Origin of the sequence: Paenibacillus provencensis (assembly GCF_042678545.1) — a bacterium.
Lineage (GTDB): Bacteria > Bacillota > Bacilli > Paenibacillales > Paenibacillaceae > Paenibacillus > Paenibacillus provencensis.
In genome coordinates, this window is record NZ_JBHTKX010000002.1 from 461,372 (window position 1) to 519,042 (window position 57,671).

General features: G+C 44.3%; 50 protein-coding genes and 5 pseudogenes (2 of these 55 running past the window's edge). 47 read left to right on the forward strand and 8 right to left on the reverse strand.

Annotated features, from left to right (window positions below; genetic code table 11):
• The 10 genes from flgK to ACFQ3J_RS18305 form a co-directional block, all read left to right on the forward strand.
• On the forward strand, positions 1-90 hold the 3' portion of the coding sequence (gene flgK, locus ACFQ3J_RS18260) for a flagellar hook-associated protein FlgK (protein WP_251582872.1). It extends 1,470 nt beyond the left edge of the window; 90 of the gene's 1,560 nt are visible here — the last part of the coding sequence; its start codon lies beyond the left edge, outside the window; it ends in the stop codon at positions 88-90.
• A gap of 24 nt (positions 91-114) precedes the next feature.
• Positions 115-1,023: a flagellar hook-associated protein FlgL gene (gene flgL / locus ACFQ3J_RS18265; protein WP_251582871.1), complete on the forward strand. Its 909-nt coding sequence runs from the start codon at positions 115-117 to the stop codon at positions 1,021-1,023.
• A gap of 196 nt (positions 1,024-1,219) precedes the next feature.
• Positions 1,220-1,630, forward strand: a complete 411-nt coding sequence (gene fliW, locus ACFQ3J_RS18270) for a flagellar assembly protein FliW (RefSeq protein WP_251582870.1) — start codon at positions 1,220-1,222, stop codon at positions 1,628-1,630.
• A complete protein-coding gene (csrA, locus tag ACFQ3J_RS18275) occupies positions 1,630-1,857 on the forward strand; it encodes a carbon storage regulator CsrA (protein WP_251582869.1) in 228 nt (75 codons plus the stop codon). Before fliW ends, csrA begins: the two co-directional genes overlap by 1 nt.
• A gap of 160 nt (positions 1,858-2,017) precedes the next feature.
• On the forward strand, positions 2,018-2,788 hold the full coding sequence (locus ACFQ3J_RS18280; RefSeq protein WP_251582868.1) for a flagellin N-terminal helical domain-containing protein: 771 nt from the start codon (positions 2,018-2,020) through the stop codon (positions 2,786-2,788).
• Between the two features lie 150 nt (positions 2,789-2,938).
• Positions 2,939-3,295, forward strand: a complete 357-nt coding sequence (locus ACFQ3J_RS18285; protein ID WP_251582867.1) for a flagellar protein FlaG — start codon at positions 2,939-2,941, stop codon at positions 3,293-3,295.
• A 15-nt stretch (positions 3,296-3,310) separates the two neighbouring features.
• A complete protein-coding gene (gene fliD / locus ACFQ3J_RS18290; RefSeq protein WP_251582866.1) occupies positions 3,311-4,780 on the forward strand; it encodes a flagellar filament capping protein FliD in 1,470 nt (489 codons plus the stop codon).
• A gap of 24 nt (positions 4,781-4,804) precedes the next feature.
• On the forward strand, positions 4,805-5,197 hold the full coding sequence (gene fliS / locus ACFQ3J_RS18295) for a flagellar export chaperone FliS (protein ID WP_251582865.1): 393 nt from the start codon (positions 4,805-4,807) through the stop codon (positions 5,195-5,197).
• A complete protein-coding gene (locus ACFQ3J_RS18300; protein ID WP_251582864.1) occupies positions 5,194-5,535 on the forward strand; it encodes a hypothetical protein in 342 nt (113 codons plus the stop codon). Before fliS ends, ACFQ3J_RS18300 begins: the two co-directional genes overlap by 4 nt.
• A 14-nt stretch (positions 5,536-5,549) precedes the next feature.
• Positions 5,550-7,529: a tetratricopeptide repeat-containing glycosyltransferase family 2 protein gene (locus tag ACFQ3J_RS18305; protein ID WP_251582863.1), complete on the forward strand. Its 1,980-nt coding sequence runs from the start codon at positions 5,550-5,552 to the stop codon at positions 7,527-7,529.
• 46 nt (positions 7,530-7,575) lie between these two features.
• Here the strand turns inward: ACFQ3J_RS18305 and tagD are convergent, their stop codons facing one another.
• Positions 7,576-7,968 carry a glycerol-3-phosphate cytidylyltransferase gene (gene tagD, locus ACFQ3J_RS18310; protein WP_251582862.1) on the reverse strand — a complete coding sequence of 131 codons (393 nt, stop codon included), beginning with the start codon at positions 7,966-7,968 and terminating at the stop codon, positions 7,576-7,578.
• Between the two features lie 17 nt (positions 7,969-7,985).
• Positions 7,986-9,479, reverse strand: coding sequence for a CDP-glycerol glycerophosphotransferase family protein (locus ACFQ3J_RS18315; RefSeq protein WP_251582861.1), 1,494 nt, complete (start codon positions 9,477-9,479; stop codon positions 7,986-7,988).
• Between the two features lie 186 nt (positions 9,480-9,665).
• Here ACFQ3J_RS18315 and ACFQ3J_RS18320 point away from each other — a divergent pair, with 186 nt between their 5' ends.
• The 10 genes from ACFQ3J_RS18320 (at position 9,666) to hpf (ending at position 20,419) form a co-directional block, all read left to right on the forward strand.
• Positions 9,666-10,124, forward strand: a complete 459-nt coding sequence (locus ACFQ3J_RS18320) for a hypothetical protein (RefSeq protein WP_251582860.1) — start codon at positions 9,666-9,668, stop codon at positions 10,122-10,124.
• Positions 10,114-12,927: a glycosyltransferase gene (locus tag ACFQ3J_RS18325; RefSeq protein WP_251582859.1), complete on the forward strand. Its 2,814-nt coding sequence runs from the start codon at positions 10,114-10,116 to the stop codon at positions 12,925-12,927. Before ACFQ3J_RS18320 ends, ACFQ3J_RS18325 begins: the two co-directional genes overlap by 11 nt.
• Entirely contained in the window at positions 12,920-13,861 is a 942-nt protein-coding gene (locus ACFQ3J_RS18330; RefSeq protein ID WP_251582858.1) for a hypothetical protein, read from the forward strand. Before ACFQ3J_RS18325 ends, ACFQ3J_RS18330 begins: the two co-directional genes overlap by 8 nt.
• A 15-nt stretch (positions 13,862-13,876) precedes the next feature.
• Positions 13,877-14,476 (forward strand): HAD-IB family phosphatase, encoded by a 600-nt coding sequence (locus ACFQ3J_RS18335; protein ID WP_251582857.1) that lies wholly within the window; start codon positions 13,877-13,879, stop codon positions 14,474-14,476.
• The gene (locus tag ACFQ3J_RS18340; RefSeq protein ID WP_251582856.1) at positions 14,452-15,102 is read left to right on the forward strand and encodes an NTP transferase domain-containing protein; all 651 of its coding nucleotides are present in this window, start codon (positions 14,452-14,454) and stop codon (positions 15,100-15,102) included. The genes ACFQ3J_RS18335 and ACFQ3J_RS18340 overlap by 25 nt, the downstream gene beginning before the upstream one ends.
• A gap of 15 nt (positions 15,103-15,117) precedes the next feature.
• A complete protein-coding gene (locus ACFQ3J_RS18345) occupies positions 15,118-15,756 on the forward strand; it encodes a class I SAM-dependent methyltransferase (RefSeq protein WP_251582855.1) in 639 nt (212 codons plus the stop codon).
• A gap of 34 nt (positions 15,757-15,790) precedes the next feature.
• Complete coding sequence (locus tag ACFQ3J_RS18350) at positions 15,791-17,560, forward strand: glycosyltransferase (protein ID WP_251582854.1); 1,770 nt, start codon at positions 15,791-15,793, stop codon at positions 17,558-17,560.
• 103 nt (positions 17,561-17,663) lie between these two features.
• Positions 17,664-18,734, forward strand: a complete 1,071-nt coding sequence (locus tag ACFQ3J_RS18355; RefSeq protein WP_251582853.1) for a tetratricopeptide repeat-containing glycosyltransferase family 2 protein — start codon at positions 17,664-17,666, stop codon at positions 18,732-18,734.
• A gap of 296 nt (positions 18,735-19,030) precedes the next feature.
• Positions 19,031-19,228, forward strand: a complete 198-nt coding sequence (locus tag ACFQ3J_RS18360; RefSeq protein WP_007132290.1) for a cold-shock protein — start codon at positions 19,031-19,033, stop codon at positions 19,226-19,228.
• 618 nt (positions 19,229-19,846) lie between these two features.
• On the forward strand, positions 19,847-20,419 hold the full coding sequence (hpf, locus tag ACFQ3J_RS18365) for a ribosome hibernation-promoting factor, HPF/YfiA family (protein WP_091160741.1): 573 nt from the start codon (positions 19,847-19,849) through the stop codon (positions 20,417-20,419).
• Between the two features lie 175 nt (positions 20,420-20,594).
• Here hpf and ACFQ3J_RS18370 read toward each other — a convergent pair.
• Positions 20,595-21,608, reverse strand: a pseudogene (locus ACFQ3J_RS18370) (FAD-dependent oxidoreductase); the annotation flags it as partial.
• A 257-nt stretch (positions 21,609-21,865) separates the two neighbouring features.
• Between ACFQ3J_RS18370 and ACFQ3J_RS18375 the strand changes: the two are divergent.
• The 11 genes and pseudogenes from ACFQ3J_RS18375 to ACFQ3J_RS18425 all read left to right on the forward strand — a co-directional run bounded on the left by ACFQ3J_RS18375 (position 21,866) and on the right by ACFQ3J_RS18425 (position 32,380).
• Positions 21,866-22,126, forward strand: coding sequence for a metal-sensitive transcriptional regulator (locus tag ACFQ3J_RS18375; RefSeq protein ID WP_251582852.1), 261 nt, complete (start codon positions 21,866-21,868; stop codon positions 22,124-22,126).
• 295 nt (positions 22,127-22,421) lie between these two features.
• Positions 22,422-22,717: pseudogene (locus tag ACFQ3J_RS18380) on the forward strand (DsrE/DsrF/DrsH-like family protein); the annotation flags it as partial.
• Positions 22,718-22,756: 39 nt separating this feature from the next.
• Positions 22,757-23,110 (forward strand): rhodanese-like domain-containing protein, encoded by a 354-nt coding sequence (locus ACFQ3J_RS18385; protein WP_251582851.1) that lies wholly within the window; start codon positions 22,757-22,759, stop codon positions 23,108-23,110.
• 31 nt (positions 23,111-23,141) lie between these two features.
• A complete protein-coding gene (locus ACFQ3J_RS18390) occupies positions 23,142-23,438 on the forward strand; it encodes a rhodanese-like domain-containing protein (RefSeq protein WP_036637497.1) in 297 nt (98 codons plus the stop codon).
• 104 nt (positions 23,439-23,542) lie between these two features.
• Positions 23,543-24,088 (forward strand): annotated as a pseudogene (locus tag ACFQ3J_RS18395) (sulfurtransferase TusA family protein).
• Between the two features lie 142 nt (positions 24,089-24,230).
• Positions 24,231-24,649, forward strand: a pseudogene (locus ACFQ3J_RS18400) (rhodanese-like domain-containing protein); the annotation flags it as partial.
• Positions 24,650-24,822: 173 nt separating this feature from the next.
• A complete protein-coding gene (gene shc, locus ACFQ3J_RS18405; RefSeq protein ID WP_251582850.1) occupies positions 24,823-26,748 on the forward strand; it encodes a squalene--hopene cyclase in 1,926 nt (641 codons plus the stop codon).
• An 84-nt stretch (positions 26,749-26,832) separates the two neighbouring features.
• A pseudogene (locus ACFQ3J_RS18410) lies at positions 26,833-27,030 on the forward strand (SAM-dependent methyltransferase); the annotation flags it as partial.
• A 513-nt stretch (positions 27,031-27,543) separates the two neighbouring features.
• Positions 27,544-30,051, forward strand: coding sequence for a preprotein translocase subunit SecA (gene secA / locus ACFQ3J_RS18415; RefSeq protein ID WP_251582849.1), 2,508 nt, complete (start codon positions 27,544-27,546; stop codon positions 30,049-30,051).
• Between the two features lie 198 nt (positions 30,052-30,249).
• Positions 30,250-31,363, forward strand: a protein-coding gene (gene prfB, locus ACFQ3J_RS18420) for a peptide chain release factor 2 (RefSeq protein WP_139237024.1) whose coding sequence is annotated in 2 segments (ribosomal slippage) — positions 30,250-30,321 and positions 30,323-31,363 — 1,113 coding nt in all. Because the reading frame shifts where the segments join, the coding sequence is not laid out codon by codon here.
• A 117-nt stretch (positions 31,364-31,480) separates the two neighbouring features.
• Positions 31,481-32,380, forward strand: coding sequence for a YitT family protein (locus tag ACFQ3J_RS18425; RefSeq protein ID WP_251582848.1), 900 nt, complete (start codon positions 31,481-31,483; stop codon positions 32,378-32,380).
• A 345-nt stretch (positions 32,381-32,725) separates the two neighbouring features.
• On the opposite strand, the gene cls is transcribed toward ACFQ3J_RS18425, so the two are convergent.
• Positions 32,726-34,174, reverse strand: a complete 1,449-nt coding sequence (gene cls, locus ACFQ3J_RS18430) for a cardiolipin synthase (protein ID WP_280142886.1) — start codon at positions 34,172-34,174, stop codon at positions 32,726-32,728.
• Between the two features lie 396 nt (positions 34,175-34,570).
• Between cls and argC the strand changes: the two genes are divergently transcribed.
• The 7 genes from argC to argH all read left to right on the forward strand — a co-directional run bounded on the left by argC (position 34,571) and on the right by argH (position 43,086).
• Positions 34,571-35,620 carry an N-acetyl-gamma-glutamyl-phosphate reductase gene (gene argC / locus ACFQ3J_RS18435; RefSeq protein ID WP_251582847.1) on the forward strand — a complete coding sequence of 350 codons (1,050 nt, stop codon included), beginning with the start codon at positions 34,571-34,573 and terminating at the stop codon, positions 35,618-35,620.
• A 67-nt stretch (positions 35,621-35,687) separates the two neighbouring features.
• Complete coding sequence (gene argJ, locus ACFQ3J_RS18440) at positions 35,688-36,923, forward strand: bifunctional ornithine acetyltransferase/N-acetylglutamate synthase (RefSeq protein ID WP_251582846.1); 1,236 nt, start codon at positions 35,688-35,690, stop codon at positions 36,921-36,923.
• 27 nt (positions 36,924-36,950) lie between these two features.
• Positions 36,951-37,784 carry an acetylglutamate kinase gene (argB, locus tag ACFQ3J_RS18445; protein WP_091160727.1) on the forward strand — a complete coding sequence of 278 codons (834 nt, stop codon included), beginning with the start codon at positions 36,951-36,953 and terminating at the stop codon, positions 37,782-37,784.
• Positions 37,785-37,885: 101 nt separating this feature from the next.
• Positions 37,886-39,133, forward strand: a complete 1,248-nt coding sequence (locus tag ACFQ3J_RS18450; protein WP_379293587.1) for an acetylornithine transaminase — start codon at positions 37,886-37,888, stop codon at positions 39,131-39,133.
• Positions 39,134-39,225: 92 nt separating this feature from the next.
• Positions 39,226-40,170, forward strand: coding sequence for an ornithine carbamoyltransferase (argF, locus tag ACFQ3J_RS18455; protein WP_251582845.1), 945 nt, complete (start codon positions 39,226-39,228; stop codon positions 40,168-40,170).
• A 140-nt stretch (positions 40,171-40,310) separates the two neighbouring features.
• Positions 40,311-41,543, forward strand: coding sequence for an argininosuccinate synthase (locus ACFQ3J_RS18460; RefSeq protein ID WP_251582844.1), 1,233 nt, complete (start codon positions 40,311-40,313; stop codon positions 41,541-41,543).
• A gap of 136 nt (positions 41,544-41,679) precedes the next feature.
• Positions 41,680-43,086, forward strand: coding sequence for an argininosuccinate lyase (argH, locus tag ACFQ3J_RS18465; RefSeq protein WP_251582843.1), 1,407 nt, complete (start codon positions 41,680-41,682; stop codon positions 43,084-43,086).
• A gap of 136 nt (positions 43,087-43,222) precedes the next feature.
• On the opposite strand, the gene ACFQ3J_RS18470 is transcribed toward argH, so the two are convergent.
• The gene (locus ACFQ3J_RS18470) at positions 43,223-44,008 is read right to left on the reverse strand and encodes an alpha/beta hydrolase (protein ID WP_251582841.1); all 786 of its coding nucleotides are present in this window, start codon (positions 44,006-44,008) and stop codon (positions 43,223-43,225) included.
• 576 nt (positions 44,009-44,584) lie between these two features.
• Here ACFQ3J_RS18470 and ACFQ3J_RS18475 point away from each other — a divergent pair.
• The 3 genes from ACFQ3J_RS18475 to ACFQ3J_RS18485 are packed head-to-tail and all read left to right on the forward strand — an operon-like array spanning position 44,585 to position 46,763.
• Positions 44,585-45,238: a YhbD family protein gene (locus tag ACFQ3J_RS18475; protein WP_091160716.1), complete on the forward strand. Its 654-nt coding sequence runs from the start codon at positions 44,585-44,587 to the stop codon at positions 45,236-45,238.
• On the forward strand, positions 45,231-46,004 hold the full coding sequence (locus tag ACFQ3J_RS18480; protein ID WP_251582839.1) for a polymer-forming cytoskeletal protein: 774 nt from the start codon (positions 45,231-45,233) through the stop codon (positions 46,002-46,004). Before ACFQ3J_RS18475 ends, ACFQ3J_RS18480 begins: the two co-directional genes overlap by 8 nt.
• A 15-nt stretch (positions 46,005-46,019) precedes the next feature.
• A complete protein-coding gene (locus ACFQ3J_RS18485) occupies positions 46,020-46,763 on the forward strand; it encodes a hypothetical protein (protein WP_251582837.1) in 744 nt (247 codons plus the stop codon).
• 186 nt (positions 46,764-46,949) lie between these two features.
• Here the strand turns inward: ACFQ3J_RS18485 and ACFQ3J_RS18490 are convergent, their stop codons facing one another.
• Entirely contained in the window at positions 46,950-48,419 is a 1,470-nt protein-coding gene (locus ACFQ3J_RS18490) for a VanW family protein (RefSeq protein WP_251582835.1), read from the reverse strand.
• Positions 48,420-48,623: 204 nt separating this feature from the next.
• Here ACFQ3J_RS18490 and ftsE point away from each other — a divergent pair, with 204 nt between their 5' ends.
• The 5 genes from ftsE (at position 48,624) to ACFQ3J_RS18515 (ending at position 54,825) form a co-directional block, all read left to right on the forward strand.
• Positions 48,624-49,310 (forward strand): cell division ATP-binding protein FtsE, encoded by a 687-nt coding sequence (ftsE, locus tag ACFQ3J_RS18495; protein ID WP_091160707.1) that lies wholly within the window; start codon positions 48,624-48,626, stop codon positions 49,308-49,310.
• A complete protein-coding gene (ftsX, locus tag ACFQ3J_RS18500; RefSeq protein WP_091160706.1) occupies positions 49,300-50,217 on the forward strand; it encodes a permease-like cell division protein FtsX in 918 nt (305 codons plus the stop codon). Before ftsE ends, ftsX begins: the two co-directional genes overlap by 11 nt.
• A 134-nt stretch (positions 50,218-50,351) precedes the next feature.
• Positions 50,352-51,665, forward strand: coding sequence for a murein hydrolase activator EnvC family protein (locus ACFQ3J_RS18505; protein ID WP_091160704.1), 1,314 nt, complete (start codon positions 50,352-50,354; stop codon positions 51,663-51,665).
• 241 nt (positions 51,666-51,906) lie between these two features.
• A complete protein-coding gene (locus tag ACFQ3J_RS18510) occupies positions 51,907-53,367 on the forward strand; it encodes a S41 family peptidase (RefSeq protein WP_091160702.1) in 1,461 nt (486 codons plus the stop codon).
• Positions 53,368-53,529: 162 nt separating this feature from the next.
• The gene (locus ACFQ3J_RS18515; RefSeq protein WP_251582833.1) at positions 53,530-54,825 is read left to right on the forward strand and encodes a PDZ domain-containing protein; all 1,296 of its coding nucleotides are present in this window, start codon (positions 53,530-53,532) and stop codon (positions 54,823-54,825) included.
• Positions 54,826-54,975: 150 nt separating this feature from the next.
• Here the strand turns inward: ACFQ3J_RS18515 and ACFQ3J_RS18520 are convergent, their stop codons facing one another.
• Complete coding sequence (locus ACFQ3J_RS18520) at positions 54,976-55,800, reverse strand: flagellar motor protein MotB (protein WP_251582831.1); 825 nt, start codon at positions 55,798-55,800, stop codon at positions 54,976-54,978.
• On the reverse strand, positions 55,784-56,578 hold the full coding sequence (locus tag ACFQ3J_RS18525; protein WP_251582829.1) for a flagellar motor protein: 795 nt from the start codon (positions 56,576-56,578) through the stop codon (positions 55,784-55,786). The genes ACFQ3J_RS18520 and ACFQ3J_RS18525 overlap by 17 nt, the downstream gene beginning before the upstream one ends.
• A 466-nt stretch (positions 56,579-57,044) precedes the next feature.
• On the opposite strand from ACFQ3J_RS18525, the gene uvrB reads away from it, so the two are divergent.
• A protein-coding gene (gene uvrB, locus ACFQ3J_RS18530) for an excinuclease ABC subunit UvrB (protein WP_091160696.1) crosses the window boundary here: on the forward strand, positions 57,045-57,671 show its 5' end (the start). 1,368 nt of this gene lie beyond the right edge of the window; only the first 627 of its 1,995 coding nucleotides appear in the window; its start codon is at positions 57,045-57,047; its stop codon lies beyond the right edge, outside the window.

Below are 57,671 nucleotides of genomic sequence, written 5' to 3' on the forward strand. Positions count from 1 at the left end.
CATGCTTATAGTGCTGCATCTCGTTTCATGACGACCTTTGACCAATTATTAGACAAGCTGATTAACAGCACCGGCACTGTCGGACGTTAAACCTAAGAAGTAGGAGGCATACATATGTCGATCCGAGTAACATCTAGCATGATGAATACGCAAATGCTTAGTAATATTAATAGAAATCTCAATAAAATGAGTAATTTGGAGAATCAGATTTCCACAGGACGTAAGATCAATAAACCTTCCGATGATCCGGTTGGTGTTACCTATGCTCTCCGCTATCGTGCTGAGATTGCTTCCAACGAGCAGTATCAAAGCAATGTTGATTCCGCGATCAGCTGGCTGGATACAACCGATGCAACGATGCAGCAAGCAACAGATATCGTGACAAGGATTAAGGAGATTGCTGTCCAAGGTTCGAGTGAGACGGTGCCCCAATCCGGACTGGATGCGATAAAAGAAGAAATGGAAGAGCTTCAGAAGCAGCTTGTGAATATAGGCAATACACAAATTCGCGGCAAGTATATCTTCAATGGCCAGAAGTATGATCAGGCCCCCTATGAGCTGACAGGCGGGGCGACTAGCTATGCTGGTCTTGATCCTGATAAAGCTGCAGTTAATTTCGGTATAAGCCAGCAAGTAAATATGCAAATCAACACCTCAGGCAGTGACTTCTTCGGGGCAAGCACCGAGGATGATAACCTGTTTAAAGTTACAGATAACCTGATTGCAGCTCTCGGCAGTGGGGACTACAGTGGAATCCAGGGTGAGCTTACTAAGCTTGAGGATAGAAATACGAAGATGCAGGCTGCACTCTCCGAGGTAGGTGCACGGACGAATCGGGTTGAGCTCATGCAGAGCCGGCTTGAAGATCAAAATCTTAATCTAACAACCTTACAGTCGAAGACGGAAGATGCAGATATCGCAAGTCTTATGATTCAAGCCACTTCAGCAAGTACGATCTATGAAGCAGCATTACAAGCTTCAGCCAAGATTTTAACACCCACATTGATGGACTTTATGAGATAAGATCTATAAGAATGCGTATGAAATTACGATTTTTCCGATTATAAAAAATGAAAAGAGCTAAGGACTATTAGTCTTTAGCTCTTTTCAATATTAGCGTAATAGAAGAGTGAATAGATATCTTATGTATACTAAGGTACTATTGTTTTATGATGTCGATGAGTTCATTATACAGACAGAAGAATAAGGAGATTAATTTATGAATAGATCCGAAATAGTAAGCTTTTTAAAAGGTCTGCCAGGATTTGAAGAGTTAAAGAAGTTTGTTCTTGAAGAGCACAACGAAGTGTTTAGCTATTTGAAATCTACAGAGCGGGAAGAAGTATCTTTTGTTGTCGTTGACCCTTTTCCATTCTTTCCGGATTACGAGTTTCAAGCGACTGAGGAGGCCCTCGAGGAGATTGAGTTCGTAGACGGTGAAAATCTGGAAATTAAATGCATTGTTACTCTTCATAGCAATGTCCAAAAGACAACAGCCAATTTACTTGCTCCGTTGATTATTAATGCTAATAAGAAGCAAGGGAAACAAATTGTGCTTCATGACAATGGGTATACAGCAAAGCATCTGCTATGGCCTGATGTAATCCATACTGAAGGAGGCGATCGCTGATGTTGGTCCTAACAAGAAAAAAAGGCGAATCTATCATCATAGGTGAAGATATTGAAATTACTTTGTTGGCTGTAGATTCTGAAACCGTGAAGATTGGTATTAAGGCTCCTAAGAATATAGATATCTACAGAAACGAAGTCTATCAAGAGATTAAGCTGAGCAATCAAGAAGCTGCAGTTAACATTAGTCAGCTCAATACTTTGCTTAGTTCTTTACCCCGAAAGTGAAATGATTTTCTTGGATAAAAATTGTTGAGAAAGTATAAACAATCCCTGAATCATGGTCGATATATATATTACGGCGATAATTCTTCAGGGCGGCCGACCTGTGAAGATACGCTATACCACAAGGATGTGGGAACATACCATTTCAGGGAGGAAATAAAAAATGATTATCAATCACAACGTACCAGCTTTGAACACACACCGTAACATGGGTCTGAATACAAACGCAACAAGCAAAAACATGGAGAAATTGTCTTCTGGTCTTCGTATCAACCGTGCCGCTGACGATGCAGCAGGTCTCTCCATTTCCGAATCCATGCGCGGACAAATCCGTGGTCTTGAGCAAGCTCAACGTAACGCTCAAGATGGGATCTCCTTCGTACAAACAGCTGAGGGTGCAATGAACGAAGTATCCTCCATGCTGACTCGTATGAAAGAACTGAATGTTCAAAAATCTAGCGGAACTTACAGCTCTAACGATAAAACTAATATCAATGCAGAGCTGGAAGAACTCGGTGAACAAATCGATAATATCATGTCTAAAACTACATTCAACGGTATCAGTATCACTAAAGGTGCTACAATTACTGTGAATGATAAAGCGACAGGTTCTATTACTATTGGCCAAATCACTACTACTGACTTTAATGGTTTGACTTCAACATCAACTCTTCAAAATATTGAAGATGCTATCAACAGCGTTTCTAGTGAGCGTGCGAAACTTGGTGCGGTTCAAAACCGTCTGGAGTACACTTCCAACAACCTTGGTACAACTGTAGAGAACCTGACTGCAGCTGAGTCCCGTATCCGTGATACTGACATGGCTAAAGAAATGGTTGCTTTGTCCAAGAACAACATCTTGCTGCAAGCTTCCCAATCCATGCTTGCTCAAGCGAACTCTGCACCTCAAGGTGTACTGTCTGTACTTCGTTAATCTTAATCATTCTCATAAAAAAAGAGGCCCATTTGGGTCTCTTTTTCTATTTTTATTCATTATGTTTTGGGATTAACCGATATATATAGTAACTATTATTCGAAGGAATTGAATTACTACTGATAATTTGACAATTAAGGAGGAGCTTTGGTGGATAATAGAATATCCAGTAATGGGCATAGTCTAAATTCAATTAAACCATCCGGTAATCAGAGTTCCAACCAAGAGGAAGCAACTAGAAGAGGAACACGTATAGGTCAAAGTATTAGCGAGCTGAGTAAAGAGCAGAAGATTGAGATTGAGCAGCTAGAAAAAGCGATTCGTGCGATTCAGGGACCAGAGAAGAAATTCGAGTTCTCGGTTCACAAAGAGACAAGCACGATCATGGTGAAGGTATTCGACAAATCAACAGGCGATTTAATTAGAGAAATACCTCGAGAAAAGTTGCTCGATATCGCTGCAAGGATGATAGATATTAACGGACTTCTTATTGATGAGAAGGCATAATAAAGGAGGATTATAATGAGGATTGGTGGACTTGCGTCGGGTTTAGATATTGATGCAATGGTTAAGCAACTGATGACAGCGGAGAAAGCTCCGTTGAATAAGCTGAACCAACAGAAGCAGCTTACAGAATGGAAGCGTGAGGGATATAGGCAAGTAAGTACGAATATCGTGAATTTCAATAATAAACTAACTAATACTTACAGTTTGAGTACAGCAATTGATTCAAAGACGGCTAATGTTACTGGAGCCAATATCTTAACTGCTAAAGCAACAGGTGCTGCTTCAAATTCTGTTTTAAATATTCAAGTTAATAGTTTGGCTACTGCATCATCAGTTGTATCCTCCGGAGGAACAATGGGAGCGAAACCATCTTCGACTAAAATTGCAGATATTAACTCAGGTGCGACCTCAATTAATATTAATAATGTTGATATTGCAATTAGCGAATCTGAAACAATTGACTCATTAATTACTAAAATCAATAGTAATAAAAACATGGGGGTAACTGCTGTTTATGATCCTGCGACAGGGAGTATGTCCTTAACAAGTAAAGAGACAGGTCAAAAGGATATTAAATTAAGTGGAGGTCTGCTGACAGATAGCTTTGGTTTACAAGAAGCTAATGTGAAAGAGGGAACGAATGCATTAGTTACAATAAACGGTATTACAACTACACAAACTTCAAACAAATTCACAGTGAATGGTGTAGAGATATCATTAAATGGAACAACACCTACGGGGCAGTCCACACAGATTGAGATTGTACAGGATACAGACAAGATTGTCGAAACTATCAAGTCCTTTGTAGACTCATATAACGAAACTTTGTCACTTCTGAACCAGAAGGTGGGAGAAGAAAGGTATAGAACCTATCTTCCTTTGACAAGTGAACAAAAAGAAGCCATGTCAGAGGATGAAATTAAGCTCTGGGAAGAAAAAGCAAAAAGCGGTATGCTGAAAAGCGACTCCATTCTTACTAAAGCCGTGAGTGATATGAGAACGGCCATTATTAGTGATGTAGTCATGGCCGATGGTACTAAAGTCAACCTTACACAATTCGGTATTACAACGGGTTCCTATAGTGAAAAAGGAAAGCTTTATATTGATGAAGAAAAGCTAAGAGCAGCTATTACGGAGAATCCCGATCAAATAGGTGCTTTGTTCGGCCAGACTGCCTCCAACTCCGCTACAGGCAGCACTGCAACCGATGGTATATTTACGAAGCTAAAGAAAATTAATGGGACAACATTACAGAGCTTATCTGATCGTGCAGGTACTTCCCGATATAGCAGTGATTTAACGACAGCCTTTCTACCTCAAAGTGAAATGGGTAACCAGCTCTCTGAAATTGAGAAACGGATTACTGATATGAATCGAAGGCTTTCGATGATAGAGAATCGTTATTATAGACAGTTTACAGCGATGGAAACAGCAATGAATAAGTATAATAGTACCTCTTCCAGCTTGGCTAGTATGTTATCATAACAAGATTTAAAGGAGTGTTCTCAATTGATAACCTCACCTTATCAAAAATATCAACAAACGCAATTTCAAACGGCTTCTCCAGTTCAGCTTTTGTTTATGCTGTATGACGGTGCCATCAAGTTTACGAAAATAGGGATAAACGGGATTGAAACTAAAGATTATGAAAAGGCCAATGTTTATCTATGCAAGTCTCAAGCGGTCATACATGAATTGATTGCTGCTTTGAATCATGATTACCCGATCTCAAAGAATCTGCTGCAGATCTATGAATATATGCTCCATAGACTTATCGTTTCAAACATGAAAAAAGAGAAAGCTCCGGCAGAAGAAGTTCTTAATCATCTTACTGAGCTGCGGGAAGCATGGGATACAGCGAGTAAGTCGCTTGCTGCACCGTCATTAGAGAAATTAAAATGACCCAATTTAATGCTTGTTTAGATCAGTTGGAGACACAGGCAGCATCAATTGTTAACAGGCTGGAGCAGATTACATTTGAGGAACTGGAACGTTTTACCGAAGAACGAGAAGAGCTGGTTAACCTCATGCAAGTGCACTCAACTCAAATTAATACAGCGAGTAAGGATCGCATTAAGGTTTTGCTTGACTATGACACTGCTATCTTAGCAAAGATGAACCTGTTCAAATTAGAGGCAAGTGATTGGTTAAATCGAAAAGCAACCATTAAAGAACAGCGTACGGCGTACAATAATAATTATACTCCCGACAGCATGTTTTTCGATCATAAGATTAAATAAAGGGTTTGATAAATATGAAGCAGCTAAGTGTTTGCCTAATCGTTAAAGATGAGGAGAATTTACTGCCGCGTTGCTTAGAAAGTGTTCAAGGCTTGGCAGATGAAATTATTATTGTGGATACGGGATCATCGGATCGTACGAAGCAAATAGCCGCTCAGTATACAGATTTAATCTATGATTTTGAATGGAAAAATGATTTTGCAGCTGCCCGAAATGAATCACTTCGCCATGCCACTAGTAAATGGATATTGGTATTAGATGCGGATGAGTATCTTTCAATAGATGAGCATAGAGATTGGAAAGCCTTCCTGAATAACGAAAAAGTAGCCAGTCATCTGGCTTATACGCTTCCTGTTATCAATTTTACGGGAACGAAAGAATATGATGATGAAATTACAACTTCTCCAGTCACTAGGCTTTTTCCGAATCATAAAGGAATTTATTTTGAAAGACCAATCCATGAGCAGCTTACTAGAGGAGATAACAGAGAGATATTTCATAAGAAAATAAATCTCCATATCTTCCATACGGGTTATCAAACCAATCGTGTAGAAGAGAAGAATAAGCATGAACGCAATATGGCTATCTTCAATCAAATGAAAGATTCAGGACAGATGAGCCATTATGATTGGTTTACACTAGGGAATCAATATAGATATGCCAAAGAAGAAGAGCAAGCGCTGGAATGCTATGAAAAAGCTCTGGCCGGAAGTAACACTTCACTAGCCTGGTATTCGCACTGCTTAATTGGATTAATAACTCTCTATTATAAGCAGGATAAATTAGCTCAATCTTGGGATTTAACAGAATCGAAGCTGTCTCAGTATAAGGAATATGCAGAATACCATACAATTAAAGGCATTCATTATGAAACTCTTGGTTTTTTTGAAGAAGCTATTGCTAGTTATCTGGATGCCATAGCAGTCGGAGAAAGAAGAGCAAGTCAGAAGCAAGAAATCTGGCTGATCGATCCTATGTACAGCTTCGAGTCTCCTGTTCAACAGCTTATTGACATTTATTTTCGTCTAGGAGATAACCAAAAGGCGGTATACTGGCTATCTAAACTCTTAAGCAAAAACAATAAGAATCCTAAAGTATTGTTAAGAATGTTAGAATGGTTAGTTCATAATGAGCCTTCTGATTCCGTGATTCAGTTACTCCAACATTCCTATAATATGAAGGATCCACTGGACAGGGCGCTTGTTTTTAAAGTCGCTATAGCATTAGGTCATAAGGACATTGTAAATCATTTTTCGGCTGGAACTAAAGCAAAACAATACTCTGCTGCTGACAAGGCTCGTCTAGCATTAATGAATCAGGACCATGAAAGCTGGCTTCAATATACGAAGGAGTCTACACTTATCCAAGATGAATCCATACAACAGAACTGGGTCAATCTTGCACTTGGTTCGCTTATTTGGCAGGATGCTGGGCTTCTTCATCAGAATTCTGATCTTTTTAACGGACGAATTAGCTTAGTGGAACTCAGCTCCATTGTTGCAGAAATTGTGAACTTTGGAGGAGTTAAAAAACAAGTCAGCTTAGAAGAGTATGCAGACGAGCTATTTTTACTAGCTAAAAACTTGTTTTTGTTAAAGCAGTTTGATGTATTTGATCAGTTCATGAAGAAGGTTAGTAACCCGGAGCTGATCAATAAACTTGCCAATTATTTTTACAGTCTTAATCTTAAAGATATGGCGATGAATTATTATTCGATCTTGTTATCAAATAACAGGCTGGACCTAACAAGTTTACAAAACTTGGGGTATCACCATTCTAATTGTGGATATATAGAAGAGACAGTTGAGTTCATGCAGGCGGCTATACTGATGGAGCCGAAGGCACGGCATTTATATCGTACTCTCATAGCTCATGCTAAGGAAGATGACAAAGATCAGTTTATACAGTTATTTTATTTACATCACCCTCAATATAAGTCTATTCCTTTTCTGGATAACTTCTTTAAACAGGAGATCGATCTAATGAGATCATAAAAAACGGTTCTAATCTCTTCGGTGAGATTAGAACCGTTTTTTTATATCAGATAATATGCTGCAATTCTGTCTTAATAACCGTAGTAGAGATGTCAGGAGTCCTTTTTAAATATACAACCTCGCAGCAGGATTCTAATCCATCAAACTTTCCCTTCCAGTCATCACCCATTACAAACACGTTGATATTATTATTTTTAATGTCGTTCTCTTTTTGTTCCCAGTTATGTTCAGGGATAACCTCATCTACATATTTGATCGCTTCAAGCATCATTTTGCGCTTTTCATAGCTAAAGTAAGAAGCTTTTCCTTTAATACGATTGAAGTCATCCGTAGACAAAGCTACAGTCAGATGATCCCCCAATTCCTTTGCCCTCTGCAATAGCAGAATATGTCCGTAATGAAGAAGATCGAACGTTCCATACGTAATTACTTTCTTCATAAGCCCGCCTCCTATAATTATGAAGAGATTTCTGCTAGTCTGCTATTAATTAATTCTATTAGATCTGATTTTGAGGTTTGATTTAGTGCCTTGTGATAATACATACGAGAATTATTGTAATCACCAGTTATCTCGTATACATAACCGAGATTATAGAGTAGATCTTCATCCCACGGGAAATGCTGATGCCCTTTTAAGAAAGATTGAATGGCTTCCTCAGGGCTTCCATTCATAATATGAAGCATCCCGTTCATGGCGAAAATATCGGAATCGGCTGAGTTGGACTCCAAGTACTGCATAATTGCCTCATTTGCTTGAGCTAGCTGCTGGCTTTCAATCATTCCTTGGATGGCTTGTTTTACCTGCTGTTGCATTTGCTTATGCTGTTGAAATTTTTCTCTACGCTCATAGATTAATTCAATGTTTTGCTCAATATACTCGTCGATTAATTTCCAAATCCGTTTGGAGGATTGATTGTCCTGATAATGATGGCATAGATTACGAACAGTGCTTCTCTCCGTAGAATAATATAGCGGATCCGTAAAAGACTTTATGATGGCTTGTTCTAGCTCCTCCTCAGTAGCAATTTTTGGGCCTGGTGCCCAAAATTCATAGGGCTCGAACAACAGTCCTCGGCTCTCACGATATTGTTCCAGATCAGTGGGAATGAACAGGATTGGTCGGTCCAATAATAGATAATCGATATATACGGAGGAATAATCGGTAATAAGTATGTCCGCTGCTCCAAGCACATCGTATAGGTCAAGATGAGAGTCGGCAAGCATACGATCATTCAACACGTGAATATGCGGTGACTTGAAGTCTTCTAATTCTTGAGCGAAAAAACTCTCTTCAAACGGATGGAGCTTAACCACGAAGGAGAGATTGTTCTTTTCCAAAAATGATGAGAATCGTCGTTTGTCCAGCGATGATAATCCCAAAAGGTTACTAGAGCGTTTTTCTCCTTCAACCTTACCCGGATTCATAATGGATTGCCGAAAAGTAGGCATGAAGAATATGACCTTTCGCCCATTGGCATTAATACCAGGGAATAGAACATTAAGCTGATGTTGCGACTCTAAGGAGAATAGAGCATCATTACGGGGCATACCGGTTATTCTGTATTGAGAGATGTTCGCCCCGTTACAGGCATTCATGGCAGTATTATAAAGTGCGGAATAGGACATAATCATATCTTTCTTAACCCAGTGCTGTATGATGTGTTCGTCAGAAGCACTCTCCTGTTTGTCCATCTTCGCCATGCCTTTTAGTGGAAATCCATGCCACAGGTCTATGTTGACCTTGTCATAATCTGATACGTATTCACCGTGGGTTGTGATGTAAACATCACTTTCATCAATATTTCGGTTATATCGAAATTCTTTGGAGTTGAGAAGCTGGATATCGTATTTATATTTTAATTCTTCTGTAGCGGCATTATACAAGTAGTAATTATTAGATCCGGACGAAGATAAGTGAAACATTGTTATTTTAACCTTTGGTGATTTCATTAGTGGGCACCTTTCCTAATTATGAGTAGGTTATGTACTTTTTATCGGAATTATCTTAGAGGAAATAAAGAAATTTTAGTATTTGGGAAATAATACCTAGATTAAATACTCTAAAAGATCTCTCTTAATTATTCAGCATTACCGATACATAGTATAAGAAGAATTTCGATGAAGGGATATTAATATATGAATATGAGTATAAATTCAGCGAATGATATGGAGAGTCCTTCGGATCATAACTCGCATAAAGATATATATTTAAAGTTTCTCCTTCGAAGAGTAGAGCACCAAATTGATATCAAAGAAAGTCTAAGTCAACTAGTTAAATTAATTCAGAATGGATTAAGTGTAAATGTTCTATTTGTAGTAACGAGAAATGATATTTATTATAAATTAGATTTACTAAACTCAATTGCAATATATTGTTTTGAGATTGAGTATTTTGATCATATTATTCCTTTATTGAGGGAAGCCCTCTCTTATGAACCCTCAGATCATGATACCCTCTACAATTTATCTTATGTACTCGCCAGCTTTGGTATATATGATGAGGCCTTAGCATGTCTTCTTCATATCAAAGATCCGAAGCAACCAGTTATTGAACTGATGGACTATCTGAAAGGAAAAATCGATCATGAAAAGTGATATTACATTGGATTCGAACAAGATTTGCTTTATAACTTGTGTAAATGACGAAGTTTTATATAGTGAAAGTCTCAAGTATATTGATGCATTAGATATTCCACATTCTGTAGTTATAGAGAAGATTGCCATAAGAAATGCGGATAACATGTTGGTTGGATATAACCAAGCAATGAAAGAAACGAATGCAAAATTCAAAGTATATCTGCATCAAGACACATTCATCGTAAATAAATCCTTTATTACAGAGGTTATGAGTGTTTTTGGCAAAAACGAAGATTTAGGACTTATTGGTATGATTGGAGCGAAAAAAATACCTGTAAGTTGTAAGTGGTGGGAAGGAAAAGATAAGTATGGAAAAGTAATCGAAAATAGCCTTGATGGAACTATAAGGAAACTAGAGTACTCCGAGATACTTACCGATTATGAAGAAGTCCAAGCAGTTGACGGATTTTTAATGGTTACACAATATGATATTCTTTGGAGAGAGGATCTACTTGACGGTTGGCATTTTTATGATGTTTCCCAATCTCTAGAATTTCTTCACTCAAGATATAAAGTTGGTGTTATTAACCAGATAGACAGACCTTGGTGTGTTCATGATAGTGGAGCATTAAATCTAACTGGATATGAGGAGCAAAGAAATAATTTCACTAGTTACTATTCTAAGCAGATATTTCCGTTAGTCAGTATTTTGATCCCTACTTATAATAGACCAAAGTATTTTATAGATGCATTAGAAAGTGCATTAGGTCAGACATATAAAAATATTGAAATCATAGTATGTGATGATAGTACTAATGAAGAGACCCTTGAAGCAATCGGGCCTTATATAGAGGAATACAGTAGTATTATTAAATATTATAAAAACAATGAAAATCTTGGTCAATTCGACAATGACTTAAAGTGCTTGGACCTTGCTGACGGTGAATATATTAATTTTTTGATGGACGATGATTTGTACCATCCATCCAAAATCGAAAAAATGATGAAATATTATCTGGAAGATACGAATAATGAAATTAAACTTGTAACTTCACACCGACAATTAATTAATGAAAAAGGGGTTTTCTTAGAAGATTGGAATAGCACCAAGAGATTATTTAATGAAGATACCATTGTTGACGGTATAGCTTTTGGGGAATTCTTATTAAAGAATACAATGAATGCTATTGGAGAGCCCACAACAGTTTTGTTTAAGAAAAAAGATCTTATAGAACCCTTTGGCCGATTCTACGGAAGGAAATTTAAATGCAACGTAGACTTAGCGACTTGGTTCAACTTGATGTGTAAGGGAAAGGCAGTTTATATTGCAGAAACATTGAGTTACTTTAGGATTCATGAATCCCAGCAGCTTAAAAGTCCAAATATGCTTATTCACGGTGCAATTGATTATGTATATTTAATATTGAAATCTATTTATAAAGGATTCTTTAGTAGTGAGGAAAAATATCTAGTCTCATTGAAAAATGTCCTCTCATATGTGCAAAATATTCTACAAAAAAATAATGATGAACTTTGGGAAAGCGAAGAGTACAAGGAACTGCTCTATTTTATAAATCTGCTTGAATCTAAGATTTCATCATTAGTTGAAAAAGAAAAATCACATGAATTAATTCCTGAAAATTCATATGGTAAAAGAAATGCCGATTTTACTAACTATTATTCCAAAATAAGAGATGAAAAATTAATGGAAAGGAAATATCATGCTCTTTTAGAGCTAGTTTCAGGATTAACGTTTTCCTCACTGTACAGTGAAACAATTACTAAAGCATTAGTAAAGTCCGCTTTAAAAGATGATGAATTCAAAATCTTTAATCACCTTTCATTAGAAAATATAAAAAAACTGACTCAAAATTATGAGGATATTTATATTATTGGTCATTGGGGTAATTTAATTAAGGGAAATATGGAGTCTTCATCAACTGTTATAACTCCAAACAAAGAAGGAAGATTTCATCCAAATCAGCTAGCAGAATTGCCTGTGACTAATGCTTTATTAACAACCAACATCCATTTCGCCAATCTTTTGTTGATGGATAAGAGTACACTTAAAGACATTTCGCATCAAATCACAAAATCGATAATTTTACCCTTTCATATCCCTACCAATAAATATGCTGTGACTTGGAGTGAAGAGTTTGGTCATTATTACAGTCAAGATGATCAATACATTCGATGGCATGGATCTAACGATAAAAAAGGATTTATCGAAATCATTAACAATACTGATGAAGAAGCTACGGTTAATATACGATTTAAGAGTAGTACTTTACTTGATAAAGCTAGTTTGGTGATTTTTTGCGAAAGCTTCATTGAGAATTTTCAAATAGATACTGAATTCAAACACATTGATATTAATTTTTTAGTGGAGCCAGGAATCAATCGGATTGATTTTACCTTTGAGGGTCAGGGTCGAGTTCTAAGCAACAGGAGATTGTATAATTTTAGTATACAAAATCTAGAGATTATCCTTAATGGAGAAGTATTACTCCAAAAAGAGGAAGCTTATTCTCTAAAGAGTATAGAGTTTGATGATTATTATATAAGTGATCAAAAAGTAAGAAAAACACTTCACTCAAATGGATTCTTTGAGGTTGAATCTTTTGCATTCATGAATAACGGGATGTTTAAAAAATCAATAGGAACCTCAACATTTTCATTACCTAATACTTTTACAGAGATAGATGATATCAATAAAAGCTACAATGAACTGCTACATCAAGGCACTTACTCCACTCTAGTTATATACCGTGCCAACCGTTATTCCACTTTTATTAGAGAGGAGAGTAGTTGTGATGGATGACAGAATTTATTTGTTCTTTGGTTATAGCTCGGAGTATGTTTTAAATCCTTTATATACAGAAATGTGTAAAATGGGCTATCGGTGTGTAGAGATAGAGATGTCTTCGCATAAAGACATCCGTTCAACTGTAAAAAGTATTAAGGGACAAGAAATTGTATTAATAACTTCAGCGCATTTATTCTACGATGCTCATAACTTTGAAAAAACTTTTAATTATCGTCATTCTGAATGGACTCATTGTCTAGAATTAATAGAGTTTTTGAATCCGATAAAAAAAGTATACTATCCTCATGATCTCACAAGTCCTTTAACAGAATGGGATGTTGATTATATATCATTATTTGACTTGTTTTTGTCCCCATTACCATATCTTGATCATTTTAATCGGTATCTAAGGACAGTAGAAGTAGGGTGGATTAAAAAGAGGAGCTTATCAGTTAATACAGGTAATAAGAATCAGTTAACTCACTTATTCTCAAATATCAACTTTTTTGAAAGGATGGATTTTAAAGATTTTTATAAGTATTGGGCTCCGTTGTATGATCTGGGAGTTGGAGTAAAACTTCCGAAGTGGCAATCGAGTAATGTATTGGAACAAAAACTCCATTCATGTGGAGTAAGAATAGTCCCATCATCAAGCAATATATTTGAGATTATTGAAAATAGTAGTGTAGTTGTAACAAATGGAACGTCCTCAGTTAACATTGAGGCAGCTCTATGTGGAAAACATGTAGTTAACATTTGGGATGGTGTAAGCTCACTTCAAGAACATAGAAAATCATTTAATGGGTTGCCTCAAATCAAAATCCTCCCTTTTCTTGATGCAGTAAGCTATATAAGAGAAATAAAGAATGCTCAAGAAGAATTAGATAAATTTGAAGATATTTTAAAGCCATTTGATTTCATCAATGCAGTTGCTCAAATTGTTAGATAGAGGTGCAATATTCTAATGCATAATTCAAAATATAACTTTTTATTTGATCTAGATGGGACTATAACTAAAGAAGAGATACTTCCGGTAATAGCCAGAGAAGTAGGGCTTAGTAAGGAAATTTCAGAGTTGACTGAGAAAACGATAAAGGGGCTTATTCCGTTTCAACAAAGTTTTTTATACCGAGTTGAATTATTAAAACATGTACCAGTTTCCCAGGTGAGGGATATCGTTTCAAGAGTTGCATTGAATCAGCATGTTGTAGATTTTATTAGAGATAATGATGATAAATGCAGTATTGTAACAGGAAATCTTGATGTTTGGGTATCAGAATTATGTAAAAATATTGGCGTTAAATATTACTCTTCAAAGGCTTTTGTACAGAACGATTACATATGTACAGTTACCAAAGTATTGAAGAAAGCCGATGTTATGAATTGCATTAACGGGCGGGTAGTTGCTATAGGAGAAGGTAATAATGATGCTGATATGATAAAAAATGCTGAAATAGGTATAGCTTTCGGGGGAGTGCATATGCCAGCAGATTCCGTCTTGGAATATGCAACACATGCTATTTTTAAGGAGGAAAGTTTGTGTCAATTTCTAAGACAGTTGTAATCAATAGTGCTGGAGTAGGTTCTAGACTTGGTATGGGTACAACTAAGTCATTGATTGAAATAATGGGAAAGCCCTTGATTGAATGGCAACTACAAATGTTGTCTGATATCCAAGATATTAGAGTTGTGGTTGGATTTCAAGCAAAATACGTAATTGAAACTGTTTGTCGACTAAGAAAAGATGTGACTTTTGTTTTTAATCATGATTATCTATCGACTAAAACAGGAACAAGCTTAGCTCTAGGCTCCAGATATACACAGAACATGATTTTATCATTAGACGGGGATCTATTAATACATCCAGATGATTTAAAAATGATATTACAATCAGAAGACGAGTGCATTGGTTACTGTGAAAAGAATACGGAAGATCCAGTACTTGTAACAATAGAGAAAGATGAGAGCGAAAAAGAATGGGCAACTAGCTTTTCAAGGACAAGTGGGAATTTCGAGTGGACTGGTTTAGTTCAAACTTTCCCCGAATCAATCAAAAAACTTGAGGGACACGTCTATCAAATAATAGAGGGGAATCTGCCTTATAAAGCTATTAAGGTCAGATGTCAAGAGATAGACACACCTTCAGATTATGATTTGGCTATTGATTGGATAAAAAACAATCTAATTTAAGTGAGGTAAATATACATGTTGGATAAAGATAAAGTTAATAGCTTTTGGAATAGAAGAGCAGAAGTAAATGATCCTGTAGTTGCAACACATTTAAAGCATGATGATGCAGTAGAGTACGATGAAAACTTAGTAAGAAAGTATATAAAATCTAACAATGTTAAAGTCTTAGATCTAGGTTGCGGAACCGGCAGGACCACAAATAGAATTGAAAAGTATGTTGGTAGTATAAGAGCTGTTGATAAGCAACAAAAATTTCTTGATCACTGTATTAAGTCAAAAAAGGTAGAACTGGTTTGTGCTGACGTTGAGACTTATTTGGATGAAACTAAATACGATATAATCTTGTTATTTGGTGTTATGAACTATCTTAGCTTAGAAGAGGCGAATAATGTATATAAAAATTGTAAAAAAATGTTGGGGGATGGTGGTGTCTTACTAGTCAAACATGCTTGTGGAGTTAAAGAAAATGTTTATGTAGATCATTACTCTGAGGCAATAGCAGATAATTATTGTGCTGAATATAGATATGTAGAGCTAGAGAAGAATCTTTTAGAAAATGAAGGGTTTAATGTTGAAATATTGGATATATATCCTGACCATCTTAATCCTTGGAGCAATACTCATTTTTATGCGTTTATCTGCACCAGTAAATAGCAGAACTATAATAATCGGATAGAGGTGCAGTGTCATGCAACAAAAATACTCAATTTCAAGCAAAACCAGCATCGTTATCCTCACCTACAACAAACTAGATTACACCCAAGCCTGTATCGAGAGTATCCGCAAGTATACGAAAAAGGGTATATATCAACTTATTGTTGTAGACAACCTATCGACTGACGGTACTAGGGAATGGCTTGCAGAACAAACAGATATTCTTACCATATTCAACAATGAAAACGTCGGATTCCCCAAAGGGTGCAATCAGGGAATTGAGGTAGCAACCGGCGACGATATTCTACTTCTTAATAATGATGTTCTGGTAACCGAGAATTGGCTGGAGTTAATGAAAGACTGCCTGTACAGTTCAGAGAAAATTGGTGCGGTTGGTCCCGTAACCAACAGTGCTTATGGGGATCAGGAGATTCCCTTTTCTTATTCGACGCTAGACGAAATGTGGAGCTTTTCTAATAACTACAATCTCACTACGATGCCAGACTGGGAGCAGAAACTCAAATTGATCGGTTTTTGTATGCTCATCAAAAGGGAAGTTATAGATCAAGTTGGTCTTCTCGATGAAATGTTTAGTCCAGGTATGTGTGAAGACAGTGACTATTCCTTCCGAATTATAAAGGCAGGATATCAATTATTCCTTTGTAGGAATGTGTTTATTCATCATTTTGGGTCGACTTCTTTTGGTGACATGCCTGAAAAACGCCAGCAGCTTTGGAATCATAATCGAGAGAAATTTGAGGAAAAATGGGGTTTCCATACTGCTCAACACACTCAGGCTCGAGAAGACTTAGTTGGACAAATAGATGAGCGTGATTCTCAAAAGAACATACGCGTTCTAGATATCGGATGTGCATGTGGTGCATCTCTATTAAAAATTATGCATCACTACCCTAACGCTGAAGTATACGGTGTTGAAAAAAATGCGGAGGCAGCTTCTATTGCTAGCGCTTTTGGGCAGATCACAGTTGGTGACGCTGAAGAAATCACATATCCTGCAGAGTATTTTGACTATATATTGTTAGGTGATGTGCTTCATCAGCTGATTGACCCATTGAATTTACTGATCAAGCTAAAAGAAGCCCTTAAGCAAGAGGGAGCTTTAATAGCGAGTGTTCCAAACGCATCCCATTATAGTGTAATCTACTCACTATTAAAAAACAGGTCTCTATATAATTCAGGGAATAAGGAAATCTCGCATTTATTTACTATACAAGATATTCAACTTCTCTTTGAAGAATCAGGCTATGGGAAACTCGATATAAATCTTGTTAGTAGTCACATGTCTGATGTTGAAAGTCAGTTTGTGGCCCAATTAATCACAATAGCAGGCTTGAAAGATGCGAGTCATCTTGCTGCAGATAAATATATGATTAGAGCAGAGCGAAGGGATGCTCTCTCACCAAATGTTGACTTGACTAGCTTGTTGATTCAGATCAGTCAAGGTGAAACAGAGGCACCTGTACTGCTAATTATTGAGAAACTAGTGGATCAATCCATAGGTACAGATGTACTTATTGAATCGGTGTCAAGTATGGACGTGGATAAGCAGCGTCTTTTAAATGTTCTAGTAAATCATTTCTACACTCATGGACGGTTCAATGATATCATTCCTCTTCTTAACGCATCCCTTGAGATAGATAACAAGCATCATGATACATTATTTAATTATGCATTTATCCTCTATCAGGTTGGGGCGAACGCTGATGCTATTCGGTACCTAGAGTTTATGGATGAGAAGGATGATCAAGCCGCACGGCTGTATCAAGTGCTGATAGAATCATAGAAAAGGCTAGGAGATATCTCGACATTGCTGAATCAAAGACGAGCCACCCTGAATTACTGGATTGGATCAGACTATCCAAAAATGATGTTGAATAGAGGTCTCTATGAAGCAAAGCGTTGCTCTTGTTATGATTGTTAAAGACGAAGGAGCGGTACTAAATCGTTGCCTGCAAAGTGCTGCTCTGTACGTAGATGAGATCATTATTGTCGACACCGGATCGACAGATAATACGAAGGACATTGCACGTAATTATAGTGCTCGAATCTATGATTACGTGTGGGGGCAGGATTTTTCAGCAGCACGAAATTATGCTCTTTCGCAAGTGAAAAGTGATTGGAGTATAGTGCTTGATGCAGATGAATATATTTCTAATAATTGTGGAGAAGTGATTCAAACTTTCATACACTCTGAGCCTGCCATCGGAAAAGTAAAGAGAATAGATACATTTCTAGGACATGATGGCAGTAACCACGAACAGATATTTATATCCAGGTTATTTCCTTCTCATTGCAGATACACGGGAAAGATACATGAGCAAATAGATTCAGATCTTCCGCGTAAAATTTTAGATGTCGAAATACAGCACGATGGATACCTGGAGAAAAAGAAAAGTTCAAGAAACATACCGATACTAAAGAATGTGATTGAAGATAATCCTCAAGATCCTTACTATTATTATCAAATTGCAAAAGAATATCGAGGATTAGAAGAGCATCGGGAATCAAACAAGTATTTGGAGCAAGCCTATACATTAATGAGCAAGAAAGAACCTTATGCTCCAAGAATAGTTATCGATTATTTGTATTCTATGGTAAATTCTAATCTCTTACATAAGGGATTGGACGTGATAGAGGATAATCGCGACTTTCTGTGGGACAACCCAGATTTCTTTTTTGTATCCGGTCTTTATTTATTAGAAGTTACATTAAGTGATCCTGATCAATTCATTGGCTTAGTACCACTTATTGAGAAATATTACTTAAGAGCTCTTGAGATTGGTGAACGCCATTCGGAAGGCAGTGTAATGGGTACTGGGAGTTTTGCTGCACATCATAATTTAGGTGTGTACTATGAAGCGACAGGAGAACTGCATTTGGCAAAGGAACAGTATGAAAAGGCGGCGAGCTATAATTACCCACCATCAATTAAGAGATTAAAGGATTTAATAGTATAGACTTTCAGTTATTATTCTTTTTCAATACAAGATTTGTTAGCCTTTCTTAGATAGCTCTGGTTTTTGTTAGAGCTATCTTTTTGTTTTTTACAGTGTATTCTCTGGCGTCATCTTAGTATAAATAATACAACAGTAAGCCAAGATAACAACATAATTCGACAAAATATTAACATTCATATGTAATATATTTGAAGGTAACCATTTTCTTTTCCAATTGACAATGGATAACTTTGGATGGTATAGTCGGAGTTGTGAGCCAAGCTCACTTCATTTGATGACGAAGGGAATGTTCGTGCATGCAAGGTAAAGTTAAATGGTTTAACGCAGAAAAAGGTTATGGTTTCATCGAGACTGAGGAAGGCGGCGACGTATTCGTACACTTTTCCGCAATCCAATCCGAAGGCTTCAAGACTTTGGAAGAAGGTCAATCTGTAGAATTCGAAATCGTCGAAGGCGCACGTGGACCACAAGCTGCTAACGTAATCAAATTATAATCATCTCGGCTTAGCCCGACCTACATATAACGGTTAGATGGTTAACAATTGAGTTTAGCTAGCGTCAACCTTGAGACAGTTGTCTCAAGGTTTTTTTTGTTATCTCCAGCGGGCTTCATTTATTCCCATCGCTGTAATGGAGCACGATGCTACGCGCATACTAGACTAGTCCATTCAGCTTCTTCATTATTGCCCGGCAACACACTCGTAATTATTCATGGTTGCATTGTATATATTTCATCGCATTATATATTTCACTTTACGCATATTTCATCCTAGAATTTGTTCTTTCCCAAGATCTCAGCCTCATTTAGGGCGACACCAAGCTTTTTCACCAAGATCTGAAGTTTATTTTTTTGCATCCCCAGATTTTTTTATTTCGTATTTTATTAAGTTTCCGACAAAACAAGCGATAATCTCCGCCAAAATCTGCACAAATCTTCTCGACATTCATGCATGAATAACACAATATTTTAACCGATTCCTGCTCACCTCAAACGCTCCTCATACAATTGTCATCACTTTGTGTTATATGTGTGTAAAACACCTTCATTATTTTTACATTCGCCTAACAAACATGTTATAATCGAGGTGCAAAGGAAAAGGAGGAATTGCCCTATGAATTTGAGTATTCGAGGTCAACAAATCGAGGTTACCGATGCTTTGAAAGATTACGTCGACAAGAAACTTAGCAAGCTAGAGAAGTATTTCGATGAACCTCTAACCTCTGATGGCAATGTGACACTAAGCGTGAATGTACACCGCGGGTTCCACACTGTTGAGGTTACGATTCCGATGAAAGGTCTGGTTCTTCGTGCAGAAGACGAGAGTACTGACATGTACGCTTCCATTGACGCTGTGGTGGAGAAGCTTGAACGTCAGATCCGGAAGCATAAGACGAAGATCAACCGCAAATTCCGTCAAGATGACAATTTGAAGACGTTTTTTGTAGAAGATGTTCCAGCCAGCCCGTCCCCAGCCTCAGATGAGGAGCTGGACAGTGAGTATGATGATCTGGAAGTGGTCCGTACGAAGAGATTCTTCCTGAAGCCGATGGATGTGGAGGAAGCCATTTTACAGATGAACATGGTCGGCCATAACTTCTTTGTATTCTCCAATATTGAGAACAATGAGGTCAATGTCGTGTACAAACGTAATGACGGCAAGTATGGCTTGATCGAGCAAGAGTAAGCAAGTAACATTAAGTTTTTGACTAAATCTCATTGTATTTCAAATTATTTGATTTCAACAACTCGGAGCTAATGTGAAGTGAACTTTAACTTATGAAAAATGATGATGAAGGAACCGCACAGTATGTCAGCTGTAAGGTATTAATCAAGGAATCAAACTAACTGGAAAATAACCAAGAGAAAGGGTGAATGTGGATAGCCTGATAAGGGATATTCATCTGCTTGAGTCGTTTCTCATTGGAACCCGTAGCCGCTACCTTCAGTTCAAAGACTTTGGCAATCGACGAGCCAAGGGTGCCCTTATAACTGCTGCTTTTCCCATAGATATGGTCTGCGACAAGGCGCCCCTGCCGGTTGGCAGGTACTGCGAGAGGAATATTGGCAGGGCTTTGGTGAATATAATCATTCACCTCAATGGCATCACCGATGGCATAGATATGGGGATCGGACGTTTGCATATGGGCATTCACACGAATGCCGCCGCGTTCATTGACGTGCAGACCTGCTTCAACAGCCAGCACATTCTCGGGACGAACGCCAATAGACAGGAGCGTCATATCGGTGGACACAAGCAGGCCGCTGGAAAGCTCGATCCGGCTCCCTCCATCGTGAAAGGCTCGAACACCATCCTCCAGAATTAAACGGACCCCTTGTTCCATCAGATGTGAATGTACGATGGAGGCCATCTCAAGACCTATAAATCCACCCCCAACGACAACGGCCTCCTTCGGCTTTTCTTTCTCTATATATTGTTTGATCCGGTCGGTATCCGGGATATTGCGCAGTGTGAATACGTTGCGGGATTCCGACAGGCCGGGTATGTCCGGCACGATGGGCTTCGCGCCAGGCGAGAGAATCAAATAATCGTAACTTTCGGTATAGATATCCCCGGCTCTAAGGTTCTTAATGGTAACCTGCTTCTCTTGCCGCTGAATGGACGTAACCTCGCTTAAATTCCGTATATCCAATTGATACCGGCCGGCTGCTGAGACCAGGTACGGTTTGAACCAACAGCTTACTGCATTCCTGAATCGTTTCTCCTATATAATATGGCAGACCACAGTTGGCAAACGAAATATATTCTCCCCGTTCTACTAAAATAATACTCGAACTCTCGTCAGTCTCCGCAGCCTGGCAGCTGCCGAAGTTCCTCCGGCTACACCGGCAACAATGATGATTTTGTTGCCCATAGTATATTCCTCCCTATATTGGTGAATATTATGAATGGTTTTTTATATACCCTATGGGGTATCATAGCATAGAGCAGACATGAAGTGTGTTACAAAAATCAAAAAGGGGATAAGTTCAATTGGATTCCAAATGAAACTTCATCATGATGATGGAGATATCCCTACACTTGACTCTATACCCTTATGGGTATATATTTCATGTAGAACGATAAGAATAATAGGGTAATTGAATTCGTATACAGACAGGAGGATTTGAGATGAATTACAATGATCAGATGAAAAATCGGATGAAGCGCATTGAGGGTCAGCTGCGGGGCATTCTGAAGATGATGGAGGAGAATAAGGACTGCAAGGATGTGATTACCCAGCTATCGGCAGCGCGGACGGCGATTGATCGTACGATTGGCGTCGTAGTCAGCTCAAACCTTGTGGAATGTGTACAGAAAGCCGAAGAAAGCGGACAAGATACAGAGAAGCTTGTGGTTGAAGCGGTGAACCTGCTCGTACGAAGCAGATAACCGACGTTATTTTTTGTTGGAGAGCAGGTTGGATCCGATCGAAAGCAGGAGATGAAGGGGATGGAAACAGGCCAGGTGCTGGAGATTCATACAACGGATCCACGCGAAGAGTGATTTGACGGCATGGGCCAAGTCGACTGGCAGCGAATTGCTGGAACTTCAAGAAGACGGTAATTTATTGAAATTTTGAATTAGGAAGGGATGTTTTTTTTGAATGTTTATATACCCATAGGGGTATGTGTAAATACAGTAAAATCTAACATTATGAATTACAAGGGGAGATCACGAGGTGACAGAAGCTATGTTCGGAAAAATGATGCCGCACGGGGCAGATAACATGGGACTCTCCAGAATGAATTTTGCGGGGATGGGTCCTAAAATGATTAAAGATGTTATCAAGAAGCACAATGCTGTTCCGCTGCCACAGTTTATTGAACTGGCTAAGGAGCAAGACGTGAAGCTGGTTGCTGCACGATGACGATGGATCTCCTTGGTTTGCAAAAAGAGGAGCTGTTTGAGGATATTGAATATGCGGGTATAGCCGGTTATCTGGGTGATGCCCAAGATGGCAACGTAAACTTGTTCATTTAATGAGCCAGGGTGATTGTACCTCAATATCAAGGGGGAAATATGTTAAATATCGTGTTCATTGCACTTATTATTGGATTTATCCTATGGAGAATTCTTCCGGCGAAGGGAGTCAGGCAGATTACGGCAGCCCAGCTGAAGGATGAACTGGCGAATCGGAACAAACAATTCATCGACGTCCGTTCACCGCGTGAATTCAAGGCAAATCATATTCGAGGCTTTCGCAATATTCCGCTGGATCAGCTTCGGTTAAGCAGTGACTCACTTTTGAAGGAACAGGAAGTGGTATTGATCTGTCAGAGCGGCATGAGAAGCAGTAAGGCGGGTGCATTTTTGAAGAAATCAGGTTTTGAGAAGGTAACGAATGTCAAAGGCGGTATGAGTTCGTGGTCCTGAATATTATTATGAAGAGGGAGTGTATACAGGTATGAGAGAGATTTCTCCTAAAGAAGTAGAGAAGAAGCTGGAAGAGGGAACAATCCTGCATATTATCGATGTGCGAGAGACGGAAGAAGTTGCAGAAGGAAAAATTCCAGGCGCAGTCAACATTCCACTTGGTTTGGTTGAATTTCGCAAGCAGGATTTGGATCAGTCGAAGGAATACATTGTGGTATGCCGATCCGGCGGTCGCAGCGGCAGGGCGACGGAATACTTGGAGGGTCAGGGCTATCAAGTCATCAACATGACGGGCGGCATGCTCGCATGGGAAGGCAAGACCGAGTAGGTTGGTTTTTGGTATAACCGTAACAGGTGTGTTTGCCGCACCTTTTTTTTGAAATCAAATATACCCTATGGGGTATAAGAAATAGAATGAAGGCTCGAAACGATATGACCGCAATTGTTTCCAATGCAAAGCTTGACGCGAATGGGCTGGCTTGCCCGATGCCCATCGTTCGTACCAAAAAAGTGATGAAGGAATTTGAAGGTGGCCAAGTGCTGGAGGTTGAGGCGACTGACAAAGGGTCCAAGGCCGACCTGAAAGCGTGAGCGGAAAGCACGGGACACCATTATCCTGGAACGATTAAAGAGGGTGACGTGCTGAAGCATTACCTGCGCAAGTCTTCAGGGGAGGAGGCGGCGGAACGATCCTACCCACATGTGGCTACTAATGCGCAATTGGAAGAGGAACTGCAGTCCGGCGCACCGGTCGTGATTCTCGATGTGAGGGAAACGGCGGAATTTGCCTTCAAGCATATTCCGAATGCGGTATCCATTCCGCTTGGCGAGCTGGATCAGCGACTGAATGAACTGAATAGGCAGGACTTCATTTACGTTATCTGCCGCACGGGAACCCGCAGCGATATGGCGGCGCAAAAGCTTGCCGCAAGCGGTTTTACAAGTGTACTGAATGTAGTACCGGGAATGAGTGGCTGAAGCGGAGCAACGAAGAGCTTGGCCGAATAAGCTGATGGATCACAGGGTGCTGGGTGCCTATGCAAGACTGACGGTTTGATAGGGCGTAGGATATACAGGTTGATGGCCCGAGGCATTATAAATCTACGGGAGGAATTTCAACATGACAGTACGAGAAATGCAAGCACAAGAATCTTGCCATGAAGGTAATTCACAAAGAAAGTCAGTTCATTCTGGACGTTCGCAATCCTTCGGATTTTGAAGAGAGGAAGCATTGAAGGTGAACAATTGAAGCATCTGAATATACCCTACTTTGATCTGATCGACGGGGTAGAGGATATTCTGGATCAGATTCCGTCAGATCAAGAGGTGCTCGTGGTATGCGCCAAGGAAGGCTCTTCGGTAATGGTGGCTGAGATGCTGGCCGAGCATGGCCGGATTGTGGCTTATCTGAAGAGCGGCATGAAAGCTTGGAGTGAATATCTGGTTCCGCTGAAGGTCGGAAACCTCGCAGACGGCGGTGAGCTCTATCAGTTTGTTCGGATAGGAAAAGGGTGTTTGTCTTATATGGCGGTATCTAGCTGTGTTAATCCTGATGACGGCCATCAAAATTGGGCTGGACATTTTATGATAGGCAGACCCTGGTCTCTATGGAGATCTATGATCGTTTCTGACGTTCCTTAAGCGGCACATCATTTCCTTATTCCTGCACTCATATAATGTTCATCATGAGGCAACGATGGAGGTACGAGAACATGAATGATGTACAGAGTGCGGTAGAAGAGGAAATAAGCAAGCTGACTGATTTTTTCATACAACGGCAGCATCAAGACGGGTCCTGGCATTTTTGCTTTGAGAACGGGATCACGCTGGATGCCTATGTCATAATCCTTTTTCGAATATTGGAGATTCAGAATGAAGAGCTTATCAGAGAATTGCATGATCGCATCCTTGCAGAGCAGCAGCCGGAAGGCTGTTGGCGCTGGTATCACGACGAAGAAGGAGGCAGCTTATCGGCTACTATTGATGCTTATTATGGGCTGCTCTACTCCGGATTCAGCAAATGGTACGACAAACACATGGAACTGGCCAGGCGATACATTCAATCGCAAGGCGGGCTGGGTAAATCCAAGAGCGTTTTGACAAAAGCGATCCTGGCTGCAACGGGCCAGCGAAAGTGGCCGGCGTCTATATCGCTCATACCGCTGGAGATCATTCTGTTTCCTGCCTATCTGCCCATCAATCTATATGAATTCTCAGGGTACTCCCGCATTCATCTCATTCCCATGCTGATTATGGCGGACCGGAATTTCTCCATATCTACGGAGACGGCTCCCGATTTATCCGATCTGAGTGATTCCCGCGATGATGACGATGATACGTTACCCCAGGAAAATCGGGAGATTGGGGAAAGCATACGTATGGGTCTCAGCAGACTACTGGGAACTCCTCGTTACATCCATGAAGCCGCCTTAACCAAGGGGGAGAAATTCATGCTGGACCGGATCGAATCGGACGGCACCCTCTATAGTTATGCGAGCAGCACCATTCTTATGGTATTTGCCCTGCTTGCACTGGGCTATGATAAACGGCATCCCATCATCATGAATGCGGTTCAAGGGCTGACCGCGCTGCAGTGCCGCGTGGACGGCAAGGTCACGATTCAGAATTCGCCCTCGACGATTTGGGACACGGCTTTGATTTCCTATGCGCTGCAGGAGTCCGGCGTCGCCGGGGATCAACAGTTGACACAGCGGGCAGCAGCCTATCTCTTATCCAGACAACAGGATAAAACGGCGGATTGGAGCATTCATAACCGGGATACGGTTCCCGGCGGATGGGGCTTCTCCGAGTCCAATACCTTGAATCCTGATGTGGATGACACGACTGCGGCTTTAAGAGCGATCCACTCGTTGTCGCATACCACGCCCATTTATCAGCATTCAACCAATCGGGGACTGAACTGGGTGTTATCGATGCAAAATAAAGATGGCGGATGGCCCGCCTTCGAAAAAAATACCGATAAGGAAATGCTGACGTGGCTGGCGATAGACGGTGCGAAATCCGCCGCCATTGACCCCTCAGGGGCCGACCTTACCGGACGCACGCTTGAATATCTCGGAAACTTTTGCGGATTCGGCATGAAGCATGATTTTATCAAACGAGGAACCGAATGGCTTATCACTCATCAGGAAAAAAATGGATCATGGTATGGAAGATGGGGGATCTGTTACATTTACGGCACCTGGGCAGCATTGACAGGTTTAGAGGCTGCCGGTCTGCCGGCGGACCATTCGGCGATTCAAAGAGGAGCCGCATGGCTCCTTGAGACACAGAATCCGGACGGGGGCTGGGGTGAATCCTGCACCAGCGATCGTACGATGCAATACATGCCTCTAGGCCAAAGCACGGCATCCCAAACCGCGTGGGCACTCGATGCACTCATAGCGGTTCAGGCAGAGCCGTCCACTGCCGTTAACAGAGGGATAAACAGGCTCATCGAATTGCTTCATGAAGACGACTGGACGGCCTCCTATCCGATGGGTGCCGGGCTTCCGGGCAGCTTCTATACTCACTATCACAGCTATCGGTACATATGGCCGCTCTTGACTTTAAGCCATTACAAGAAGAAATACGGGGTCATGAGAGGGCTCGCTGCAACCTTGCCTCAGCCATGGTAATATGGTATTAGACTAGGTTGGTACAGAGCTGGTACAGATTCAGGCTGGAGGATAAAGTGAACGACGAAAAAGAGGTGTGAAACGATGAATCCATGGAATGAACGGTTTCAGGGGGGAGATTTCGTATTTGGAACAGAAGCGAATGTATTCATTGCCGACATGCATAAGAAACTAGCACTCTCAGGTGATGCACTCGCTATTGCAGAGGGAGAAGGGCGAAATGCGGTTTATTTGGCTCGTGAAGGCATGAAGATAACCGTGTGGGATTACGCGGAATCGGGCACCGGCTAAAGTATTCGTTCTCAGTTCCTTCGGAAAATGCCAGAGTCCCGTTGTCGTATGAGCCCTCTCTTTGATGAGCAGGGGCTCTTTTTTGTATTTTCCCACATAATGTCTTCGTAATATAGCGAAACTTAATATTAGGCTCATGCGTCTATATATACAGGGTCTTGCCGGAGGATGGGATAGGGCTGTGATGAGTTTCATTGCTCATTTCAATAGCGGAATTCGGTGAAAATAAAGGGCTTGTCGTGTTGCGACAGCCTTGACAAACTGTTACAATTTAGGCAAAACCATTTTTATGTATACCGCTGAATCAAATTCCTCGTTTTATGGGGTGATGGAATGGATTCACCGCATTTTAATATGCATAAAGATCTTATGAAGGATTCGATATAACATCAGCTTGTGCATGTAAGAACTTTGAATGACAGATGAACCACTCAAGTTCCTAACTTTTACCCTTTGCATGCCGAGTTTGATTCTAACATCTGTTTTGCACGAAAGGGGTTAACCATGCTAGGACTAGTGAAGAAGATCTTCGGCGACACCAACGAGCGTGATGTCAAACGTCTGATGAAGACGGTCGATGCTATTAATAAAATGGAACCGGAATTTACCGCGCTTTCCGACGCTCAGCTTAAAGGGAAGACAGAGGAGTTCCGTGCACGGATTGAGAAGGGGGCAACCCTTGAAGAGATACTGCCGGAAGCCTTTGCTACGGTACGGGAAGCGTCGAAGCGTGTCTTGAATAAACGTCATTATGACGTACAGCTGCTTGGCGGTATTGCGCTGCATGAGGGCCGGATTGCCGAGATGAAGACAGGAGAAGGGAAGACGCTCGTCGGAACGCTGCCCGTCTATCTCAATGCACTTCTTGGCAAGGGGGCTCACGTGGTTACGGTCAATGACTATTTGGCTCAGCGTGACAGCCAGGAGATGGGACAGATTTATGAGTACCTCGGCATGACGGTTGGGATTAACCTCAGCGGCATGGACCATGCGTCCAAGCAGGCAGCATATGCCTGTGATATCACGTACGGAACGAACAACGAGTACGGGTTCGACTACCTGCGTGACAACATGGTTCTATACAAGGAACAAATGGTACAGCGTCCGCTCTATTTCTGTATTATTGACGAAGTGGACTCCATTCTTGTTGACGAAGCGCGTACACCGCTCATCATTTCCGGACAAGCCCAGAAATCGACAGAGCTCTATTTTGCAGCCGATCGTTTCGTGAAGAAGCTGGTCGCTGAAGAAGACTACACTGTAGATATCAAGGTAAAATCCGTAGCGCTGACCGAAGCAGGGGTTGCTAAGGCTGAGCGTGCTTTTGGCATTGATAACTTGTACGACCAAGCCCATGTAACGCTGAACCACCATATCGTGCAGGGTCTGAAGGCAAATGTCATCATGCGTCGTGACGTGGATTACGTCGTTGCAGAAGGCGAAGTTGTCATTGTTGATGAATTTACAGGCCGTCTGATGGCGGGACGTCGTTACAGCGATGGTCTGCACCAGGCGATTGAAGCGAAGGAAGGCATTGAAGTCCAGAACGAGAGCATGACGCTTGCGACGATTACCTTCCAGAACTATTTCCGGATGTACAAGAAGCTGGCGGGGATGACCGGTACGGCGAAGACGGAGGAAGAAGAGTTCAAGAAGATTTATGGACTTGAAGTACTTCAAGTACCGACGAACCGTCCGAACCAGCGTCAGGATATGGCGGATGTGGTCTACAAGAGCGTAGACAGCAAGTTCAGAGCCGCGGTGAACGAGATCGTAGAACGTCATGCGAAGAAACAGCCGGTACTCGTGGGTACGGTGTCCATTGAGAACTCCGAGGTTCTGTCTGATATGCTGAAGCGCAAAGGCGTGAAGCACCAAGTATTGAATGCGAAATACCATGCGGAGGAAGCGCAGATTATCTCTGGTGCAGGTCAGGCGGGAGCGGTAACGATTGCGACGAACATGGCTGGACGCGGTACAGATATTATTCTGGGTGAAGGCGTAGCGGAGCTTGGCGGTCTGCACATCATCGGTACAGAGCGTCATGAATCGAGACGGATTGATAACCAGCTGCGTGGTCGTGCCGGACGTCAGGGTGACCCGGGTTCGACGCAGTTCTACCTGTCACTTGGCGATGAACTCATGAAGCGCTTCGGTGCGGACAACGTACTGAACATGATGGAGCGCCTTGGCTTCGAGGAAGATCAGCCAATCGAGAGCAAGATGATTACGCGTGCCGTAGAATCGGCTCAGAAGCGTGTTGAAGGCAATAACTTTGATATGCGTAAAGTCGTTCTCCAATATGACGATGTCATGAACCAGCAGCGTGAAGTCATTTACAAACAGCGCCGTGAAGTGCTGGAGTCCGAGAACATCAAGCAGATCGTCATGGAGATGATCCGTGGAACGATTCAGCGTAATGTGGAAGCCCACTGTCCGGACGATATCCCAGAGAACTGGGAGCTGCAGGAAGTGGCAGATTATATGAACAGCAAGATGCTGGAAGAAGGCGCCATTACTCGTGATGATCTATGGGGCAAAGAGGTTGAAGAGATCGTTGAGTTCATCTTTGGCAAGGTGCAGGAGAAGTATGACGCCCGGGAAGAACGCATCGGGGAAGAAATGGTGCGTGAGTTCGAGAAGGTTATTGTGCTTCGTGCTGTCGACAGCAAATGGATGGATCATATTGATGCGATGGATCAGCTGCGTCAAGGGATTCACCTTCGCGCATACGGCGGTACAGATCCGCTTCGCGAATATCAGTTTGAAGGATTTGCCATGTTCAACGAGATGATCTCCACAATTCAGGAGGAAGTCGCGACTTATGTCATGAGAGCGCAAATCGAGAGCAACCAGGAGCGTCAAGCGGTTGTGGACGAGAAGCAGATCTCGACAAGCGGTGAGCCTGCGGAGAAGCGCCCCGTGAAGGTAGCAGACCAAATCGGACGCAACGATCCTTGTCCTTGCGGCAGCGGCAAGAAATATAAACATTGCCATGGTCAAACTTCTTAATTCGGCATAGAATATAAAATAGAGGATTTTGCTCTGAATCCCACCTGTGTGATGCGCAGGATTCGTGGGATGGCGTGATGCATAATCCGAAATAGGTTTATTTTTATAATACAGCTCCTTGAGACTTGTCCTTGTTACTGTAATCGGGCAGGTCTCATTGGGGCTTTATCTACAAGTAAAGAGAGGAATCTGTAAATCATGATTGAACCAAGCATTAAGCAGGATTTGCGCGAGATCAGCAAGAAATTAACCAACCTTAGGGGGTCTCTTTGACTTAGATCTGAAGAATGAAATGATCGCTAACTTTGAGGAGAAGATGTCAGTCCCTGATTTTTGGGATGATAATGATAAAGCACAGTCCCTAATCTCTGAGATGAATGCGGTCAAAGGTTCTGTCGATCTGTACAAGAAGCTGCAGCAGGAATATGATGATGCGAGCATGATGATCGAGCTGGCGGAAGAGGAAGGCGATGAGAGCATCGCGGCAGAAATCGGTGAAACGATCAAAGCCCTGGTGAGCAAGCTGGAGGATTTCGAACTGCAGCTGTTGCTGGATCAGCCATATGACAAAATGAATGCCATTCTGGAGCTGCATCCAGGTGCCGGCGGCACAGAGTCCCAGGATTGGGGGCAAATGCTGCTTCGGATGTATACCCGCTGGGCAGAGAAGCGCGGCTTCAAGGTCGAAGTGCTGGATTACCTTCCTGGGGATGAAGCGGGAATCAAGAGCGTGACCTTGTCCATTAAAGGCTATAATGCTTATGGTTACCTCAAAGCCGAGAAGGGTGTACACCGTCTGGTGCGAATCTCGCCATTCGATTCCTCCGGCCGCAGACACACCTCCTTCGTATCCTGTGATGTTGTACCGGAGATTACAGAGGACGTCGAAGTGGACATCCGGACTGAAGATTTGAAGATCGACACGTACCGTGCGAGCGGTGCCGGCGGTCAGCACATCAATACGACGGACTCCGCTGTACGGATTACACATATTCCGACCGGTGTCGTCGTTACATGCCAGAATGAGCGCTCTCAGATCAAGAACCGTGAGCGTGCCATGACGATGCTTCGCTCGAAGCTGTACGAGAGAAAACTGGAAGAGCAGCAAAAAGCACTGGATGAAATCCGAGGAGAACAGTCGGAAATTGCCTGGGGCAGCCAGATCCGCTCCTATGTATTCCATCCCTATAGTATGGTAAAGGATCACCGCACATCCGTGGAGACGGGGAACGTAGGCGCAGTAATGGACGGCGATCTCGACGCTTTCATTGATGGATACCTCCGCAAGCAAATTAAGCTGGAGTCTGAATAATTTATATGGAATTCCTACATGGTAAGGTTGAGTATAGCCGTGTAGGAATTTTTTTGGTTGTCTTTAGTTATGGAATTGATTCATCGATCATCTAATTAAGGGGAGACAGTAATCAAGATGCAGCACGCACAAGAGCGCAAGAGCAGGAACAAAAGAGCTTCAAATCTCATTCCGGTGGACGGTCCGCAGCGAGTGGTCGTTGATGCCTTTTTCATCATATTCGGGGCATTCGTCATGTCCATTGCCTTCAATCTGTTTCTCGTGCCGAACCTGATCGCCTCCGGCGGTGTATCGGGTATCTCGATTCTGGGGCAGGCCGCCTTCGGATTCGAACCGGCGTTTACGCAGTGGGCACTGAACATTCCATTATTCATTGCAGGGTATTCGATACTGGGAAGACAATATGCCATCCGGTCTCTGCTAGGAAGTGTGATGCTTCCGCTATTCGTATTTCTAACCAAGGATTGGACGGTGCCTACCAGCAACCCGCTGCTGGCTTCGATCTTTGGGGGGATTGGCGTGGGACTCGGAATTGGTATCGTATACCGCGGACGAGGCTCCACCGGGGGACTGACCATTCTTGCACAAATTATTCAAAAATACAGTGGTCTCCGGCTGTCCCTGAGTGTCATGCTGCTGGATGGAGCCGTTATTGTTCTGGCAGGGATGCTGCTGTCATTGGAGAACTCGCTTTATGCACTCATCAGTTTATATGTCACGGGAAAAGTGATCGATGCGGTTGAAATGGGATTTGGCACCTCCAAAGTCGCTTACATCATATCCAATCATACGGAACCGATTACGAAGTCCATTCTGCACGATCTGGACCGAGGAGTAACGAAGCTCTCTGCCCAAGGCGGTTATACGGATGATGACCGTACGGTGCTGATGGTTGTTGTGGGTCAAAGTGAGATTGCGAGATTAAAGACGCTCGTTCGTGCGGTGGATCCGAATGCTTTTGTGACCATTACCAATGCGCATGAGGTGCTCGGGGAAGGCTTCAAGAAGACGTTCTAAACAGAAGAGCGTTAGCTGTTTGATAGGCATTAGTTTTATTTAGGCGTACTGTGGATAAACGAAGTTCATGAACTCAACCGTAGAACAGCGAGTACAGATGCAGAAGAATTATATGAATAGCTATAGAGAAGTAGAGAGTTACATGAACAGCTAATAGAGATATACATGAGTTTTATGTACAGCTACAGAGATGTAAAATTTTTAAGTACAGCTAATAGATGTAGAGATGCAAGCTGAGTCGCTGAAGAATAGGACTAATGAATAAGTGAATAAGTTAAAAATGAAGTAACAAAAGGGAGTGACCCATAAGCTTGCTGGAGTCACTCCCTTTTGTGTGTTGTCAAGCTATAAAATAGGCGACAGCAGCCTGGATATGGATTCCTTGAACCGAATCCAGAGTGAGCGCTGCCTGTAGTGTTCTGCCGTCATCTCGGCAGAGAGCTGCATATCTTTTTCAAATGCATCCGTCAGCTCCAGCGCAATCTTGGAATCGTAAATAAAAGCATTGATCTCGAAGTTAAGCCTGAAGCTGCGGACATCGAAGTTGGCTGTACCGATCGTAGCCATTTTCTTATCCACGACGATCATTTTGGTATGCAGGAAGCCGTTATCATAGATATAGATCTTGGCGCCGACCTTGATAAGCTCACCGACGTACGATGTTGTGGCCCAGTAGACAAACATATGGTCCGGCTTATTCGGAATCATAATGCGTACATCAATTCCTGACAGGCAGGCAATCCGTACCGCATCGAGCATACTGGCATCGGGAATGAAATACGGTGTCTGAATGATGATGGATTTCTTCGCAGCAGAGATCATCTTGATGTAACCGTTCTTGATATGTTCGATCTCGGCATCGGGTCCGCTCGTTACGATCTGCATACCGATGTGATCCTTGCCTTCCGGCTCGGGGAAATGTTCAGGTACAAACGTAATGTCATGATAGCGTGACGCTTCATTCCAGTCCATAATGAACCGGGCCTGTAGTGTGGAAACCGCAGTTCCTTGAATCCGCAGATGGGTGTCGCGCCAATATCCAAACTGCTTATCCTTGCCGAGATATTCGTCCCCTACATTAAACCCGCCTGTATAGCCGATAATTCCATCAATGATAACCAGCTTGCGGTGATTACGGTAATTAAGCCGCAGGTTGATCAGCCTGAACTTCGATGGGAAAAAGACCTCGACCTTCCCGCCGGCCGCAACGAGCTCCTTGAAGAAGCTCTTCTTCATGCTCCGTGAGCCGAGCGCATCATACAGCACCCGTACATACACGCCTTCTCTGGCTTTCTTGATCAGCGCATTTCGTATGCTCCTCCCGAGCCCATCCCCTCGAAAAATATAGTACTGGATATGAATATGATCCTGTGCATTTTCAATGTCTTCCATCAGCTTGTTAAATTTATGATGTCCGTCGCAGAAGATTTCGACACTATTGTCTTCCGTGAATAACGCACCATTCTGAATTAAATGCATATAAATAAAATCCTTGTACTCTAAAGTGTCTTGTTTGCGGAATGGGAAATCCTTCTCCTGCAGGTGGCGAATCTGATCGATGACCATCTGGTCGATGTTAAGCTTGGCGCGTTCCTTCCATTGAAATAGACGGTATCTTGTAAGATTTTGTCCGAGCAGGAGGTAGAGTATGAATCCCACAATCGGGATAAAGGTAAGCACGAGCAGCCAAGCCCAGGTGGAAGAAGCATCTTTGCGTTCCAGAAATATAAGAGCGGCAGCGAGTAACATATTGATGATGATCACTACAATGTAGCTGATATGGTTGATATCCAAGTGAGTAGTTCCTCCAAATTCGATGATATCTATGTAGCTAGGCATATTAGCCCAGTCTATCTATGATCTTAATTAACCCTATTATGCATCATATCACTCAATCGGAATCAACGAAAAGAGATTTCATAGCATGTCATCATTTTTTTGGCCAAGGGAAGAATCAGGAACGAATAATAACAAATAGAAATCATGCATAAAGTGTTGTATTTATATAAGTCTGGATGTATAATAATTCACATCTATTAAAGAGAACGTATCGTTAAATGTATTGAGGAATACGAAAGAATAGTGAGGAGAATTCAGAATTGCAGACATTACAGGCACAGTCGATTAGAGTGCTGCATACATAGAGAGTTGCATGAACTAAGCTCAGCTTAAGAGAGAAGGGGAGACATTGTGAATAACAAATTAAAGGTAGCAATCGTGGGTTCCACTGGGTACGGCGGAGTGGAGCTCATTCGTTTTTTACAGCATCATCCGAATGTAGAGATCGCCTCGGTCATTTCATCTTCAACGAGCGGAGTATCCATTGCGGAAGGGTTCCCACACTTGAATACCATTATGGAGCAGACACTGGACGGCATCGACGTAGCCAATATGGCGGCGAACGTGGATCTTGTATTCACAGCTACTCCATCCGGGGTAAGCACACAGCTCGTTCCTCAGCTCATTGATGCGGGTCTCAAAGTCATTGACCTGTCGGGCGACTTCAGGTTAAAGGATGGGACGGTGTATGAGTCATGGTATAAGCATGCTCCTGCAGAGGATCGGTATTTAGAGCAGGCTGTTTACGGACTCAGCGAAGTGTATGGAGAGAAGGTGCAAGGTGTAGACTTCATCTCTAATCCGGGCTGTTATCCGACAGCTACGCTGCTTGGTCTGATTCCTGCGATCACAGCAGGCATGATTGATCCTGCAAGCATCATTATTGATGCGAAATCTGGTGTGTCCGGAGCAGGTCGAGGCACAAGCCTGACTTCACACTATGCCGAGATCAATGAGAATTTCAAAGCTTATAAGGTGAATAAGCACCAGCACATACCGGAGATTGAGCAGATACTTACAGATATAGCAGGTCATAAAGTAAACGTCACGTTCACAACACAGCTCGTTCCGATGACAAGAGGTATCATGAGCACGATTTATGCATCCTTGAACGGGGATTATGCAGACCAGGATTTCATTGATGCTTATAACCAGTACTATGAAGGCAAGCCGTTCGTTCGAATCAGGCAAGCGGGCAGCTGGCCAGCGACGAAGGAAGTGTTCGCATCCAATTATTGTGACATTGGCTTCTCAGCCGACTCCCGTACAGGAAGAGTTACCATCTTCGCTGTCATTGATAATGTCGTGAAGGGTGCTGCAGGGCAGGCCATTCAGAATTTGAATCTGATGATGGGCTGGGATGAAGCAACAGGGCTTCAATTCTCACCAGTATACCCATAAATGTAATAAGCATAATCCGTGCATGTCCGGCTTTTCATATTAACTAGGATAGGATGGGGAAGAAATCATGGGACAGGTTGCAATTCAGGCTTTTAGCATCGTGGACAACGGAACGATCGTATCGCCATTAGGCTTCAGCGCAGGAGGTTTGCATTGTGGACTCAAGAAGACGGATCGCAACGACCTTGGCGCCATTAAATGTGATGTAATCGCGAATGCTGCTGCCGTGTATACAACAAATGCATTCCAGGCGGCGCCGCTCCAAGTGACAAGAGAGAGTCTGAAGAACGGCAAGCTTCAAGCCATTATCGTGAACAGCGGTAATGCGAACGCCGTGACTGGCAAGCAGGGAGAAGAAGATGCTTATGCGATGAGAGCAGCCGCTGCGCGTGAGCTGGGTGTGGCCGAAGTGGATGTAGCTGTTGCTTCAACTGGCGTCATTGGCGAACTGCTCAAGATGGATTGTGTGCATGCCGGAATTAAGGCGATGCCTGCGAAGATGGGCAAGGGCGCTGAGGTAGCGGGTGAGTTCTCTCAAGCGATTTTGACAACCGATCTTGTGAAGAAAGAAATCTGTGTCACGACACAGGTGGATGGCAAACAAGTAACGATTGCGGGAGCAGCAAAGGGCTCGGGGATGATTCATCCCAATATGGCGACGATGCTTGCTTTTGTAACCTGTGATGCAGCGATCGAACAGCAGGCATTGCAAGGGCTGCTGGGTCAATCGACAGATGCGACCTTCAATATGATCACAGTGGATGGCGACACTAGCACGAACGATATGCTGGTTGCGATGTCCAGCGGGCTGGCAGGCAATGATACACTGACACCGCAGCATAAAGACTGGGAGACTTTTGCGGAAGCTTTCAGCTATGTATGCGAGGTGCTGGCCAAGGCGATTGCAAGAGACGGGGAAGGTGCAACGAAGCTGGTTGAAGTAAACATTCAAGGAGCTGGCTCCGATGATTCCGCCAGAGCGATCGCGAAGACCGTCATTGGTTCCAGTCTGGTCAAGACGGCCATGTTTGGCGCAGATGCCAACTGGGGACGGATCATTGCTGCAGTGGGTCGTGCAGGTGTGCCGGTGAATCCGGAGCAGGTTGATGTGAAGCTGGGAGATCTATTGGTGCTGCAAGGCTCTCGCCCTGTTGCTTTCAGTGAAGATGAAGCGCTTGTCTATCTTCAAGGCGATACAGTTCAGATCTTTGTTGATCTTCATGGCGGCGCGGGCAAGGCTACTGCCTGGGGCTGTGATCTGACCTATGACTATGTACGGATTAATGCTGCATATCGGACGTAAGGATACTTGGGAAAGGGGAGAGGAGAAATGACACAGGCAAGTGCAGAAGTGCAGAAGAGCGCGAGCGAGAAGACGGCAGGGGCCTTTGTAATGAAATGCGGGGGCAGTACACTTGCAGCGCTGCCGGCTTCTTTTTTCGAGGATTTGCGTGATCTTCAGGCCGAAGGCGCAGCGCCAGTTATCGTTCATGGCGGCGGTCCGGCGATTTCAGACAATTTGGAGAAGCTCGGAATTGAAACTGAATTTGTGAATGGACTGCGCAAGACGACAGAGGCAGTGCTGGATGTCGTGGAAATGGTGCTGGCAGGCAGCATCAACAAACAGATCGTGCGTCTTATTCAGGGGACTGGAGCAAGGGCACTCGGGCTGTCCGGCGTAGATGGCGGTCTCATACAGGCGAAGCCGGTCAACAATAGCGCTGAGGTTGGTCATGTAGGAGATGTCACCCAAGTAGAGGCTTCTATTATAGAAGGAATCGTTAACCTGGGGTATATGCCAGTAATCGCGCCTGTAGGCGTAGATGCTGCGGGACAGCGCTATAATATCAACGCAGACACAGCAGCTGGCGCTGTCGCTTCCCATCTGGGTGTAGACCGCATGATTGTCGTTACCGATGTACCCGGTATTATGAAGAGCGTTGACGGAGTGAAGAAGGTGCTTCCTTCGGTAACGGTGCAGCAGATTGAAGACATGATCCAGAGCGGCGAAATATACGGTGGAATGATTCCGAAAGTGAGAGCCGCCATTAAATGTATTCAAGGCAAAGTGAAAGAGGTTGTCATTGTGGACGGCAGCGAGCCGAAGATCTTGAGCCGGGTGCTTAAAGGAGAAGTTATTGGAACAAGAATCGTTCGGATGTAACAGTAACAGCCAGGGTGAACGAAATAAATAATAGCTCGCAAGAATAGCAGTGTATAATTTTCAAAAAAAGGCGCATGCGCCAAAATCGGATGGGAGTGTAGATGATGACCGTTACAAATCAATCACAGCAGATACAAGCGGGGACACCTGATACGCAAGTGACGAATGAGGCAGGGAGCTCGCTTTTTCCAACCTATGCACGGTATCCGCTCAGCCTGGTCAAGGGCAAGGGCAGCTACCTGTGGGATGACAAGGGCAATAAATATTTGGACTTCATGAGCGGTCTCGCCGTCACCAATCTGGGGCATGCGCCAGATAAGATCATAGATAAAGTGAAGGAACAGCTGGATGAGCTGTGGCATGTATCGAATCTGTTTAATATACCTGGACAGGAGCAGGCAGCGAAGCTGCTTACGGCGAATACTTGTGCTGATGCCGTATTCTTCTGCAACAGCGGAGCCGAGGCTAACGAAGCAGCGATTAAGCTGGCACGCAGATATCAGCAAAAGGTGCTTGGCAAAGGCAAGTTTGAAATTATCACCTTCAAGCAATCCTTCCATGGCCGGACACTGGCGACGCTCACTGCTACAGGACAGGATAAAGTGAAGGAGGGCTTCCTTCCACTTCCCGAGGGCTTTGTTCATGTGCCATTGCATGATATCCCTGCACTGGAAGCAGCAATTACACCACATACGGCGGCGATTATGCTAGAGCTGATCCTGGCTGAAGGCGGCATTCATGTCGTCGATCCGAAATTTTTGAGAGAAGTGAAGGCGCTCTGTGAGGAACATGGCTTGCTGCTGATTATTGATGAGGTACAGACAGGCATGGGCAGAACGGGCAAGCTGTTTGCTCATCAGCATTATGATGTGGAGCCGGATATTTTTACCTCAGCCAAGGGTATTGGCAGTGGATTCCCAGTCGGTGCGATGTTGGGTAAAGGTTATTTGCGCGACGCCTTTACGCCGGGAAGTCATGCGACCACGTTCGGCGGCACACCGCTCGCCATGGCAGCAGTCAATGCAACGATAGAGACGATCATTGAAGAAGAGCTGCCTAAACGAGCACAGCAAATGGGAGATTACTTGATCGAATCCTTGCGTAAGGAGCTAGAGGGCATTTCATTTGTAACCGAGGTGCGCGGCAGAGGTCTAATCGTAGGTATTGCTTGTCAGGGACCGGTTGGCGACATTATTGCGGCAGGCCAGGCGAGAGGCTTCCTGTTCGTGAATGCGGGTCCTGACGTGATTCGCTTCCTGCCGAACCTGTACGTCACCACAGAAGAAATTGATACAGCGGTTGCTCTAATCAAGACTTTGATTGAAGAACACATCGCTGCGAATGCATAAATCCTTTTGAGGCCAGCCCTGCAAGGGACGCACTCAGTTGGAGGATAGAAGAAGTTTGAGCATGGAAGATAGATTTGAAGGAGGATGAAGACATGACAATTACACAGCTGAACCTCAAAGGCCGGGATTTTATTGAATTTACGGACTACAGCAAAGAGGAGATTGAATATCTTCTACAGCTTGCCATTGATATCAAGAAGAAGCAAAAAAGCGGTGAAGTCTATCAGCCGCTGAAGGGAAAGACGATCGGACTTATTTTCGAAAAATCATCGACTCGTACGCGCGTATCGTTTGAAGTAGGGATGTTCCAGCTGGGCGGGCATGCGCTATTCTTAAGCAAAAATGACATTCAGATTGGACGCGGTGAGACCATCAGCGACACGGCTCAGGTGCTCTCACGTTACCTGGACGGTATTATGATTCGGACGTTTGCGCACAGCAATGTGACGGAGCTTGCCCAGTATGCAGACATTCCCGTAATAAACGGGCTGAGCGACGATGCCCATCCTTGCCAGGTGCTGGCTGATTTTCAGACGGTGCTGGAGCACAAGGGACAGCTGAAAGGTCTCAAGATGGCGTATATAGGCGACGGCAACAACATGGCTCATTCCCTGATGCTCGGGGCTGCCAAGCTAGGCGTACATGTATCAGTGGCGAGTCCTGAAGGATACGAGCCGAATCCAGCGATCGTGGAGCAGGCGAAGAGCATTGCGCAAGAGACAGGTTCCCAGGTTGTGGTGACCCGCAGTCCAGAGGAAGCCGTTAAAGATGCGGACATTATCTATACGGATGTGTGGGCAAGCATGGGCTTTGAGGAAGAGCAGCAGGCCCGCGAAGCTGCCTTTTCAGATTATCAGGTTAATGAAGAGCTCGTTAAAGGGGCGAAAAAGGATTACATCTTCCTGCACTGCCTTCCAGCACACCGCGGAGAAGAAGTAAGTGAAGGCGTTATTGACGGACCGAACTCGGCTATTTTTGACCAAGCGGAGAACCGTCTGCATGCCCAAAAAGCACTGATGACTGCGCTGATGGGATAATGAAATCAAGTCACTTTGATCTATATATACCCTTGATTTAAACAGCTAAAGGTTTATGAAATTGATTCGTTGATGTTAAAATAAATTGAAGATTTTGGATTCCATATCGATTATGGTTCAAGCGACTTAAGGAGGACATTATGGCAAAAGAGAAAATTGTACTGGCCTATTCCGGCGGACTGGATACTTCCGTCATTCTAAAATGGCTCAAGGAAACCTATGACGCAGAGATTATCGCCTTCACAGCGGATATTGGACAGAAGGAAGAGCTGGACGGACTAGAGGAAAAAGCGCTCGCAACAGGTGCCTCCAAAGTGTACATCGACGATCTGCGTGATGAGTTCGCAAGTGACTTTATTTACCCAATGTTCCAGGCAGGTGCCTTGTACGAAGGCCAATATCTGCTCGGTACCAGCATCGCGCGTCCGCTAATTGCTAAACGGATGGTCGATATCGCCATTGCCGAAGGCGCGACAGCCATTGCACACGGTGCAACAGGCAAAGGAAACGACCAGGTTCGTTTCGAGCTGAACGCTGCTGCGCTGACACCAGACATCAAGGTGATTGCACCATGGCGTATGGAAGAATTCCGCAATCAATTCCCGGGACGTGCGGAAATGATCGCTTATGCAGAGCAGCACGGCATTCCGGTAACTGCGTCGGCTGCAAAGCCGTATTCCATGGACCGTAATCTACTGCATATCAGCTATGAGAGCGGAGTGCTTGAGGATCCTTGGTTTGATGCGAGTGCGCCGGAGAATAGGGAAATGTTCCTTCTTAGCAGCTCGCCGGAGGATGCTCCGGATGAAGCAGAATACTTGGATCTTGAGTTTGACAAAGGTAACTGTGTAGCCCTGAACGGTGAGCAGCTTAGTCCGCTTGAAGTGATGGAGAAGCTGAATGAGCTCGGGGGCAAGCATGGAATCGGCCGTGTAGATATGGTAGAGAACCGTTTCGTAGGAATGAAGAGCCGCGGCGTGTATGAGACACCAGGTGGAACAATTCTGTTCACTGCGCATCGCAAGATGGAATCCATCACGATGGACCGTGAAGTCATGAACCTGCGTGACAGCTTGATCACCCGCTACAGCACACTTGTATACAACGGCTTCTGGTTTGCACCGGAACGTCTTGCGCTGCAGGCGCTCGTGACAGAGAGCCAGAAGAATGTAACAGGAACGGTTCGCGTGAAGCTGTACAAAGGCAATATTATTGCGGCTGGCGTGAAGAGCCCTGTCAGTCTGTACAATCCGGACATCGCTACGATGGAGGCTGATCCTACCCAGGCTTATGACCAAGGAGATGCAACGGGCTTCATCCGCCTGAATGCGCTTCGTCTTAAGGTCGGATCTGGTGTAGCACAGAACCAGTAATGAAGCGCTCTAGTAGTATAGTGGCATGATTATAGATGAAGCAGCTGTAAGCTGGTAAGGAAGCTAAGGCCGTTCCTTGAAGAGATCTCAGGAGCGGCCTTTATCCATGAGATGTGAAAGGGAGGAAAGCACAGACATGAGTAAATTATGGGGCGGGCGTTTCACAAAACAGACGAATCATTTGGTTGAGGAATATACAGCATCGATCAATTTTGACAAGGCACTCGCAGAGGAAGATATTCAAGGTAGTCTGGCACATGTGACGATGCTGGGCAAATGCGGGATTTTGCCACAGGATGATGTGGAGAAGATCAAAGAAGGGCTCCGCACGGTCCTCGGCAAAATTCGTGAAGGCAAGATTGAGTTCTCTGTCTCGGATGAAGATATTCATATGAATATCGAGAAGAATCTGATTGAGGAGATCGGACCGGTGGGCGGCAAGCTTCACACGGGACGCAGCCGGAATGATCAGGTAGCGACAGACATGCATCTCTACTTGCGGTCTCGCGTTATTGAGATTGTCGGTATGCTGCATGCCCTGCAGGAAGCGTTGATCGGACAAGCCAAAGAGAATCTGGATACGATTATTCCGGGCTATACCCATTTGCAAAGAGCGCAGCCGATTCTATTCGCCCATCATTTGATGGCGTATGTGTCCATGTTCCAGCGGGATGCGGAGCGTCTGATCGACAGCTACAAACGGATTAATATGCTTCCCCTGGGCGCAGGCGCACTGGCAGGCACAACCTTTCCGATTGACCGTCATTTTGTAGCCGAGCAGCTTCAGTTTGATCGCATATATGAGAACAGCCTTGATGCGGTAAGCGACCGTGATTTTATCGTTGAATTCCTGGCCGATGCTTCCCTTATTATGATGCACCTGTCTCGTCTGAGTGAGGAACTGGTACTATGGAGCAGTACGGAGTTCAGTTTTGTTGAGCTGGACGATGCGTTCTGCACAGGCAGCAGCATTATGCCGCAGAAGAAGAACCCGGATGTGCCTGAGCTTGTCCGCGGGAAGACAGGACGTGTGTACGGTAACCTGATGGGTCTGCTCACCGTGCTTAAATCCCTGCCGCTTGCGTACAACAAAGACATGCAGGAAGACAAGGAAGGCATGTTTGATACCGTGGCAACACTGGAAGGTGCACTGCAGCTGTTTGCGCCAATGATCGCTACGATGAAGGTGAACAAAGGACGCATGCGCGAAGCCGTGAACCATGACTTCTCCAATGCGACCGATATTGCAGACTTCCTCGTAGGTAAAGGCCTGCCTTTCCGCCAGGCGCATGAAGTTATCGGTAAGACGGTGCTGTACTGTATCCAGAACGGAAAATACCTGCTTGATCTATCCCTTGATGAGTTCAAGCAGTTCTCCGAGCTGTTCGATGATCAGATCTATGCAGTGCTTCAGCCGGAAGCGGTCGTCAATGCGCGTAATGTATATGGAGGTACGGCTTCAGTCCAAGTTGCCGATGCGATTCGCCGGAGCGAAGCGATGCTGGGTCTGACGACACATTGGCTCAAAGAGCATACAGAGTGAATCAATTACAACTTGGCTCTATTGATAAGTTGAATTTGTTTCTGAGTAAGTAATCGTTTTATATATAAAAAGGGATTGCCAAGAGGAGGCGAATGCTGCCGTCCTCAAGGCAATCCCTTTTTTTAAATACAGTCTGTTATTTTTGCAAAGGAAGCCAGTTCAGAACATCCTGAATGCGTGCATCCCAGTATCCCCACTCATGCTCTCCCGGACCTTCGGTATAGGTGAAGTCAAGACGGGTTTGTTCAGCCGCCGAACGGAAGCTGAGATTATCCTCATAGAGAAAGTCCTCGGTTCCGCAGCATTGGAACAGCTTAGGCTTAGGACCTGGCTGCTGATCGCATTCCTTAAGCAGATGCAGCAGATCATTCTCCGTGCCCTCAATCTTATCCCCGAATATCCGCTTGAATTCCACGCTGCGCGCTTCTTCGTGAACTTTAAGCTTGTCATAATGGGCCGCCATATCGACAGCACCGGAGAGACTTGCTGCCGCAGCATATTCCTCTGGTCTGGACAGCGCAATCTTCATTGCACCATATCCACCCATGGAGAGCCCGGCAACGAAGTTGTCCTCACGTGCGGAAGACAACGGGAAGAAGGATCTGGCCAGCTTCGGAACCTCTTCCGTTATGTACGTGTAATACTTGCTCCCTTCGGCCATATCGGTGTAGAAGCTGCGGTAACCATTCGGCATAACCACCGCGATTCCCATAGCAGAAGCGTAGCGTTCAATGGAAGTCCGGCGCAGCCAGATCGAGTCATCATCGGAGAGACCATGCAGCAAATAGAGTGTCGGATAGGGCCCGTGTCCCTGCTTCGTATCCACTCCAATCTGAGAGAAAGTCTGCTGGGGAAGGATGACGTGCATCGTTGTATTCAGTCCTAATACTTCGGAATAAAAGTGACATTGCATAAAGGCCATGTAGAGGAACTCCCTTCAAATAGAGTTGAAATATAGTCACTTTTTATTATATAGCATATGCGAATAAAAAGCGGTTTCATTTTCAACGGAGTGTATCATCTTAAGCAGTGTCGATACCTTGAATGGTGGCAAACGTATGAGTATGTTCAAAAAGGGGCTTCATCTCGGTCCGGAGGCTACGTGAGCGCTGAAAGAGAAGTTATCAACAGAGACCACAATGTTGATAACTTTCTATAGAAACTTTAATTTTGGAGACTTATACGTATTTCAGGATAAATTATATCGTTTTCATGTGCATAACATTGTGTTATACACAGGCTGCTAGAAATAACGACAATTTTTTCGCTTTTATGCACATATCTATTCACATTACTCACAGACAAGCAGAGAGACCGCCCATTCTCTACGCAAAAATGTGGATAGAATTAAAAAGTATATGTATGTTGTTCACGGGGATCCGACACTTAGAATACCTATCCCGCAGGCATCCTAACCACATTAGGGACAATGTACTGCTCTATTTTATTTACAGCGTAACAATGTTATGTTACATTGTGTTCAGGAGGTTGGTTTCACATGCAGGAGGACTTGATATCAAAGAAAGATCTGCTGGAGATCACCGGTATTTCTTACGGACAGTTATACCGATGGAAGCGGAAGAACTTAATTCCGGAGGATTGGTTTATTCGCAGATCTTCCTTTACAGGGCAAGAGACGTTTTTCCCCAGGGAGAGCATCTTATCACGAATTCACAAAATAAAAAACATGAAAGATGATCTATCTCTGGATGAACTCGCAGATATGTTTTCTCCTTCAGTCAGTACACTTCTTCTGACACAAGAAGAAATCATGCATCGACAGCTGGTTACACCGATTACCATGCAATTGTATATAGACCAAGCGGAGCTGCATGAGACAGAGCAGCTGGAGTTCGAGCAGCTCCTGTGCCTCTACGTTCTGGATCAGGCATTGTCCAGCGGACAAATGACCAGGGATGAGGGGGTGCTTCTCCTTCGCACTTTTCATAGTGAATACAAGAAGTTCGAGGATAAGGGATGTGATATCATTCTGATCCGCAAAATGGGCGTACCCATCCTTATGATGGTCAGTGCGGGAAGCGGGATTTATTACGATATGGGCGTGAAGGAAGCACTGAGATTACCGATTGCAGTCTATATAGAACAGCTAAAGGTACATTTAAATCGATCTGGAGGTTATCGCTATGAGTGAAGCAGAAAGACGGAATCGGAGTATTGCCGGTATCGGCACCTCTTCAGGGGGGATATACCAGCATGTTAGAGCGGATGGTCTTGCCAAATTTACCAGTGATATCGACTGTATCAGCTATGAAGCGAATGGTACCGTGAGTCTGAATGGCGCTCTGAAATGTAATCGTTATGTGGTGAATGGGATATCTAAGGTCGATGGTGATGTCTCGGCAGAGGTAATCATCGTTAACGGAACAAGTAAAGCGAAAGGGAATGTGAGAGCTAACCGTACTAGAGTGGATGGCGTGTTCTCTATTAGAGGACAGCTGGAGACGGAGTCTCTTGCTGTTAACGGCAGAGCTAGCTTAGGAGGCAAACTCATTGCAAGCAGCGTAGAGGTGGCAGGAACCCTATCAGCAGACCAGGATGTGGAATGCGAGAAATTTGAGGTGCAGGGCGGCTTCAAGATCCATGGGCTGCTGAACGCAGGCGATGTTGATATTATGCTGCATCTGGGCTGTGAAGCTGAGGATATTGGCGGAGAGCGCATTCATGTGCGCCGCGATCGCAAGGTGAAGTTTCTCGATGGATTTGTGCCAGGACTTGCGCCTAAGCTGAAGGCTAAGCTCATTGAAGGAGACGACATCTACTTGGAGCAGACCTATGCTCAAACGGTGAGGGGAAACCGGGTGGTTATTGGCCCGGGCTGCCAGATCGGTCTTGTTGAATATAAAGAGTCCTATCATCAGGATGAGGATACGGTTGTCGATCGATACATTCAAACTTAAAGGGGTGAAATAGATGTGATTCCAGTTAACCATGAGCTTAATAGCGATAGGAAAAGCGACGTTAGAATGATTGGCGAAGGCAGCTCATCTGGAGGCGCATTCCGAAAAATACGTATCATGGGTCAAGGCCGACTTGATGGAGAGGCGAGCTGCCAGACGTTTCGCTGTACAGGGGATTCCTCCATACTAGGACAATTAAGTGCTTCCTCATTTAAACTGTTGGGAAATATGCACATAGAGGGCGGCTTATCCGGTGATTCGGCATCCATGCTGGGGGAGCTTCGTGTAGATGGAACATTGCAGGTTCGCCTCATGAAGCTGATCGGGGCAATGAGAGTAGGGCAGCATCTTCGCGGTGAGAAGCTAAAATGCGCAGGACAGCTGGAGATTCAAGGGGACAGCACTGCCGAACAAATACGCATTCGCGGGGTGATTATGGCAGGAGGGGCCGTGAACGCGGAGCATATCCGAATTAAATTAAATGGACCCAGCCATGCAAGCGAATTATGCGGGGCACAGATTGATGTTCAGCAAGCGTTCTTGTCCTGGTTTCCGAGCTTCCGCAGCAGAAGGATCAGCAGAACCCTGACGGTTGACCTGATAGAGGGTGATAACATTAGGCTTGAGCATGTGGAGGCCAAGGTTGTGCGGGGACGGCGGGTCACGATTGGGCCTGGCTGCCAGATCGGACTGGTTGAATACACGGAGAAATACAAGGAGCATCATACCGCGAAGGTTGGAGAAAGTGTGCGTCAGTAATGTACGCGCTAGTAATAAGTGAGAGAACTCTAGCCCGGCGAGAAGTGTTCGCCACTATTGGTATGAGGCAGCTCTTTCTGGAGCTAAAATGTTAAACTCATGAACCTGCATCATACAGGCCCATGAGTTTGTTTGTTTTTTAGGATGCAGCTCGGCAGAAGCTCCTGTGGCTCGCATCAATAAATATCAGTTTCCGTTGGTTTCTTGTGTACGTACGCCGTCCTCCACTGGAGGGGCAGGGTCAGATGGAGCATGTTCTGAGCGGTCTTCTTTTTCAGGGGAATGGTTGTCTGAATTTACAGCAATAAGACGCGCTTGTGGGCGGTAGGTGTCCTTGGCGATCGAAGTGCGGGAGACGATTTCTCCGTTTATTCTCTTGATCTGATAAGATTCCACAATATATCCAGGTGCCCCTTCTTGGACGATGGCTTGAGTATTTACCGGCAAAGAGGAGTCATTCGTATACTCTGTCGGTGCAGGGAGTGTTTCAAGGAGAAGGGTTTCGAGCTCATAACTTACATTCTCTGGCATGGTCCCAAAAAACTTTACAACCAGTTCGCGATCCCTGACTTCTGCTTTGATCAATAGAGATTTGCCCGTCGTATTCTTGAATCTGAAATTGATATAGTCCGTCGCGAACGTAGCATCGAGGCCTTTCGGCATATAGCTCACCGGCAGCGAATGATTTCTTCGCTCCACAATTTGCAGCCCTGTCTTGAGTGCCGCGTTATAGAGGGTGCTTGAGACCTGGCAGATTCCTCCGCCGATTCCTGGCACAAGCTCTCCGCCTACAATGACAGGTGCTTCCTTGAAGCCGCTGTGTTGCTCTGCCATTTTGACGATTTGTCCGTAGTTCAGCTCATCTCCTGGCTTAAGTATCATACCATCGACCGCATTGGCGGCGGCGGTTACGTTGTGAGTTCTTCCTTCTCCACTAGTGCCTAGCGGGGTAGAGACTTGAATGATTTTTCGATGAATTCCCGAACGTCTAAGAGAGTCAATCGTCACCGAGGGGTTCATCACTTGAAGAGGAAGGTCGATAACAATAGTAGGTCTGGGCTCTATCGGATTCATAAGCATTGAGAAATCGGCGGGGACAGCATCCTTTAAACGCCGGGTCATCTCTGCCCAGTTAAGCCTGCTCGCGCTGTGCTCAGGTATAAACTCAATTTCATCCATCTCCGTAATATGGATCTTAGCAGGAATAATGTCACCAAACTCAGATTGTTCCCAAGCGGGAGATAAATACCTTTGCAATTCAGTACGATCATAGCTGTAGGAGATGCTCCAGTCTTTTTGGAAACGGAGACGGCCAAGCAGCCTTTGAATCATGTTTCCTTCGGACAGACCCGCTGCTGCCTGTTTAAACTCGTTTGCGCTATACCTCACTCCGGCATGATGCAGTGTCAGCTTAGGGGTGGATATTGTACGATTGCCTGCCTTTAGATGTAGAGGAAGGTCTTCCAGTGCTTGAAGCTTCTGATCAAGATCTTTAATTACGGAATGAATATCTTGGCCGCCGACAGCTAAGCCGGAGATGGTTATCTTCGAGGGGAGCTTCGTTTGATGAGTGTACATATAAATCCACACCAAAAGGGTGGTGAAAAAGAGAGTAAATAACACGGAAATGATGGCGAAAGTGTGAATTTTTTTCATGGGTAACTCCTTTCCTGCTTCTTGTTTCCCCGGATTATAAACACTTTACATGTATATGTTCTGGGAGCGGAAATCTTTCGGCTACTCAAAAGGTAACAAATTTGTTACAATGGGAAACATCTTGATGAAATTCGAGAGATTTTAAAGGAAATCAATGGAAAGTGTCGAAATGATAAAGGCTACTATGCAACGGGAAGTGATCATGTGATTGAATTACAGGACGTGTGGAAGACCTATCCGAATGGGGCACATGCCTTGCAAGGTGTGTCGGTAAAGATCGACCGCAACGAATTCGTTTATATTGTCGGACCGTCTGGTGCGGGGAAATCGACATTTATGAAGCTAATTTACAGAGAAGAAATTCCGACAAAAGGGCAGATCTCAGTTAATGGATTTAATATCGGCAAGCTGAAGCATCGCAAAATTCCTTATGTTCGGCGTAATATCGGCGTTATTTTTCAGGATTTCAGACTTCTTCCGAAGATGACGGCGTATGAGAATATCGCTTTTGCGATGGAAGTTGTCGAGGCACCAAAGAAACAGATCAAGAAAAGGGTGATGGAAGCCCTGGACCTTGTCGGTCTTAAAAACAAAGCAGATCGCGAGCCAACCCAGCTGTCAGGCGGGGAACAGCAGCGTATTGCGATCGCAAGAGCGATCGTGAACAATCCTTCTGTCATCATCGCGGACGAGCCTACAGGTAACCTTGATCCCGAGACGTCATGGGGGATTATGCAGCTGCTGGATGAGATCAATTTCCGAGGAACAACCATCGTCATGGCAACACATAACCGGGATATCGTTAACACCATGCGTAAACGGGTTATTGCCATTGAGCAGGGACATATCGTCCGAGACGAAATGAGAGGGGAATACGGCTATGAATTTTAGTACCTTCTTGCGCCATTTGCGGGAAGGATTTAAGAGCCTATTCCGCAACGGCTGGATGTCGATTGCATCCATTACGTCGATCATTGTCTCGTTATTGATTCTGGGCGTGTTCGTTCTGCTCGTAGTGAATGTCAATTCCATGGCGGATCAGGCAGATGATCAGGTGGAGATCAGTACATTCCTGCAGCTTAACGTAGATGAGGCTCTGCGAGGCAAGCTTCAGGACGAGATTGGAGCCATGCCGGAAGTGAGCAAGATTGAATTTGTTCCTAAGGAGCAAGGCTTGGCAGATTTTAAAGAAGAGCTTGGAGAAGACGGTCAGGAGCTGCTTGAAGGCTTCGACGAGGATAACAATCCTCTCCCGGATACTCTGCGGGTAGAGGTTATTGATCCGAGCACAGTTAGTTTTGTAGCTGAGAAGATTGAAGCTCTGAACGAGGAATACCAGGAGCAGCCAATCATGAAAGTCAATTATGGAAAAGACACGGTGGAAACCTTGTTCAAGATCACCCGTCTGATCCGAACGATCGGCGTTGTTTTTGTAGCAGGGCTTGCACTCATGTCTATGTTTTTGATCTCGAACACGATTCGCGTCACGATCCTGGCACGCCGCCGGGAGATCAGCATCATGAAGCTGGTAGGAGCGACAAACTCCTTTATCCGTTGGCCGTTCTTCGTTGAAGGAGCCTTGATTGGATTCATTGGATCTATTATTACGATCGCTATTCTATTTATCGGATATAACCAGCTGCTGAACTCGATTCAACAGGATATTATTATTCAGATGCTTGATCTGGTGCCATTGTCCGGCATATGGACCTGGTTTGGCGGATCACTGCTCATTATGGGGATGCTCGTGGGCATCCTGGGAAGCACGTTGTCTATTCGCAAATCTTTGAAAGTGTAAGGCTTTCATAGATTCAGTCGTTTGTAGTTTAGTATAATCATGTGGCTGTCCTATATGGGGCAGCCGCTTAAGTAGAACATAACTCGTCATGGATTGATATATAAAATACTTATGAAGAAGGATGGGAAACGAACTTGAAAAAGACGGCCACTGTAATTGCGTTAAGTTTACTTACAGCCACAGTACTTAGTCCTGGATACGGAATCGCTGCATCGAGCATCAGCGATATTGATAAAGAGCTGGATCAGCTGGAGCAGCAGTCCGAATCCGCGAAGTCCCAGCAACAGAAGGCGGAACAGAAGAAGCAGGAAGCAGAGCACTACAAGCAGAAGCAAGAAGCATATCTCGAAACGATTATGGAACAAATCGAAGCTGTAAGTAATGAGCTTGCAACCGTGTCTTACCGCATTGAAACAACGGAAGAGAATTTGCGGAACACGAAGAAAGAGCTGCAAGCAGCAGAAGAAAGAATTGCTGCCCGCGAGGAGCTGCTCGAATCTCGTGTGCGTCTAATGTACACAGATGGAACAGTCTCCTACCTGGATGTATTGCTGTCTTCTACAAGCATTTCCGATTTTCTGGAGCGTGCGGATTCACTCAAGATGATTGTGGATCAGGATCAGAACCTGCTCGTTGAACATAAGAAAGACAAGCAGCTTGTTGTAGACAAGAAGGCAGAGCTGGAACAGCAATATGCAGAACATAAACGTCTATATGCCCAGAAGAAAGAACGCAAGGCAGAGCTGGACAGCAAGGAGCAGGAGAAACAGAAGCTTATTGCAGGTTATGAGCAAGAGATTAATGTAAATGACGAACTCAGCGCAGAGCAGGATCGGATGTTGGTAGAGATTGCATCCAAACGTTCAGCGCTGGTTCAAGAGAAGAACGAGCTGAAGGCAGAGCAGGCAGCGGCGGCAGCAAGAGCGAAGGCGGCAGCGGAAGAAGCGGCAAGAAAGGCTGCTCAGAAGAAAGTAGCCAGCTCAAACATAAGCTCAGGCTCAGGCTCAGGCTCGAGTGCCAGCAGTTCATCTAGTAATACTTCTACAGGCAGTGGTGTACTCGCTACGCCAATATCCGGATCGTACTATATTTCTTCTCCTTTCGGTCCGCGGGTTCATCCGATCACAGGTGTAGTCGGCAAAATGCATAACGGAGTAGACTTTGCTGCGGTACAAGGAACGAGTATTGTCTCAGCAGAAGCTGGTGTAGTTATCATGGCTGAATGGTACAGCGGTTACGGTTATACGGTGATAGTTGATCATGGTGATGGACTTTGGACGCTGTATGGACACATTCGCGAAGGCGGCATTATGGTGAGCGAAGGCGATTCTGTAAGCCGTGGTCAAAAAATTGCTGAGGTTGGCTCAACAGGTAACTCTACTGGACCTCACTTGCACTTCGAGGTTCGTGAAAATGGTAGTCCGAAAAACCCGATGAATTATTTGTAAGCAGAGGTCTATTCTGGACATATTCCGTACAAGCTTTACATATACTCTTGCTGGTATATGGTTTTTAGGGCTGAGACACTGATCGGAATTAGCACCTGTTCAGTGTTTCATCTGTCAGCGAAATATGATACAAGTAAATAAGGAGTTAGTTTCATCTTCTGATGAAGCAGGACTCTAAATGTACTTGTATCCTATTTACATCCAAAGCAAGTAAGTCGGAATAGAAAGGGCGGTGACGCTCATGATGAAGAAGCGCTCTGCTATACTGCTGGTTGTTCTCGCGCTTCTGGGTGGGAGCTTGCTTACACTCGCTGTCGTAAATTACCAAGGGCTGAGCAGCCAGGGTGGAGAAGGGCTGCTTGCCAGTGTAACAGGCAGCAATCAGAAGAATGAACTGCAGAAGATTGAAACCGCACTTGATCTGATCGAGGCTAACTATTATCAAGATGTGGACCGTACCAAATTAATTGATGGCGCTATTAATGGAATGATGGAGTCACTTGGAGATCCTTATTCCAATTACATGGGTCAGGAAACGGCTGCCCAATTCGAAGAGTCGATTGAAGGTTCATTCACAGGTATAGGTGCAGAGGTATCCTCACAGGACGGCAACGTCGTGGTGGTATCCCCGATCAAAGGTTCTCCCGCTGAAAAAGCAGGAATACAGGCTAAAGATGTGATCTTGTCTGTCAACGGTGAATCCTTGCAAGGACTTGATCTCAATGATGCTGTCTCCAAGATCCGTGGACCGAAGGGCAGCGAAGCCAAGGTACAGGTTCAACGTGCTGGAACCTCTGAGCCGCTTGATTTTAGTATTATACGAGATGACATTGATCTGGAGACCGTGTATGCGGAGATGAAGGATGATGGTGTCGGCGTTATTACAATTACGCAGTTCTCTTTGAATACGGGTGAACGATTCAAGGAGGAGCTTGCCAAGCTTGAGAGCCAGAACATGAAGGGGCTTGTCATCGACGTTCGTAATAATCCGGGCGGCGTACTGTCTGTCGTCATCGATATTGCAGAACAGTTTGTTCCTTCTGGAGAACTGATCGTTCAAGTGGAAGACAAGAACGGGAATCGGGAAACGAATGAATCCAAAGGTTCAGCGAAGGATTACCCAGTAAGTGTCTTGATGAACAAAGGTAGTGCGAGTGCATCTGAAATATTGGCAGGTGCACTGCAGCAATCCGCCGGGGCGACACTGCTTGGTGAGCATTCCTTCGGTAAAGGAACGGTGCAGACCAGCTTTGAACGTCAGCTTGGTGACGGAAGCCTTGTGAAGATTACCATAGCCAAATGGCTTACGCCAAACGGTGATTGGATTCACGAGAAAGGGATTGAGCCTGATATCAGTGTAAGTCAACCTGACTATTTCTCTGTGGCACCGATCAATAAGGATAATCTCCCATTGAAGTACGATACCAACAGCACGGACGTGAAGAATGCACAAACGATGCTCGAGGGCCTCGGATATAAGACGGATCGCAAAGACGGTTATTATGATGATAAAACCGTAGAGGCCGTCAAAGCTTTCCAGACCTCACAAGGATTGAGCGTGAGCGGAAATATCAATGAGGAAACGGCAGCAGCACTGGAGACCGCGCTCATTGAACGAATTGGCGATCCTGCATACGATACGCAGCTCAAACAGGCTGTTACCGATATGAAGCAGGAGATCTCTTCTGCAGCGTCGAACTAAGAGAGAAAAACGACCCGAACATCAAGCGTTCAGAATAAGTTTTTCTTGTCGATATTAGAAAAACAGATGAAAGAAGGCTGCTTGTTCAGCCTTCTTTTTTTACTGGATAATGTATTTGGAGAGGGCAAACAGCAGTTGAATTATGAGGGGGCGTGAGCTAACTTGAATGAAGTCATCACATGGCTATGGCTTGTCGTGGATGCATTAATCGCTTTGCTGACTCAGCCATTTTATTACATAGCCATCGTATTATTAGCGCTCAGTTACCGTCGTCAGGGGATGCTGGAACGAAGGTTGCTCCACACACGCCTTAATGGGTGGCCGCTGTTAACACTGCGAGCTATTTTTACAGGTATATTGGTTGGTTTAATTGTATCTGTTGTTTATGTACTTCTGGGAATTGAAATGACAGCACAGGCAGTGCTGGCGATATGGGTAACATCCATTATACTGATGCTGTTCCGGATCAGATACTTGAACGCTGTATATGCAGTGGGTTTGCTTGGTATTGTACAATGGCTGCTTAAGCTGTTTGACAGCTGGGAGCCTCAAGGCTTCCTCGAAGCCATCGTCTCTGCAATCCGTGATCTGCCGATCCCTCAGCTGCTTGTGCTTGCAGCAGTGCTGCACCTGACACAGGCTATGTTCGTCAGGCTGCAGCAGGAGCAGAACGCATCTCCTGTTTATTTTAAAGGGAAGAGAGGCAAGCTTGTCGGCGGTTATCAGCTGCAATACTATGTACCCGTGCCGCTTATGCTGCTTGTGCCCACGACTTCGGGCAGCGGGGCAGGTCTTGCATGGAGTCCGTTACTTGCCGGTGGCGCCGATATGTATATGCTCTATGCGGTTCCATTTATCATTGGATTTAGTGAGATGACAAAAAGCATGCTGCCAGAAGACAAGTCAGCCCTTACCACGAAGCGGCTCCTGCTATATGGTGTCATATTGCTCGTCTTGAGTCTCTTGTCCGTATGGTGGAATCCGGTGTCACTGGTGGCTGTGTTGTTTGCTCTTATAGGTCTGGAAGCGATATGCTGGATCAGTTCATTGGAGGAAGAGAACCGCAGCCCGATCTATGTACATCCTAAGCAGGGACTTCAGGTTTTGGCCGTATTGCCGGGCAGTCCCGCCGAGGAGCTGGGGATACAGGCTGGCGAAGTCATTTTTAGAGTAAATGGACAGCATATCAACTCACAAGCTGAGCTGCACAGCGCGCTTCGTATGAACCCTGCATTTTGTAAATTGGAAGTACGCAATATTGAAGGCGAGAGTAAATTTCTGCAGCGTGCGATATACGAAGGAGAGCATCATCAGCTCGGCGCATTGCTTGCGCCGGATCCGGATTCAGGCTTTGCGATCGACGAGCGTCCCGCCTCGTTCTTTCAGATCGTCGGGATGAAGCTGGATACACATCGTACCGAAAAGCCTGCACCAGATCCTTTCAGTCACGAAGCATGAGGGGATAGAAGCTGAAATTCCGCTGAGCAATAACGCGATAAGATGAACCCGTGAAGTGCACGGCTGAGTACAGCTGCTCTGCACAAAAATAACCTCCATCCTGCATAAAGAGCGGGGTGGAGGTTTTCTTTTTATAAGCGAATAATCGCTTCATTCGCCTTGCAGCTGGCGCAGAACAGTGATTTCCACTCTGCGGTTTTGTTGTCTGCCCGCTTCGGTCGTATTCTCTGCTGCAGGCCTGTTATCTGCATATCCGGCATATTGGAAGCTGTCCGGATCCAGGCCTTCATGCTCGATAAAATAACGAAGCACAGAGAGTGCGCGCTCACCGGATAATTCCCAGTTGTCTCGATATTTGGAGCCAGATGTTACTGGAGTATTGTCGGTATGCCCTTCGATCGAAATGGTTGTCGCAAGATCCCTAAACAAGCTGGCTAATTGAGAGAGTACAGGTCCAGCACCCTCCATCAAATTGGCATCCCCGGTGCGAAACAGAAATTGTTCACTGAGCGTGATGGAAATCCCTTGAGGCTTGTCCGCTACAAAAATAAGATCCTCAAGCTCATGATCTTTAATGTAGTTCTCGATCAAGCCCATCAGGTCTTGAAGCTCCTGTTCTTGCTCGCGAAAGGCAGTCTCCCGTTCTGTCATAGGTCCACTGTCCGCCTCTGAATCGGTTTCATCCGAACCGGGCTGGTTCGCTTGGCTGCTTGTATCTCCATTTTGGCCAGAGGGATGGTCAATTACACCCGTGCCTCCGTCAAGAACTCCGCTTGAGCTCTGAAAGGTGGTCTGCAGGGAGTTGGTTACTTCCTCATACTTGCTTGCATCAAGCCGGCTCATCGCGGACATCATCACGAAGAAAATGAGCAATAGCGTAATGAGGTCCGCATAGGTAATCATCCAGCGATCATGCTGAGAGCCGGAGGAATGTGCACGTCCTGCATTCCGTGTTCGCCTATTCCGCTGTCTCATGCGTGACATCCTTCCTCGGGCTTAATGGATTCGGCTGTAAGGTGATATAAGTGTTCAGCTTTTTACGAACGAGTAGGGCATTATCACCATTTTGTACAGACAATACACCTTCGAGAATCATTTCCATCACCGTGATCTCCTCTGCGCTCTTCGCTCTGATCTTGGATGCGATGGGCAAGAAGATCAGATTTGCGCTGGCAACCCCATATAAGGTCGCGATAAAAGCAACGGCGATCGATGGACCGAGCTGACTCGGATCTGACAGATGCCCAAGCACCTGAATGAGTCCCATGACCGTCCCGATAATTCCCATTGTTGGCGCATAGGAGCCTGCGGATTCGAATAACTTGGCATAGTTATCATGCTCCTGCTCTTTGGCATCGATATCCAGTTCCATAATCTGGCGGACGATCGGCTGATCGGTTCCATCCACGACCAGCTGAATTCCTTCTCTTAAGAAAGCATTAGGATGGTCGACCACCTTCTGCTCCAAGGCTAGAACGCCTTCGCGCCTTGCAACCATGGACATCTCTACGATATCCTCCAGCCATTCATTTGCTTCAGATCGATTGGGCTTGAAGGCCATTCTAATGCCCGCAGGCAGCGTGCGGATACGATGCAACGGATAGCTGATGAGCACGGCTGCAATCGTACCGCCGAAGACGATAAGAGCAGCTGTCCCCTGAAATAGTCCTGTTATTTTTCCCCCTTCCCATAAAAATCCTCCAATGATAGCGACAGCTCCGGCTACAAGACCGATTAGGGTCGCGATATCCATCAAATCATTCCCTCCAGTCAATTGTCTTCTATATTTGCATCCAGGACATGAACCGAGTATAATAAACGGGAACAAACATTCTTATAACTGCTTTTGCTTAACTCACGAACGAAGAGCCGATGAAACAGCCTAATGAAGAGCTTCAGTCAACTTTTTGAGAGGGGTTCTTTTTTATTTCGGCTGAGGGACTTCATTTGTTTATGGGTACGGAAATAAGCAATCCAGCATACAAAATGGTTTCCGATATGTTATATTTTCGGTAAATCTCGACATATATAAGGATATTGCACATCTTTCTTTGCGCAGTTCTTACATGAATATCTAGGTTGATTTGAAGTTTTGAGTGTAAGTATGTACATTGATGACTTCATTCTATCTGGATATTTGTAGTTTCTTAGCGAGTGAGATCGAAATTTGCATAATCCTGGTGTAAAACTATTTTAGACGATGAAGGTGAGGTTGGGCAATGAGCGATATTGTCATGAGCAATAAAGGATTTGAACTCGTATCGGAATTTGAACCTCAAGGGGATCAGCCGCAAGCGATTGTTGAGCTGGTAGAAGGGATCCGGCAAGGGAAGAAGCATCAGACATTGCTTGGTGCTACAGGTACCGGTAAGACGTTTACCATTGCTCAGACCATAGCGAAGTTAAATAGACCTACGCTTGTTATTGCACATAACAAGACGCTTGCGGCACAGCTCGCAAGTGAGTTCAAAGAGTTCTTTCCTAACAATTCGGTAGATTACTTTGTAAGTTATTACGATTACTATCAACCGGAAGCTTATATTCCTTCATCAGATACGTACATTGAGAAGGATTCAAGTATAAATGAAGAAATTGATAAGCTCAGGCATTCGGCGACCAGTTCCTTGTTCGAGCGTCGCGACGTCATCATTGTTGCGAGTGTATCCTGCATCTACGGCCTCGGTTCTCCGGTTGAATATTCCAATATGTTATTGTCACTCCGCGTAGGGATGGAGAAGTCTCGCAAGGAGATTTTGTCACGTCTGGTGGATATTCAGTATCAGCGCAATGACCTTAATTTTGTACGGGGGACGTTCCGTGTGCGCGGTGATGTAATTGAGATTTTC

Excerpts from the sequence above, each read along its gene's own strand:
- flgL (WP_251582871.1), top strand. The coding sequence starts at position 115 with ATGTCGATCCGAGTAACATCTAGCATGATGAATACGCAAATGCTTAGT.
- fliW (WP_251582870.1), top strand. The coding sequence starts at position 1,220 with ATGAATAGATCCGAAATAGTAAGCTTTTTAAAAGGTCTGCCAGGATTT.
- csrA (WP_251582869.1), top strand. The coding sequence starts at position 1,630 with ATGTTGGTCCTAACAAGAAAAAAAGGCGAATCTATCATCATAGGTGAA.
- ACFQ3J_RS18280 (WP_251582868.1), top strand. The coding sequence starts at position 2,018 with ATGATTATCAATCACAACGTACCAGCTTTGAACACACACCGTAACATG.
- fliD (WP_251582866.1), top strand. The coding sequence starts at position 3,311 with ATGAGGATTGGTGGACTTGCGTCGGGTTTAGATATTGATGCAATGGTT.
- ACFQ3J_RS18300 (WP_251582864.1), top strand. The coding sequence starts at position 5,194 with ATGACCCAATTTAATGCTTGTTTAGATCAGTTGGAGACACAGGCAGCA.
- ACFQ3J_RS18305 (WP_251582863.1), top strand. The coding sequence starts at position 5,550 with ATGAAGCAGCTAAGTGTTTGCCTAATCGTTAAAGATGAGGAGAATTTA.
- tagD (WP_251582862.1), bottom strand. The coding sequence starts at position 7,968 with ATGAAGAAAGTAATTACGTATGGAACGTTCGATCTTCTTCATTACGGA.
- ACFQ3J_RS18315 (WP_251582861.1), bottom strand. The coding sequence starts at position 9,479 with ATGAAATCACCAAAGGTTAAAATAACAATGTTTCACTTATCTTCGTCC.
- ACFQ3J_RS18320 (WP_251582860.1), top strand. The coding sequence starts at position 9,666 with ATGAATATGAGTATAAATTCAGCGAATGATATGGAGAGTCCTTCGGAT.
- ACFQ3J_RS18325 (WP_251582859.1), top strand. The coding sequence starts at position 10,114 with ATGAAAAGTGATATTACATTGGATTCGAACAAGATTTGCTTTATAACT.
- ACFQ3J_RS18330 (WP_251582858.1), top strand. The coding sequence starts at position 12,920 with ATGGATGACAGAATTTATTTGTTCTTTGGTTATAGCTCGGAGTATGTT.
- ACFQ3J_RS18335 (WP_251582857.1), top strand. The coding sequence starts at position 13,877 with ATGCATAATTCAAAATATAACTTTTTATTTGATCTAGATGGGACTATA.
- ACFQ3J_RS18345 (WP_251582855.1), top strand. The coding sequence starts at position 15,118 with ATGTTGGATAAAGATAAAGTTAATAGCTTTTGGAATAGAAGAGCAGAA.
- ACFQ3J_RS18350 (WP_251582854.1), top strand. The coding sequence starts at position 15,791 with ATGCAACAAAAATACTCAATTTCAAGCAAAACCAGCATCGTTATCCTC.
- ACFQ3J_RS18355 (WP_251582853.1), top strand. The coding sequence starts at position 17,664 with ATGAAGCAAAGCGTTGCTCTTGTTATGATTGTTAAAGACGAAGGAGCG.
- ACFQ3J_RS18360 (WP_007132290.1), top strand. The coding sequence starts at position 19,031 with ATGCAAGGTAAAGTTAAATGGTTTAACGCAGAAAAAGGTTATGGTTTC.
- hpf (WP_091160741.1), top strand. The coding sequence starts at position 19,847 with ATGAATTTGAGTATTCGAGGTCAACAAATCGAGGTTACCGATGCTTTG.
- ACFQ3J_RS18375 (WP_251582852.1), top strand. The coding sequence starts at position 21,866 with ATGAATTACAATGATCAGATGAAAAATCGGATGAAGCGCATTGAGGGT.
- ACFQ3J_RS18385 (WP_251582851.1), top strand. The coding sequence starts at position 22,757 with ATGTTAAATATCGTGTTCATTGCACTTATTATTGGATTTATCCTATGG.
- ACFQ3J_RS18390 (WP_036637497.1), top strand. The coding sequence starts at position 23,142 with ATGAGAGAGATTTCTCCTAAAGAAGTAGAGAAGAAGCTGGAAGAGGGA.
- shc (WP_251582850.1), top strand. The coding sequence starts at position 24,823 with ATGAATGATGTACAGAGTGCGGTAGAAGAGGAAATAAGCAAGCTGACT.
- secA (WP_251582849.1), top strand. The coding sequence starts at position 27,544 with ATGCTAGGACTAGTGAAGAAGATCTTCGGCGACACCAACGAGCGTGAT.
- ACFQ3J_RS18425 (WP_251582848.1), top strand. The coding sequence starts at position 31,481 with ATGCAGCACGCACAAGAGCGCAAGAGCAGGAACAAAAGAGCTTCAAAT.
- argJ (WP_251582846.1), top strand. The coding sequence starts at position 35,688 with ATGGGACAGGTTGCAATTCAGGCTTTTAGCATCGTGGACAACGGAACG.
- argB (WP_091160727.1), top strand. The coding sequence starts at position 36,951 with ATGACACAGGCAAGTGCAGAAGTGCAGAAGAGCGCGAGCGAGAAGACG.
- ACFQ3J_RS18450 (WP_379293587.1), top strand. The coding sequence starts at position 37,886 with ATGATGACCGTTACAAATCAATCACAGCAGATACAAGCGGGGACACCT.
- argF (WP_251582845.1), top strand. The coding sequence starts at position 39,226 with ATGACAATTACACAGCTGAACCTCAAAGGCCGGGATTTTATTGAATTT.
- ACFQ3J_RS18460 (WP_251582844.1), top strand. The coding sequence starts at position 40,311 with ATGGCAAAAGAGAAAATTGTACTGGCCTATTCCGGCGGACTGGATACT.
- argH (WP_251582843.1), top strand. The coding sequence starts at position 41,680 with ATGAGTAAATTATGGGGCGGGCGTTTCACAAAACAGACGAATCATTTG.
- ACFQ3J_RS18470 (WP_251582841.1), bottom strand. The coding sequence starts at position 44,008 with ATGGCCTTTATGCAATGTCACTTTTATTCCGAAGTATTAGGACTGAAT.
- ACFQ3J_RS18475 (WP_091160716.1), top strand. The coding sequence starts at position 44,585 with ATGCAGGAGGACTTGATATCAAAGAAAGATCTGCTGGAGATCACCGGT.
- ACFQ3J_RS18480 (WP_251582839.1), top strand. The coding sequence starts at position 45,231 with ATGAGTGAAGCAGAAAGACGGAATCGGAGTATTGCCGGTATCGGCACC.
- ACFQ3J_RS18490 (WP_251582835.1), bottom strand. The coding sequence starts at position 48,419 with ATGAAAAAAATTCACACTTTCGCCATCATTTCCGTGTTATTTACTCTC.
- ftsX (WP_091160706.1), top strand. The coding sequence starts at position 49,300 with ATGAATTTTAGTACCTTCTTGCGCCATTTGCGGGAAGGATTTAAGAGC.
- ACFQ3J_RS18510 (WP_091160702.1), top strand. The coding sequence starts at position 51,907 with ATGATGAAGAAGCGCTCTGCTATACTGCTGGTTGTTCTCGCGCTTCTG.
- ACFQ3J_RS18520 (WP_251582831.1), bottom strand. The coding sequence starts at position 55,800 with ATGAGACAGCGGAATAGGCGAACACGGAATGCAGGACGTGCACATTCC.
- ACFQ3J_RS18525 (WP_251582829.1), bottom strand. The coding sequence starts at position 56,578 with ATGGATATCGCGACCCTAATCGGTCTTGTAGCCGGAGCTGTCGCTATC.